This window comes from Pseudomonas chlororaphis subsp. piscium (assembly GCF_003850345.1).
GTDB classification, from domain to species: domain Bacteria; phylum Pseudomonadota; class Gammaproteobacteria; order Pseudomonadales; family Pseudomonadaceae; genus Aquipseudomonas; species Aquipseudomonas piscium.
Genome location: NZ_CP027707.1, coordinates 5,929,505 through 5,983,254, shown reverse-complemented (window position 1 = coordinate 5,983,254; position 53,750 = coordinate 5,929,505). Strand labels below are relative to the sequence as shown.

Here is a 53,750-nt window from a genome sequence, read left to right as displayed (position 1 = left end):
ATCGCGATTACGCCGATCCCGAACGGCTGCTGGTGTTTTCCACTTTCGACAAGTTCATTGGTTCCGAGGCGCCCTTCAGTTATGTGCTGTGTCGGGGCCAGGGTGCTAGGTTGCAGCGGCACTTTCTCGAGCGCGCGTTCCGCCTGTCGCCGATCCGTCAGAAGGCCGTGGCCAAGCTGCTGGGCAGCGGCCGTGTCGATCAGCACCTGACTCAACTGCGCGGCCTGCTGCGCGAACGCATGGGCCAGATGCAGGCGCTGCTGGCCGAACACGCCGCCGAGCAACTGCGGGTAGTTACCCCGGCTGGGGGCGCGACCCTCTGGGCCGAGGCCACGCGCCCGGTGGATATGGCCCAGGTCTATGAGCAACTGCTGGGCCAGGGCATCGTTATCGCCCCGGGGCAGATGTTCAGCCAGCAAGGCCTCTGGCGCCATCACCTGCGCCTGAGCTTCACCCTCGACTGGCGTCAGGACATCGCCGGCGCGGTGCAACGGCTGGCCCGGGTCATCGATCAGACGCCGTAGCAGTGCCGCGCCTCGGGGAAGCGGCCGTCGCGCACCTCGGCGGCGAACTGCTCGCAGGCCTGGCTGATCAGCGCCCCGGCATCGGCGTACTGTTTGACGAAGCGCGGAACCTGGGGCCCGCCCAGGCCCAGCAGGTCTTCGGTCACCAGCACCTGGCCGTCGCAGGCGGGGGAGGCGCCGATGCCGATGGTCGGCATCGCCGAGAAGTCGCTGATACGCCGCGCGAGGTTTTCCGCCACCCCTTCCAGCAACAGGCTGAATGCCCCGGCTTCGAGGTGGGCGCGGGCGTCGGCCTCGATGGCCTGGGCGGTGCCATCGTTCAGGCCCTGGGCCTTGAAGCCGCCCATGACGTTCACGTACTGGGGCATCAGGCCGATATGGGCCATCACCGGAATCCCGCGCTGCACCAGGAACTCCAGGGTCGGCGCCAGGGCCTGCCCGCCTTCGAGCTTGAGCGCGTCACAGCCGGTGCGCGCCAGCACCTCGGCACAGTTGCGGTAGGCCTGTTGCGGCGACTCCTGGTAACTGCCGAACGGCATGTCGGCGATCACGCAGGCCAGCCGGGTGCTGGCGACCACGGCGCGGGTGTGGCCGATGATCTCTTCCAGGCTCATGTCCAGGGTGGAGGTGCGGCCGTAGCCGACCATGGCCGTGGAGTCGCCGATCAGCACGAAATCGACGAAGGGGTCCATCAGCCGCGCCATGTGGCTGGTGTAGGCAGTCAGGGAGACGATCTTCTGCTGGCCTTTCATGGCCACCAGTTGCGGCACGGTCAGGCGTTTGCTGCGGGTATGGATGCTCATGGCGGCTTTCCTGTTGCGGGTGGGAAAGTCGCCGATTATTGGCGTCCGCGGCGCCGATTCAATGCACAGGATCGCGCTAAAAACCGACCCAGAAGGGTGTTGCGGTTGTCCCTCGCGGCGTTTGCGTAGACCATGGGCGCCTTGAATTCTGCCCAACACCGAGTGGCTTTATGTCCTTTTCCCCTGACGCGCGGCCGGCGCCGTTTTCCCGGTCCGACTACAAGACCCTGGGCCTGGCGGCACTGGGCGGCGCCCTGGAAATCTACGATTTCATCATCTTCGTATTTTTCGCCCTGACCCTGAGCCAGCTGTTCTTCCCGCCGGAAATGCCCGAGTGGCTGCGGCTGTTGCAGAGCTTCGGGATCTTCGTCACCGGCTACCTGGCGCGGCCGCTGGGCGGCATTCTCATGGCGCACTTCGCCGACCGCCTGGGGCGCAAGAAGGTGTTCAGCCTGAGCATCCTGATGATGGCCCTGCCGTGCCTGCTGATCGGCATCATGCCGACCTATGCGCAGATCGGTTATTTCGCGCCGCTGTTGCTGCTGGCGCTGCGGGTGCTGCAAGGCGCGGCGGTGGGCGGCGAGGTGCCGAGCGCCTGGGTGTTCGTTGCCGAGCACGCGCCGGCCGGCCATCGCGGTTACGCCCTGGGCTTTCTGCAGGCCGGGCTGACCTTCGGCTACCTGATCGGCGCGCTGACCGCGACCCTGCTGGCGCAGCTCTTCACCCCGGCGGAAATCCTCGATCACGCCTGGCGTTACCCGTTCCTGCTCGGTGGGGTGTTCGGCGTGATCGGCGTCTGGCTGCGCCGCTGGCTCAGCGAAACCCCGGTGTTCATGGCCATGCAGGAGCAACGCGACAGCGCCGTCGAGCTGCCGCTGCGCACCGTGCTGCGCGAGCATCGCCTGGCCCTGTTGCCGGCGGCGATTCTCACCTGCGTGCTGACCTCCGCGGTGGTGGTGTTCGTGGTCATCACCCCGACCATGATGCAGAAAACCTTCGGCATGAGCGCCAGCCACACCTTCGCCCTGAGCAGCCTGGGCATCGTGTTCCTGAATATCGGTTGCGTGCTGGCCGGGCTGATCGTCGACCGCATCGGCGCCTGGCGCACGGTGATGCTCTACAGCCTGCTGCTGCCGCTGGGCATCGGCCTGCTCTACGGCTGCCTGATCGGCGGTGGCGACTGGGTCGGCCTGGCCTACGCCATCGCCGGCCTTGGTTGTGGCGTGGTGGGCGCGGTGCCGTCGGTGATGGTCGGGCTGTTTCCGGCGCGGATCCGCGTGTCCGGCATCTCCTTTACCTACAACATCGCCTACGCGCTGTGGGCGAGCACCACGCCCTTGCTGCTGATCGGCCTGATGCCCTGGAGCCCATGGATCTGCGTGATGTATTGCGCGGTGATGGGCGCGGTCGGGGTCATCAGCGCCGGCTATTTTGGGGCGCGCATGCCGAAGCTGACGGGGAGTGCGGTGCCTGGGGTTTGTGCGGGGTCCTGAGGCTCTTTCGCGAGCAAGCGAGCGCTCCCGCGGGGGAAATTTTTTGCCTCCAGAAACACCTGCAGACGCCGGCGCGCGCGGACTAGAGCCTTCGCCGCCAACCCGGCTTTTTACCGGGTAAATGCCCGTGAAAGTTACGCTTAGCCAAGGCCCATTTACCCGCTAATCTCTCGAAAAAAAGCGCGGTCCACGCGCCAGTTTTCGGGAGCTGCCTTGATCCGGTCCGTCCTTTGTTCCCTGCGTGATTTCTCCACGTTGCCCTCGCTGCTGCAGGCGGCGTGGTTGTCCTTTGCCATCGGCCTGTTCATGGCCCTGCTTCATCTGTGGATCTTCAACTTTGTCGACTATGGGCTGGACGGGGCCAACGTCGAATCCCTCAGCGGCAAGGTGCTGTATGCCGACCGTGGCGGGATGCTGATAGAGGACGCGGACAGTGGCGAATACACCCGGCTCAAGGTGGTTCGTGGCATCACCTATCTGCGCTCCGGCGATGGCCCGCTCCGGGGCCGGACACTGCACTTCACCTACCTGCGCGATGCGGTGCTGAGCTGCACCCTCGATGGCGAGGAGCTGTGCATCGCGCAATGCTCCAACGCCATGGAATGCCTGGACAGCCGCCGCGAGCGTGAGACGCCGCGGGGCATATTGATCGTAGCCTTCGGCACCAGCCTGGTGTGCCTGGGCCTGCATGGGCTGCGCCGGCGCAAGTCCGCGTCGGGTACCGGGATCTTTTGAATTGCCGCCGGGCACCGTTGCCCCTAGGCTGTGGGGCATCCGTTTCAGACCAGGAGCCCTGCATGCAGGTCGTGCCGATACTCGAGACTTGTGCACAGGTGCAGGCGCGTGTGCGCGAGCTGCGCAACCAACCGGACGTGCGCAAGTACATGTACACCTCCCACGAAATTTCCGAGGCCGAACACCGTGCCTGGCTCGCCTCGCTGGTGGGCAACCCGCGCCAGTCGGTGTTCGTGGTGCTGCAAGAGGGAATCGCCTGCGGCGTGGTGTCGCTGAACGCGATCAATGCCCTGCACAAGTGCGCCGACTGGGCCTTCTACCTGGACAGCGGCTTGCAGGGCAAGGGCCTGGGCAGCCAGCTGGAATTCTGGTTGCTCGACCATGCCTTCGGCGCGGCCGGCCTGGAAAAGCTCAACTGCGAGGTGCTGGCGCTGAACCAGGCGGTGATCCGCCTGCACCAGAAGTTCGGTTTCACCCTCGAGGGCGTGCGCCGGCAGAACGTCGAGAAAGACGGCCAGCGCATCGATGTGATGCTGCTCGGCATCACCCGCGAGGAATGGGCTGCCCAGCGCCCGGGCATGCTTGCGGTGATGGCGCGGCTGGGGCGCTGAAAACCGTTACGCATAACGGTCAGATGGCAGCAGTATGACCATTGCGTCATTTTGCCGGGGTGCGCTGCCCAGGCCGGCTATCATCAGCCACGACGATTTTCACAGGCGGGGGCTTTCATGGGCGCAGGGCACAGTCACGGACAGGTTCGGGCCGGACACGAACGCAAGTTATGGATGGCCCTGGGGCTGACCGGCAGTTTCATGATTGCCGAGGTGATCGGTGCCTTTATCACCGGCAGCCTGGCGCTGCTGTCCGATGCCGCCCATATGATGACCGACGCGCTGGCGCTGGCGATCTCCCTGGTGGCGATCCAGGTCGGCAAGCGCGCGGCCGATCGCAAGCGCACCTTCGGTTATGCGCGTTTCGAGATTCTTGCCGCGGCGTTCAACGCCATCCTGTTGTTCGTGGTGGCCTTCTACATCCTGTTCGAGGCTTGGCAGCGCCTGTCCGCGCCAGCGGAAATCCAGTCCACGGGCATGCTGGTGATCGCGGTGCTGGGGCTGATCGTCAACCTGATTTCCATGCGCCTGCTGGCCTCGGCGAGCGCCGAAAGCCTCAACGTCAAGGGCGCCTACCTGGAAGTCTGGAGCGACATGCTCGGCTCCATCGGCGTGATCGTCGCAGCCTTGGTGATCATGTACACCGGCTGGGGCTGGGTCGATTCGCTGGTGGCGGCGGCCATCGGTTTCTGGGTGCTGCCGCGTACCTGGACGCTGCTCAAGGAGAGCATGAACGTGCTGCTGCAAGGCGTGCCGGACGGCATCGATATCGACCAGGTCGAGCAGGGCATCCGCGCCATCGACGGAGTGACCGAGGTCCACGACCTGCACCTGTGGGCCCTGACCAGCGGCAAGAACGTGATGAGCACGCACCTGGTGGCCGACCTGGGACGGCGCAGCGAACAGCAGATCCTCGACGAGGTCACCGAGCTGATGCACGAGCGCTTTGATATCTCCCATGTGACGGTCCAGGTCGAGCAGGCCGGCTTTCACGAACAGGGGCACGAAGAGCACGTGCATTGATTCCCCGGCGCATCGGGCTCCATACCCTGTAGCCGCTGCCGAGCCTGCGAGGCTGCGAACGACCGCGAAGCGGGCGCCGCTCTTGAGCTCGCAGGAGGTCCTACGGACCTATCGCAGCCTTCGGCAGCGGCTACATCGATCGCGTAACTATCGGGTTGCGCCCTTGTAGCCGCTGTCGAGCAGCGCGAGGCTGCGATCGGTCTGGGTGGTATCCCGACGCAGCGGGCGCTATCAATCTCGCTCTTCGAGCACGTAACCGACGCCGCGCAGGGTGTGGATAAGTTTGCTCTCGAACGGGTCGTCGATCTTGGCCCGCAGGCGGCGGATCGAGACTTCCACCACATTGGTGTCGCAATCGAAGTTCATGTCCCACACGAACGAGATGATCTGGGTCCGCGACAGCACCACGCCGCTCTGGCGCATCAGCAGGTGCAGCAGGGCGAACTCCTTGGTGGTCAGGTCGATGCGTTGCTTGCCGCGAAAGGCCCTGTGGCGGCCCTGGTCCAGTTCCAGGTCGGCCACCCGCAGCACGTCGGGTGTCGGTGACTGCTCGCTGCGCCGCAACAGGCTGCGCACCCGCGCCAGCAGCTCGGGGAATTCGAACGGCTTGACCAGGTAATCGTCGGCGCCTAGGTCCAGGCCCTTGATCCGGTCCACCAGGCGCCCCTGGGCGGTGAGCATCATGATCCGCGTATTACTGTTCTGGCGAATGCGCTGCAGCACGCCCCAACCGTCCAGCTCCGGCAGATTGACGTCGAGAATCACCAGGTCGTAGGCGTGCTGGCGGGTCAGGTGCAGGCCGTCGGCGCCGTTGTTGGCGCAATCGACGACGTAGCCGCTTTCGCTCAATCCCTGATGCAAGTAGTCGGCGGTTTTCGGTTCATCCTCGATCACCAGAATGCGCATGCTGAATTAGCCTCGGTGTTTAATGCAGTGGGGAAGTCCAATAACTTCGTTGGAAGTAACGGGCTGGATGATTCAAGTTTCGAGTTTCAAAGTTCTGGATTAGAGGTTCTGGATTTAAAAGTTTCGAAGTGTCGTGCGGGGAGAAGTTGTTTCTCTATATTTCAAGTTGTTGGTTTATTGCACTTGCTCTCGGGTCGATGGCCGGGATGTTAATACAGAAGCCCGTGGCAGAGCGTTTGCTAACGGATTTGTAATCTTTGCGCCACCCTGTCGATAAGTACCGAAGGCTACATTTGGCCGGCACTAAATACTCACCTGTTAGTTGTTTTATGGGTGGAGTGTGGATGCGTCGTGCCGGTTCAACTTCCTCGCGCCGCCCAGCCTCCGCCGTCACTCTGTACCGGTAAGGGGCCAGAAAGCGTTATGCCAACCACCATTAAAAAACTTACCTGGATAGTCGGGGCATTGTCCGGCGTCCTGTTGTTGGCCAGTGCCGCGCTGCAGGAAGCCGCGGCGTCCGAGGGCCGGGTGCTGAGCCTCGACAACGCCCTGGCCGACGCCTTCGCCAACAACCCTGAACTGGCGGCCGCGCGCTGGGAAATCGACATCGCCCAGGGCGGCCGGCAGCAGGCGGGCTTGATCCCCAACCCGGTGTTGTCCTGGGACGCCGAAGACACCCGCCGCAGCTCGCGCACCACCACCGTCAAGCTCAGCCAGACCCTGGAACTGGGCGGCAAGCGCGGGGCGCGCATCGATGTCGCCAGCCGTGCCCAGGATGCCGCGGCGCTGGAGCTGGAGCGCCAGCGCAACCAGCTGCGCGCCGATGTGATCGCGGCTTTCTACGGCGCCTTGCGTGCCCAGGAGCGCAGCGATCTGGCTGGGCGTTCCCTGGCCCTGGCCGAGCGCGGGCTGACGGTGGCCAAGGGGCGGGTGAGTGCCGGCAAGGCCTCGCCCGTGGAAGCCACCCGCGCCCAGGTCCAGCTGTCGGAAGTCCGCCTGGAGTTGAGTCGCGCCGAGATGGATCGGACTAACGCCTATCGGCAACTGGCGACCGTAACCGGCGCTGCCACCACCGACTTCAACGCCGTCGCGGAGCCAGCCAGCGGGCTGCCCTCGCTGCCGCCTTCGGCGCAATTGCTGGCGCGCCTGCAACAGACCACCGAACTGCGCCTGGCCGAAATGCAGGTGGTGCAGCGCGAAGCGTCCCTGGGGCTGGAAAAGGCCCAGCGCATTCCCGATCTCGATATCAGCGTGGGCAGCCAGTACGACGCCAGTGTGCGTGAGCGGGTCAACCTGGTCGGGGTGTCGATGCCGATTCCGCTGTTCAACCGCAACCAGGGCAACGTGCTGTCGGCGGCGCGCCGCGCCGATCAGGCCCGGGATTTGCGCAACGCCGCTGAGCTGCGCCTGCGCAGCGAAACCAAGCTGGCTCTCGATCAGTGGAGCACTGCCAGCAACGAAGTGCAGTCGTTCAACCAGGTGATCCTGCCGGCCGCGCAAAACGCCGTGGACACCGCCACCCGTGGCTTCGAGATGGGCAAGTTCAACTTTATCGAAGTGCTCGACGCCCAACGCACGCTGATCAGCGCCCGCACCCAGTACATCGCCGCCGTGGCCCAGTCCACCGACGCCTGGGTGCGCATCGAGCGCATCTACGGCGACCTCGCCGGCCCCGATCGCACGCTGTGAAAACGCTGTTGTTCGTCCTGTTGTGCCTGGGCGGGCTGCTGCTCGTGGACTGCAGCGTGCCGGTCCGGGCCGAGGAGACCTCGTCCCATTGGTGCCTGCATGAACTGCATCGGGCGCTCGGCGATTTCTTTTTTCCACAGACCTCGTGACGCGTCGCCGTTGCCGGATGACGCGTCGAGTCGAGTCGATTTTTTCAGGAGCATTCATGGACAAGAAACGAAGCACAGCCATGGCACTGGCCGTGGCGGTCGCGCTCGGCGTGGCCGGGTTGATGTGGCAGGACCTGTTCCAGGGGGCGCCGGTGGCCGCGCAGGCGAAACCCGCGACCAAGGCGGACACGCACAAGGACGGCGAGGCACATCAGGAAGGTGAGGAGGGGCCATCGGAAGGTGAGGGACATGCCGAGGAAGAGGGCAAGGTCGAGCTCAGCGCCGAGCAGATCAAGGCCGCCGACATTCAACTGGCCGCGGCCGCACCGCGCAATCTCAGCAGCTTGCTGACGCTGCCGGGGGAGATCCGCTTCGACGAGGACCGCACCTCGCACATAGTGCCGCGTGCGGCCGGGGTGGTGGAGTCGGTGGCGGTCAATCTCGGCCAGACGGTGAAGAAGGGTGAACTGCTGGCGGTGATCGCCAGCCAGCAGATCTCCGACCAGCGCAGCGAGCTGGCCGCCGCCGAGCGCCGGGTCGAGCTGGCGCGCACCACCTTCCAGCGCGAGCGCCAGCTGTGGGTCGACCAGATCTCCGCCGAGCAGGATTACCTGCTGGCGCGCCAGACCCTGCAGGAAGCCGAAATCGCCCTGAACAACGCCCGGCAAAAAATGAATGCCCTGAGCGGCAGCACGGTGCTGGCGGGCGGCAACCGCTATGAGATGCGCGCGCCGTTCGACGGCGTGGTGGTGGAAAAACACCTGAGCGTCGGCGAGGTGGTGGGCGAGACCAGCGCCGCCTTCACCCTGTCCGACCTGTCCCGGGTCTGGGTCACCTTCGGCGTGTTTCCCAAGGACCTGAACAAGGTCCGGGTGGGCAAGCCGGTCCGGGTGCAATCCACCGAGCTGGGCACCCAGGTGCAGGGCACCGTGGCTTATGTCGGCAGCCTGCTGGGCGAGCAGACCCGGACCGCCACGGTGCGGGTCACGGTGCCCAACCCGGACGATGTCTGGCGGCCGGGGCTGTTCGTCTCGGTGCAGGTGGCGACCGATACCTATCAGGCCGGTGTCACCGTGCCGCAAGACGCGATCCAGACCGTGGAGGACAAGCCTGCGGTGTTCGTGCGCGTCGCCGATGGCTTCCAGGCCACGCCCGTGGTGCTGGGCGGCAGCGAAGGCGGCTTCGTCGAGGTCCGCGAAGGCTTGCCGGCCGGTGCCCAGGTGGCGACCTCCGGCAGCTTCATCCTCAAGTCCGAACTGGGCAAAGGCTCGGCCGAGCACGGCCATTGATCCGCCTCATTACCGAGTGTTTCCCTGGAGAGTGACTTCCCATGTTTGAACGCATCATTCAATTCGCCATCGAGCAGCGCATCATCGTGCTGCTGGCGGTGCTGCTGATGGCCGCCGTGGGCATCGGCAGCTACCAGAAACTGCCGATCGACGCGGTGCCGGACATCACCAACGTGCAGGTCCAGGTCAACGCCAGCATGCCCGGCTACTCGCCGCTGGAAACCGAGCAGCGCATCACCTATCCGGTGGAGGTGGCCATGGCCGGCCTGCCGGGCCTGGAGCAGACCCGCTCGACCTCGCGCTCGGGCCTATCCCAGGTGACGGTGATCTTCAAGGAAGGCACCGACCTGTACTTCGCCCGGCAGCTGGTCAACGAGCGCCTGCAAGTGGCCCGCGAACAGCTGCCCGAAGGCGTGGAGGCGAGCATGGGGCCGATCTCCACCGGCCTCGGCGAGATCTTCTTCTGGACGGTGGAAGCCGAGCCGGGCGCGCTCAAGGAAGACGGCACGGCCTACACCCCGACTGACCTGCGGGTGATCCAGGACTGGGTCATCGCCCCGCAGCTGCGCAACGTGCCGGGGGTGGCCGAGATCAACACCATCGGCGGTTTCGCCAAGCTCTATCAGATCGCCCCGGACCCCAGGCGCCTGGCGGCCTACAACCTGACCCTGGGCGACCTGATGACCGCCCTGGACCGCAACAACGCCAACGTCGGCGCCGGCTACATCGAGCGCAACGGCCAGCAGTTGCTGATTCGCGCACCGGGGCAGGTGAAGTCCATCGAGGACATCGCCAACATCGTGATCAATACCGTGGACGGCACGCCGATCCGCGTCAGCAACGTGGCCACCGTGGACATCGGCCGTGAGCTGCGCACCGGCGCGGCCACCGAGAACGGTCGTGAAGTGGTGCTCGGCACGGTGTTCATGCTGGTGGGGGAAAACAGCCGCACGGTGTCCCGGGTGGTGGCGGAAAAACTCGCCGAGATCAATCGCTCGCTGCCCAAGGGTGTGACCGCAGTCACTGTGTACGACCGCACCAACCTGGTGGACAAGGCCGTGGCCACGGTGAAGAAAAACCTCATCGAAGGCGCGCTGCTGGTCATCGCCATTCTGTTCCTGTTCCTGGGCAATATCCGCGCCGCGCTGATCACCGCCATGGTGATCCCGCTGGCCATGCTGTTCACCTTCACCGGCATGTTCACCAACAAGGTCAGCGCCAACCTGATGAGCCTCGGCGCGCTGGACTTCGGGATCATCGTCGACGGCGCGGTGGTGATCGTCGAGAACGCCATCCGCCGCCTGGCCCATGCCCAGCAGCACCACGGGCGCATGCTCACCCGTTCCGAACGCCTGCACGAAGTCTTCGCCGCGGCCAAGGAAGCGCGACGGGCGTTGATCTACGGGCAGCTGATCATCATGGTGGTGTACCTGCCGATCTTTGCCCTGTCCGGGGTGGCCGGGAAGATGTTCCACCCGATGGCCTTCACCGTGGTGATAGCCCTTCTGGGGGCGATGATCCTCTCGGTGACTTTCGTCCCGGCGGCGATCGCGCTGTTCGTCACCGGCAAGGTCAAGGAGGAAGAAAATTTCGTCATGCGTGGTGCCCGCCGTGGCTACGAGCCGGTGCTGCGCTGGGTGATGAGCCATCGTTCCCTGGCCTTTGCCCTGGCCTTCCTCAGTGTGCTGGTTTCGGGCCTGGTGGCCAGCCGCATGGGCAGCGAGTTCATCCCCAGCCTCAGCGAAGGCGACTTCGCCCAACAGGCGATGCGCGTGCCCGACGCCAGCCTCACTCAGTCGGTGGAAATGCAGAAGACCCTGGAGAAAACCCTGCTGGCGCAGATACCGGAAATCGAGCGGGTGTTCGCCCGTACCGGTACCGCCGAGATCGCCTCGGACGTGATGCCGCCGAACATTTCCGATGCCTACCTGATGCTCAAGCCCAAGGAGCAATGGCCGGACCCGGGCAAGTCGCGCGAGGCGATCATTGCCGACATCGAACGGGTCAGCAACAGCCTGCCGGGCAACGTCTACGAGCTGTCGCAACCGATCCAGCTGCGTTTCAACGAACTGATTTCCGGGGTGCGCAGCGATGTCGCGGTGAAGGTCTTCGGCGATGACATGGAGGTGCTGAACAAGACCGCCGAGGCGATCTCGCAGACCTTGCAGAAGATCGACGGCGCCGCCGAAGTGAAGGTGCAGCAGACCACCGGCCTGCCGGTGCTGACGGTGAATGTCGATCGTGACAAGGCGGCCCGTTTCGGCCTCAACGTCGGCGATGTGCAGGACGCCGTGGCGATTGCCGTGGGCGGGCGCAAGGCGGGCATCCTGTACGAGGGCGACCGGCGCTTCGACATGCTGGTGCGCATGTCCGACAGCCTGCGTACCGATATCGACGGGCTGTCGCGCCTGCTGATTCCGGTGGCGGCGGCCGCGGGCAGCGTCAACGGGCAACTGGGTTTCATCGCCCTGTCGGAAGTCGCCAGCGTCGACCTGGTGCTCGGCCCGGCGCAGGTCAGCCGCGAGAACGGCAAGCGCCTGGTGATCGTCAGCGCCAACGTGCGTGGGCGCGACATGGGCTCCTTCGTCGAAGAAGCGACCCGGGCCATCGGCGATCAGGTGAAGATCCCGACCGGCTACTGGATCACCTGGGGTGGCCAGTTCGAACAGTTGCAGGAAGCCTCCAAGCGCCTGGAGATCGTGGTGCCGGTGGCGCTGCTGCTGGTGTTCGGCCTGTTGTTCATGATGTTCAACAACCTCAAGGACGGGCTGCTGGTGTTCACCGGGATTCCCTTCGCCCTGACCGGCGGGATCATGGCCCTATGGCTGCGCGACATCCCGCTGTCGATCTCGGCGGGGGTGGGCTTCATCGCGCTGTCGGGGGTGGCGGTGCTCAACGGCCTGGTGATGATCGCCTTTATCCGCAACCTGCGCGAAGAAGGGCGAATGCTCGCGGCGGCGGTCAACGAAGGCGCGCTGACTCGCCTGCGCCCGGTGCTGATGACCGCCCTGGTGGCGTCCCTGGGGTTCATCCCCATGGCCCTGGCCACCGGCACCGGCGCTGAAGTGCAGCGGCCGCTGGCCACCGTGGTCATCGGCGGCATCATCTCCTCCACCGCCCTGACCCTGCTGGTGCTGCCGGCGCTGTACCACTGGGCGCACCGCAAGGAAGAAGAACAGGAGCTGCAGGACCTGCTGAACGACTGACCCGCGATCGGCCTCACCCAACCCCGCCTGCGTCATACGCAGGCGGGGTTTTGTTTATGTGGGGATTGCCACAGGTCGAATCGGGGAGGGGGTAAATACCGGGCAAAAAAAAGCGCCCCATGCGGGACGCTAAAAATTCATCTCTTTCCAAAGGAGCATTCGAAAAAACGCTTCAGAGATGAATGTGCTCGGGGTGGGCCGGCGTCAGCGGGAAGCTGTGCATGCCTGGGGCCCTGGGGTTCTGTGAGGGGCGGCGTTGGTTGCGCCGTTGTGGTTCTTTTCGCCGCTGTGCTGTTGCTGGCCGAGCCAGAATTGTTCCAGGGCATGCCTGGCGCGTTCGCTGCCGTTATCGCTGGGGAGCGCGCTGGGCTGGCCAGGCGGAGTCAGGTGGGCAGGCTTCAAGACATGATCTCCCGCAGGTGCTGGCCGCTAGCGAAGCGCTGTCGGCTCGGGCATGGGGGCAAGTATATGAAGGCCAACCTGACGAGAAGGTGAGGGCGATATTACAGTTCTGAAAGATGGGCGTCTGTGAAGAAGTTTTAACGTCGGGCGGGGCTCTTCCCCGCCCGGCGCAAAGGCTTAAAGAATGGCCAGCGGGTACTCGACTATCAGGCGAAATTCCTCCAGGTCGGACTCGAAGCTGCTGGAGCGTATGGTCGCCTGGCGGATGCGCAGCGACAGGTCCTTGAGGCTGCCGCCCTGTACCACGTACTTGGCTTCGATATCACGCTCCCAGCGGCGCTGGTCGGTCAGCGGATTGCCGTCCGCACCGCGGCGCATATAGACCGCGTTGGCGTTGCTGTAGTCGGCATCGCTGCCTTTGCCATAGCGGGTCATGAACGACAGGCCGGGGATACCCAGGGGCTGCATGTCGAGGTCGTAGCGGACCATCCACGAGCGTTCCTTCGGCGAGTTGAAGTCGCTGTACTGGATCGAGTTGTCGAGGAAGATCGAGTCCGACTGGCGCAGGTAGTCGAAGTCGTCGTCGCCGTTGTTGCGCTGGTGCGACAGCGACAGGGTGTGGGCGCCATAGGTGGCGCCGACCTTGGCGCTCCAGATGTTGTTGTCGAGCTTGCCGAGCAGCTTCTTGCCCTCGTCCACCGCCTTGTAATAGTTGAACCCGGCGAACAGCGAGAACTGGTCGGAGACCGGCCAGGTGGCGGCGGTGCCGAAGTAGTACTGGTCCCAGGCGTCCTTCAGGCGGCTGCTGTAGAGGCTGACGCTGAGGTGCTTGTTCAGACTGTAATCGCCGCCGAAGTAGGCGACCCAGGGCGAGTCGACCTTGCCAGCATAGAAGGTGGCGAAGCCGTCGCGCAGGCTACTGCTGTCGGGCTGGCTCATGCTGTGCAGGCGTCCGCCCTGGACACTCAGGCCGTCGATGCTGGTGTTTTCGAAGGTGGCCCCACGAAAGCTCTCCGGCAGCAGGCGCGAGTCGCCGTAGTGCACCACCGGAGTTTTCGGGAAGACGTCGCCGACCTTGATCACCGTATCGAGCAGGCGCATTTTCGCCGCGCCGCCGACCTTGCTGTAGTTGTCGGCCGGGTGGTTGTCGTCGTCCACCGGCAGCATGTTGAAGGATCCGCGCCCGCCGCTGCGGCCGGTGCCGGAGTCGAGCTTGAAGCCATACATGGCAAAGGCATCGAGGCCGAAACCGACGGTGCCCTGGGTGAAGCCGGACTCGAACTTGCCGATCAGCCCCTGGGCCCAGGCTTCGGAATAACCGTTGCCGGTGGGGCTGGACTGGCCCTTGCGATCGTCGCGATTGAAGTAGTAGTTGCGGGCCAGCACGTTGAGGCGGCTGCCTTCGATAAAACCTTCGGGCTGGTCGTCTGCCGCGTTCACGGCCAATGGGCCGAGTCCCAGTACCGCGGAAAACACGGACAGGGACCAGCGGGTTTGAGTGCGCATGTTGTTTGCTCCTGGATATGGGCAGCTATCAGCTGTTATGTCGCCTGGGGCGTTCTTGTTAGTTGTACTCGCGAACCGTCTGGTTAACGGCTGGAGTCAACGCCGATAGTTGCAAACAACAGATAACGCGGAGGTGATCCGGTTATTACAATTCTGCAAGGATAGAAGCTGTAAGTTGGTTTTGGTGGTAGATGAAGGTCTTGTTTTATAAGAGGTTTGCTTAATGAAAAGAGATGGCTTTGGGTTTATTGCAAATAAGTAATGTGCGCGTGATCTTCCTGACAGGGGCCACTGGTTATCCTCGTTGCAACTAACCAAAACGAGGAAACAGTCATGAAGTTTTTTAAATTGAGTATCGCCGCGCTGGTAGTTTCCATTTCGTCCCTGGCCATGGCCGAAGGCGGCGGCGACCGCACCTTCGACCGCGCCATGCAGGCGAACGAGCGGGCCATGGCGGCCTACGCGGCGAAGCAGGGCAAGGAGGCGCCGGTGGTGGAAAACTATCGCTACGGCATGCCCCTGGATGTGCAAAAGGTGGTCAGCGTGACGCCGCTGGCCAAGGCCTGCAACCCGGTGCCGTCACGCATGACCTACGAGGATTCGGCCGGCCAGCTCAAGACCCTTGAGTATCAGGTGATGGGCCAGTGCCGCACCAATGGCAGCTAGGGCCTGTACGAAAAGTGGCTGCGCTCGGTCATGCTGCGTTAAAAACAGGCTCGGAATGCTCATGTAGGCCCCTACACTCCGCTTCCTCGCCTGTTTTTGCCTTGCCTGACCTTCGCTCGCCGACTTTTCGTACAGACCCTAATCCTCAACATCCTCATGGGGCGGGGGAAGGGGTTCGAGGGCGACGATCATGTCGATTTCCACCGCGGCATTCTTTGGCAACTGATAGACCCCAAGGGAGGTGCGGGTGTGCACCCCGGCCTCGGCAAAGATCGAATAGAGCACTTCGGAGGCCGCGTCGGCGACTTCACTCTGCTGGGTGAAGTCAGCGGCGCTTTGCACATAGACGTTGAGCCGCAGGACTTTTTTCACCCGCTGCAGATCGCCCAGCAACTGAGCGAGGATCGCCAGGGCACGCATTGTACAAATACGCGCGGCATATCGGCCGTCCTCCAGCGACACATCGCCACCGACCCGGCCGACCACCTTTACGCTGTTGTCGATGCGCGGGATCTGCCCGCTGACGTACACCTCGTCGCCGTTCTGCACCGCGGGCACGTAGTTGCCACCGATGCGCATTTCACCGTCGAAAGCGTGTCCCAGACGGGCCGCCACCTGGTCGAACAGGGCCTTGCGTGAAGCCTCCATAGATTGCACTCCGTCGATTGCCGTTGATTTTCCAGAGCAGGACTATAGCCCCTCTTCCGGGCTCCTGAGCATGGGCTGTAGCCCCGCAGGGCCGGGGCCTGAGCCGTTTCAAAGTTTTTTAGTCGGATATGTCTTACGGGCTCTTCAGAAAAATACTCTAGCGCCGATGGCTAGAGACAATGCTGCCCACTATTACTGCCCATCGGTGCATCCCATGTTCAACAAAAGCCTGAAGCAAGAGCTGTTGGCTCTACGCGAAGAACTCTCGAGCCTGCAGCAAGTGAAGGACAGCCTCGACAGCGAAATGCTGGTGCTGATTCTCGGTCCCGATGGACGCATTCTGTCGGCCAACGACAACTTCAACCAGGAAATGCTCTACAGAGGCAGCGAATTGGTCGGTCGTCACATCGAGGACATCGTGCCGGCTCACGTCAAGACCGATGAGTTCCACCACCGTTTCAAGGCGACGCTGACCCGTGGCGAGCACTTTGCCGGCGCGGTACGCCTGCTGCGCGGCAATGGCCAGGAAGCCTGGCTGCGCTCGATCTCCCAGCCGGTCCGTGATTCCCAGGGGCGGATCAAGCAGTTCTCGATCTACTCCAGCGACCTGACCCGCACCATCGAAGCCTCTCGCGAGCACGAGAACCTGATCGGCGCGCTGGTCCGCTCCACGGCGGTGATCGAGTTCGACCTCAACGGCAACGTGCTGACGGCCAACGAGCGTTTCCTCCACGGCATGGGCTACAGCCTGGCGCAAATCCAGGGCAAGCATCACCGCACCTTCTGCGAACCCGAGGAGTACAACAGCGCGGAGTACCAGGCGTTCTGGAGGCGCCTGAACGCCGGCGAGTTTGTCGCCGGGCGGTTCAAGCGCATCGACAGCTACGGCCGCGTGGTCTGGCTCGAGGCTTCCTACAACCCGGTGGTCGATGCCAACAACCGGCTGTACAAGGTGGTGAAGTTCGCCACCGTGATCACCGACCAGGTGAACCAGGAGCAGGCAGTCGCCGAGGCGGCGAACATCGCCTACAGCACCTCGTTGCAAACCGACAACAGCGCCCAGCGCGGCACCACCGTGGTGACCGAGGCGGTGAACGTGATGCGCGACCTGGCCAAGCACATGCAGCAGGCCGGTGAAGGCATCGAGGCGCTGAACGAGCAGTCGCTGGTGATCGGCACCATCGTCAAGACCATCAGCGGCATCGCCGAGCAGACCAACCTGCTGGCGCTCAACGCGGCCATCGAAGCGGCGCGGGCCGGTGAACAGGGGCGCGGCTTTGCCGTGGTGGCCGACGAAGTCCGGCAACTGGCCTCGCGTACCAGCAAGGCTACCGACGAAATCGTCGGCGTGGTGCGGCAGAACCAGGACATGGCGCGCGAGGCCGTGGCGCTGATGACCGATGGCAAGGCGCAGGCCGAGCAGGGCCTGGCCCTGGCCGCCGAAGCCGGCACGGTAATCGTCGAGATCCAGGACGGCGCGCAGAAGGTGGTGAGCGCTGTCGGCCAGTTCGCCAACCAATTGTCCAGCTGATGTTCCGGTTGCCTCGGCCGGTGTGAGCGTCATGACCGCGCGGGGCGGCTGTCAGCCCTGCCGATCGCTTTCGAGATGGGGCGCGACCAGGGTTTCGAACCATTCGATAAAGGCGTTCAGCCGACGCGAGCGATGGTTGCGATTGGGGTAGAGCGCGGAGATCGCCATGGACGCGGGGCGAAACTCGGGCAGGACTTCCACCAGTTCACCGCTGTCGAGCAGGTACTGCACATCGAAGCGCGGAATCTGGATCAGGCCCAGCCCGGCCCGGCAGCAGGCGATGTAGTTTTCGGCGTTGTTGACGATCACCCGGCTGGGCAGGTTCAGTTCCAGCTCGTGACCTTCGGCCAGGTATTCCCAGGGTTGTTCGCGGCCCGTGCTGGGGGAGCCGTAGCCGACCATCCAGTGACCGTCGACCAGGTCGCCCGGTGTCTGTGGCTGGCCGTGCCGGGCCAGGTATTCGGGGCTGGCGCAATTGATCAGGGCCAGGTTGCCCAGGCGCCTGACGATCAGGCTGCTGTCGCGCAGGGTGCCGACGCGGATCGCGCAATCCACGCCTTCCTGCACTAGATCGATGGAGCGGTCGGTGGAGCCCAGGGCCAGTTTCAGGCTGGGGTAGCTGGCGAAAAGTTCGGGCAGGGCGGGGGCGATCAGGCGCCGGGCGATCCGGCTGGGTACGTCGACATTGAGCCGGCCGCAAACGTCCAGCAGACGGGTGTGAAACAACTGCTCGAGTTCCACCGCATCGCTCAGCAACAGGCGCGCGCGCTCCAGCAGGACCGCGCCGTCGGCGGTCAGTTGTACCTGGCGCGTGGTGCGGTGCAACAGGCGCGTGGCAAGGGCGGTTTCCAGTTGCTGCACCGCTGCCGACACGGTGGCCCGGGGCAGTTCAAGGGCATGCGCGGCCTTGATGAAACTGCCCATGTCGGCCACCTGGATGAACACACGGTATTGCTCGAGCTTATCCATGGATGGGGCGGGGTCCGAAGCTTGCGGTGCGTGTTTTCCGTAGGAGCGAGGCTTGCCCGCGATAGCGTTGTATCAGACAGACCTTGATCGCGGGCAAGCCTCGCTCCTACAGAATCGTGTCGCACTTGATGGCGATTTCTTCCAAACGCCAATCTACCTCGCCCTCTGGCGGATTACCCGTGGTGATGACAACCGTCGATCAGAAGGGCGGGCCTCACTTGGTGGTGTAGCCGCCGTTGATCAACAGGGTCTGGCCGGTGATCCACCAGCCGTCGGTGACCAGATGACGGATGAAGGGCACCACGTCCTCGATGTCGGTCAGGCCGGTCTTGCTGAAGCCGGACAGCGCCGCGGCGGTCTTGTGGTAAGCCACGGCGTCCGCGCCTTCGGCCGGGTAGAAGAAAGGCGTGTCCATCGGCCCCGGACCCACGGCAGTCACCGAGATACCGCGGGCGCCGAACTCCTTGGAGGCGGCGCGAGTGAAGTGTTCCACCGGTGCCTTGGCCCCGCCGTAGGCGGCATAGAAGGGTGTATAGGCGCCGAGCAGCGAGGTCACCAGCGTCACCAGCTTGCCGTGGTCTTCCAGCTGTTTGCCGGCTTCCTTGATAAAGAAGAACGCGCTCTTGGAGTTGACCGCGAACATGTCGTCGTACTCGGCTTCGCTGATCTCGACTATGGGTTTTTTCAGGACCTTGCCCACGGTGTTGATGGCGATGTCGATCTTGCCGAAACGGGCCTTGGCGTCGCTGAAGAGTTTCTCCACGGCCGCGGCGGTGGTCAGGTCGGCCTGCCACGCCTGGGCATCGACGCCCAGGTTCTTGATCGCCGCCACGGTCTGCTCGGCGTCGGCCTTGCTGGCGGCGCTGTTGTAATGCACGGCGATGGCCTGCACGCCATGGGCGGCCAGGTCCCGGGCGATCAGGCCGCCCAGGTTCTTCGCGCCACCGGCGATCAACGCGACCTTGTTTTTCAGAGAATGGTCTGCCATGGAAAAGCTCCTTCAGCCTGTGAGGTGAAGGCCTAGTCTAAGCAGCCGCGAGTCAGGGATAAGCCCGGTCAATCTGGATGGATTATCCAGGGAAAATGCCCAATCCCGGATGCTGCCCAGAACCGGGATGTCGCTACAATCGACTCTTTTTTCCCGGAGCCTTACCCATGAGCGCATCCCACCGTCGTCCGGTGCCCCTGGCCAAGGCCTATCGTCTGCTCAACCACGGGCCGACCGTGCTGGTCAGCGCCGCCCATGGCAGCCAGCGCAACATCATGGCCGCAGCCTGGGCCATGCCCCTGGATTTCGAGCCGCCGAAAGTCGCCGTGGTGCTCGACAAAGCCACCTGGACCCGCCAACTGCTGGAAGCCTCCGGCACCTTCGTGCTCAACGTGCCGTGCGCCGCCCAGGTCGATATCGTGCAGACCCTGGGTTCCACCTCGGGCCTGGAGCTGACCCGCGACCAGGGCCGCGACAAGTTCGAGCTGTATGGCCTGCCGACCTTCGCCGGCGAGCTGATCGACGCACCGTTGCTCGATGGCTGCGTGGCCTGGCTCGAATGCCGCCTGCTGCCGGAGCCGCACAACCATGAACGCTACGACCTGTTCCTCGGCGAAGTCATCGCCGCCCAGGCCGATGAGCGAGTGTTCAGCGACGGCCGTTGGCATTTCACCGGGCACGATGCCTTGCGCACCTTGCACCATGTGGCGGGCGGGCATTTCCTGAGGATTGGCGACCCGCTGGACGGCAAGCCCCTGCCGTTGTGATCCGCCTCAGGGAATCAGTCGCCGTTCGCGCAGGTTCTGCAGTTGCTCGCGGATGCTCTGGTGAGTATCGATGCAGCCGTGGAAACCGGCCTGGCGGATCTTGATGGTGCTCTGCACCATGTCGTAGCCGGTGTTCAGCCAGCCGTCGACGAATGGCCAGGCGGCGATCTGTTCCCAGGGCGTCGGTTGCAGGCCGTGCCTGGCCACGATGCGCTGCCACAGCGGCGCCTTGTCGGCCATCTGCACTCCCAGGTTCATCGGCTGCGGCGCGGCGACCGGCAGGTCGAAGAACCCGGCGATCTCCGGCCACACATGTTGCCAGCGGAAGTGGTCGCCATTGGTGATGTTGAAGACTTCATTGCGCGCGCCGCTGGCGTTCAGCGCCCAGAGCACCGCCTGTGCCAGCAGCCGGGCATCGGTGCTTTGATGCAAGGCGTTCCAGGCCGCCAGGCTGCCGGGGAAACGCAGGGGCACGCCCAGCTCCTGGCTGATCGCGGCAAAGGCCGCCACCCCGGTGAGGATATTCATCGGTGAGCCCAGGCTGGTGCCCATCACCCCGTCCGGGCGCAGCACGGTCCAGCCGAAGCCGTCCTGCTCGGCGCGCTGCCACAGCAGGTCCTCCTGATCGTTATAGAAGATCGGTCCCACCATCCGGCTATCGCTCTCCTTGGCCGGGGTCTTGTAGTGGCCCAGGTGCTCGCCGTAAGACTTGCCGCCACCAATCAACACCACATGCCGCAGCTTCGCCCCGGCCTGTTTCAGGGCCAGCAGGCTGTGTTCGAGCATGGCCACGTTGGGCGCCACGGTGGCGGCCATGGTTTCCCGTTCGCTGTAGGCGCAGAACACCAGGTCGGTGACCTCGCGCAGGTCGCCGAAGGCATGATTCACCGCATCAGCGTCCAGCAAGTCGACGCTGACATGGGCCGGCGCCGGGCTGCCGTCGGCCAGTTGCGCGGGGGCGCTACGGCGGGCGGCGGTGGTCAGTCGCCAGTCGGGTTGGCGAACCATGTGTTCGACGATGGCGCTGCCGGTGACGCCGTAGCCGCCGACCACTAGCAAGTGGCGCGCGGGGGAGGTTGGAGTGTTCATGCCAGAGGTCCTTGAGTGGGTGTGCGGACCATCATAGAGTTGGCTTTTGCCGTGAAATAGACGGCTGTCTGGCACATCATCTGTGAGTTGAATTCATATGGCTGGCAGCGACATCAACCGCTTCGCCGAGATGGAAACCTTCGTCAGGGTCGTGGAATCCGGCGGCATGTCCGCCGCCGCGCGGCTCAAGCGCACCACGCCGTCCTCGGTGAGCAAGCTGCTGGGCCGCCTGGAGTCACGCCTCGGCGTGCGCCTGCTCAACCGTTCGACCCGCCAGTTGCAACTGACCCCGGAAGGCCGGGCGTTCTACGACAACTGCGTGCGGGTCCTGGCCGATGTGCGCGAGGTGGAGCGCGAGGCCACCAACGGTCGCGAGCCGGTGGGGCGGATTCGGGTCAACACCAGCGCGTCGTTCGGCCTGCATGTGCTGGCGCCGCTGATGGCGGAGTTTCTCGGGCGTTATCCGGCGGTGTCCCTGGATATCGTGCACACCGATTCCCTGGTCGACCTGCTGGGCGAGCAGACTGATGTCGCGGTGCGCGCCGGGCCGCTGGAGAACTCGCGGCTGGTAGCGCGCAAACTTGGCGAGAGCCGTTCGATCATAGTCGCGGCGCCTGCTTATCTGGCACGCCACGGGACTCCCCAGGCACCTTCGCAACTGGAGCGGCACAACCTGATCGGCTTCGACTATGCGCGGGCAGTGGAAGGCTGGCGCCTGATGGAAAACGGCACGCCCATGCTGATCCAACCCAACGGCCGAGCGCAGGCCAGCGACGGCGAAGCGCTGCGGCATCTGGCCCTGAACGGGGTCGGCATCGCCCAGCTGGCGACTTTCACCATTGCCGACGACCTGGCCCAGGGGCGACTGATACCGCTGCTGGAGAGGTTCGACGACAGCCGCCCGGAAAGTTTCCACGCGGTGTACCTGGGGCAGGGTGGGCACCTGCCATCCCGGGTCAGGGCCTTTATCGATTTCCTCGCCGAGCGGGTACACCTGTAGCCGCGGCTTACCAGCTGACGGTGTTCAGGGCGTCGGCGAAGACCTTGAGTTTGGGCGAGTACTGGCGCGACGGCGGATAGACCAGCGACAGCGCCCGGCTGCGCCCGGAAAAGGCCTGCAGGATCGGCACCAGGCGGCCGTCGGCGAGGGCGTCCTCGACGGCGAAGTTCATCAGTTGGGCGATGCCGAAACCACCCAGCACTCCGTCCACCAGCGCGTCGCCGATATCGAAGATCAGCCGGCTGGGCACGCTGACATCGCGCACCTTGCCGTCGAGCATGAACTGCCAGTCCACCAGGCGCCCGCTGCGCAGGTTGCGCACGGTCAGGCAGTTGTGCCGTTGCAGTTCTTCCACGGTTTGCGGCGTGCCATGGCGGGCCAGGTAGGCCGGGGACGCTACGGTGACCCAGCGCAGCGGCGCCAGGAGCCGGGCGATCAGGCGCTGGTCCTGGATCTCGCCGGTGCGCAGGATGGCGTCGAAGCCTTCGTCGACGATGTCCACCAGGCGATCGGTCATCACCGCTTCGATGCTCAGGTCCGGGTATTGCTCGGTCAGGCGGCCGATCAGCGGCATCACCACCTTGCGCCCGAACAGCGACGGCGTGCTGATCTTCAGCAGGCCGGTAGGCGAGTCGCGGCGGTCCAGCAGCAGGCTTTCGGTTTGCGCCAGTTCGGCCAGCAGCGGTGCGGCGCGCTCCACCAGCAGCTTGCCGTCCGGGGTCAGGCTGACGCTGCGGGTGTTGCGTTGCAGCAGGCGCACGCCCAGTTGCTGCTCCAGGCGCGAAATGGCCCGCGACAGGCCGGACTGGGTCAGCCGCAGATCGCCGGCGGCACGGGTGAAGCTGCGGGTCTCGGCGACCCGGACCAGCAAACGAACGGCGTTCAGATCCATGATTAAAGTCATCACTGAAAGAGCAATGACGGTATTTATCATCTAATCCGCATCAAAGAAACTGAGAGTCCTTGATTCACCCCCCTTACTTTTCACACAAGGACTCGACGTGATGCCCGCCACCTCTTCAGCCAGGCCGTCCGGTTGGATGCTGCTACTGCTGGCCAGCGCGCAGCTGATCATCGCCCTGGACGCGACCATCGTCTTCGTCGCCTTGCCGGAAATCGGCAGCCACCTGGGGTTTTCCGCGCAACAACTGCAATGGGTGGTCAGTGCCTACAGCGTGGCCTTCGGCGGCTTTCTGCTGCTGGGCGGCCGGGCGGCCGACCTGTTGGGCAAGCGCCGTTTCTACATCGTCGGGCAAAGCCTGTACGCCCTGGCCTCTCTGGCCGGCGGCCTGGGTGGTAGCGCCTTGCTGCTGGTGCTGGCGCGGGCGGTGCAGGGTGTCGGCGGGGCGATGCTGTTCCCGGCGACGCTGGCGCTGATCAACAGCCATTACGCCGAAGGACCGGCGCGCAACCGGGCGTTCGCGGTGTGGAGCGCGGCCTCGGCGGCGGGCCTGGCCCTGGGCGCGCTGCTGGGGGGCGTGCTGACCCAATGGTGGGGCTGGGAAGCGGTGTTTCTGGTCAACGTACCCCTGGCTGGCGCCTGTGCCCTGTTGGCCCGGCGCTGGATTCCGGCCGATGGCGAGCGCGAACGTGGCCGGCGCTTCGACCTTGGCGGCGCCTTGACCGTGACAGTGGGTGGCACGCTGCTGGTGTTCGCCATTGTCCAGGGCCCGGAATGGGGCTGGAGCGCACCGGCGACCCTGGGCTGTGGCGCGCTGGCGTTGCTCCTGCTCGGCGTGTTCGCCTGGATCGAACAGCGTGGCCACGACCCGCTGATGCCGCTGCGCCTGTTGGCCCATCGCGAGCTGCGCCTGGCGATGTTTCTCACGGCCCTGTTCATGAGCAGCTTCGGCGTGCAGTACTACTTCCTTGCGTTGTACTTCCAGCAGGTCTACGGCTACAGCGTGCTGCAAAGCGGTGTGGCGTTTCTGCCGGCAACCCTGTTATGCACCCTGGGCATCTGGCTGGCCGAACGTTCGTTGCTGCGCTTCGGGCTGCGGGCGACCCTGGTCAGCGGTCTGCTCCTGGGGGCGCTGGGTATCGGCGGGGTGTATGTGGCGCTGCCCGACGGGGCGGGGTTCTGGAGCCTGATGCCGGGCATTGTGGTGCTGAGCATTGGCCAGGGCATGACCTGGACCGCCATGTGGGTTTCGGCCGGGCAGGGCATCGCGCCGGGCGAGCAGGGCGTGGCGGCGGGCATTGCCTCCACCAGCCAGCAGATCGGCGGGGCGCTGGGGCTGGCGCTGCTGGTGTCCCTGGCCAACGCCGGGCTGGGCGGCTCGCAGGCGGCCGGCATCGAGCAAGCGGTGGGCGCCAGCGCCTTGCTCGCCCTGCTGGGGGCGCTGCTGGCCCTACGCTTGCGGGTGCCGACGGCCCAAGGCCTGGCGGCAGCCGCCGAACGCGGTTGAGTGGCAGCCGATGACGGCGTGCCTGTAGCCGCTGCCGAGCGAAGCGAGGCTGCGAACGAGGACGCAGTCCTCGCCAAACCTGCGCATGGGGTTTGCCTTGAAGAATGCATTGCCCGTCTTTGCGGCCGCTACGCTGCCGATCGCAGCCTCGCGTTGCTCGGCAGCGGCTACAGGGTGAGTCAGCGTGAGAGCTCAGATCCACACATCATTGGCCGCGGTGCGTTCGCCGCCTTCTTCGCCGGTGTTGCGCACGCCCTTGGGTTCGATCAGCAGCAGCTTGACCTCCTGCTCGGCGTACGGCTTGTGTTTCACGCCCTTGGGCACGACAAACATCTCGCCCTGGTTGATCGTCACCTGGCCGTCGGCAAAGTCGATGCGCAGTTGGCCTTCCAGGACGATAAAGGTCTCGTCGGTGTCCGGGTGGTCGTGCCAGATGAAGTCCCCTTGCAGCTTCACCAGTTTGAACTGGTAGTCGTTCATCTCGGCGATGACACGGGCCTGCCAGTGGTCGTCGAACAGGCCGAGTTTGTAGGCGAAGTTCAGGCTCTGGTAGGTGCTGGGCGCGGTGCTGGCTGGATTCATGGTGCGGCTCCGTAAAGAGGTGATCGGGCCTCTACGGTAATCAGCGCGGCGCTGCGGTTCTTGTACGATTGTGCGTGCCGGGCGGCGCTCAGCAGCCGTGCATTTTCAGCCAGCGGGCCGGCGGCAGGCCGTAGGTCTTGCTGAACTGGCGGGTCATGTGGCTCTGGTCGGTGAAGCCGGCCAGCAGCGCCGCGCTGACCAGCGACTGGCCTTGCAGCAGCAGGGCCCTGACCAGGTCCAGGCGGCGCATGGTCAGGTAGCGATAGGGGCTGGTGCCGAACAGCAGGCGAAAGTCCCGCGACAGGCTCCAGCGGTCGCGACCACTGTGGGTGGCCAGTTCGTCGAGGGTGATGCTCTGGTCCAGGGCGCTGTGCATGTATTCCCGCGCGCGCTCCGCGGCCTGATAGTCAAAGCGCTGCGCCGGCCGGGAAACGCCGGAAACGGCATTCAGCGCATGGGCCAGGTCGAACAGCGCGTCTTCCTGTTCCAGCGGATCCAGCGGGCTTTCCATGCTGCGCAGCAAGGTGTCGGTAGCGGCGAACAGTCGTGGGTCGGTGGACAGGCCATTCTTGATGAAGGGCAGCGGCTGGCCGCCGAGGATCTGCTGGATCAGCGCCGGCTCGATATAAAGCATGCGGTAATGGAAGCCGTCCTGGGTGCCGGCCTCGCCGTCGTGGACTTCATCCGGGTGCAGCACCATGGTCCCGCCCGGCAGGTTGTGGCGCCAGCCGCCGCGGTACTGGAAGCTCTGCACCCCAGACAACGTGCGGCCGATGGCGTAGGTGTCGTGACGGTGCAGGTCGTAGCCATGACCGGCGAAAAACGCCTCGATACGCTCCAGCCCCCGGGCGGGAGGCGCGCGGTGGACCCAGTCTTTACGGGGGGCAGGCTTGCCCATGGAACTGTCCTCGACAACAACGTCAGGCCAATACGGTAACCCAGGAGGGCGCACCTGTCTTCAGCGCGTCATCCGCCCGCGCCGGCTTTCTCGGCCTGTTTGCCAAGGGTGCCGAATTCGATCGGCGTCTTGATGTAGAACAGGGCGATGTCTTCGGTCTCCAGGCGTTCGAACAGCCGAGTGCATTCCTCCGCGGTGAGCGCCAGGCGGACCTCGATGGGTTGGTCGGCGAGTTCGAAAAAGTGCACGGAGTGCAACCGGCCGGTGTGGCCGAAGCCTTCGATGGCGGTGCCCATGGTGGCGCCGCGCAGGCCCAGTTCATTGGCCAGGTCGACGAGCCAGTCACCGACCATCTTGCCGTGGTAGCGGCGATTTTGCTGGGTGAAGAAAATCACCAGGAAACCGTTCATGAGCGTTCTCCAATGGCCTCCATTACTTTCAGCATAGCCCCGGGGCTATCGTGCGGGATATGAATTAAATGATCGAATAGCAGAAAATAATTATTGTTTTGCGATAATTAATTCTTTATGGTTTCTGTCACATTCCTTCCTCTGGAGCCTCCCATGACGTCCCAAGGTCTTGCCCGGTTCAGCCAGCGCATGTCGGCTGTCACCCTGTTACTGATCATTGCCATGTTGCTGCTCAACGCGGCGCTGTGGCTGTTTCCGCCATTGAGCGCGGAGAATGGCTATGGGTTCGGGTTTGGCCTGAGCAATAGCCTGTCGAGCCATCTGGCCGCTGGTGCCACCTTTCCCTGGTGGCAAACCCTGGGCGGCATTCTGCTGTCGAGCATCCCCCTGCTAGCGTTGGCCTTTGGCTTGAACCATCTGCGTCGGCTGTTCCAGAGCTATGCCCGTGGCGAGTACTTTTCCAGCGCGGCGGCCGTGCATTTGGGCAAGGTTGGCCGAGGTGTGGCGTTGTGGGTGTTGCTGGACTTTCTCTGCGAGCCGCTGCTCAGCGTCTGGATCACCCTGAACGCGCCGGTGGGCGAGCGCCTGATCAGTCTCAGCATCACCGCCCCGACCTTTGTCGCGCTGTTTTTGGCCGCGTGTATTTCCATCATCGCGCGCATCCTCTGGCAGGCCAGTGAAGTGGATTCGGAAAACCGCGCCTTCGTGTGAGATCAGTATGTCAATTGTCATTCAACTGGACGTGATGCTGGCCCGGCGCAAGGTCAAATCCAAAGACCTCGCGGCAGCGATCGGCATCACCGAGGCCAACCTGTCCCTGCTCAAGCAGGGCAAGGTCAAGGGCCTGCGGCTCGCGACCCTGGACGCGATCTGCCAATACCTGGAGTGTCAGCCGGGCGACCTGTTGATCCATGAGCCCGAGGTGGAGTAGCGTCAGCCTCCCTTCACGCGATAAAGGCGGCCTGTGTCATGGCGCTTGAACATTTGCTGTATGCCGGCCCGCTGCTGTCGCTGGCGTTGCTCTGGACCGTGGCCGTGGTCACGCCGGGGCCGAATTTCTTTACCACGGCGCAATTGGCCGCCAGTTGCTCGCGTCGCCATGGCATGACCGCCGCGCTGGGCGTCGCCACCGGCACGGTGCTCTGGGGGCTGGCCGGCGGCCTGGGGATCAAGTCGCTGTTCAGCGCGGCCCCGGCCTTGTACCTGGCCTTCAAGATCGCCGGCGGCTGCTACCTGATCTACCTCGGCCTGAAGCAGTTCAAGCGCAAGCCAGCCCTGACCGGTGCTGGCCATGGCTTGCCTGGCGAGTCGGGCCGCAGCCTGTTCTCGGCCTATCGCCTGGGTTTTCTCGGCAACATGACCAACCCCAAGTCGGCGCTGTTCGTCGCCACCATCTTCGCCACTTCGATGCCGGCATCGCCGCCGCCGTTGCTGCTGGCCCTGGCCGTGCTGACCATGGCCTCGCTGTCGTTCACCTGGTACTGCTGCGTCGCGCTGTTCTTCGCCAGCAACCGCATGGCGGCCGTCTATAGTCGTTCACGCAAATGGCTGGACCGCTTGGCCGGCAGCTGCTACCTGCTGTTCGGCGCCCATCTGGTGGCCAATCGCTGAAACCGGCACCGGGTGCATTACATGGATTTTCAGGGTCAGGAGACAGGACATGAGCTTCGCTTTTCGCCCCGTGCAGGAGCGGGATATTCCACGGATCTGCGGTTTTGCCAGTAATCCCGGCGAGTTGTTTTTCTTTTTCCCGGCGGCCACCTGGCCGCTGACCCATGAGCAACTGCGCGACTCCATTGCCCAACGCTCTGATTCGACAGTGATCGAGCGGGACGGCCAGGTGCTGGGGTTCGCCAACTTCTACCAGTGGGAAACCCAGGGCACCTGCACCATCGGCAACGTCATCGTCGATCCCGAGGCCCGCGGCGCGGGCGTCGCCGGGCAGCTGATCGGCGAGATGCTGCGCATCGCCCGGGACAAGCACCAGGCCGCGCAGGTGACCTTGTCCTGTTTCAATGACAACGTGGCGGGTCTGCTGCTGTATCCGAAGCTGGGGTTCGTGCCGTTCGCCATCGAAGAACGCCGGAACAAACAGAATCAGCGAGTGGCGCTGATCCACTTGCGACATCAGCCGGCTTGAGTGGTCCGACTCACCGGTGAACCACTTTTTTAACGGGAACAAACCATGAGCAAGCTGCGGGTCGGGATTATTTTTGGTGGCCGTTCGGCCGAACACGAAGTGTCGCTGCAATCGGCGCGCAACATCGTCGATGCGCTGGATCGCGAGCGCTTCGAGCCGGTGCTGATCGGCATCGACAAGAACGGCCACTGGCACCTCAACGACACCTCGAACTTCCTGATCAACCAGGAAAACCCGGCGCTGATCGCCCTCAACCAGTCCAATCGCGAACTGGCGGTGGTGCCGGGCAAGACCAGCCAGCAACTGGTGGAAACCTCCAGCCAGGAACTGCTGGGCCACGTCGATGTGATTTTCCCCATCGTCCACGGCACCCTCGGCGAAGACGGCTGCCTGCAAGGCCTGCTGCGCATGGCCGACCTGCCGTTCGTGGGCTCCGATGTGCTGGGTTCGGCGGTGTGCATGGACAAGGACATCAGCAAGCGCCTGCTGCGCGATACCGGCCTGGCAGTGACGCCCTTTATCACCCTGAGCCGTGCCACCGCGGCGCGTACCGACTTTGCCCTGGCGCAAAGCAAGCTGGGCCTGCCGATGTTCGTCAAGCCGGCGAACCAGGGCTCGTCCGTGGGCGTGAGCAAGGTCACCAGTGAAGCGCAATACCACGCCGCCATCGAGTTGGCGCTGGGCTTCGATGAAAAGGTCTTGGTGGAGTCGGCGGTCAGTGGTCGCGAGATCGAATGCGCGGTGCTGGGCAACGATCAGCCGATCGCCAGCGGTTGTGGGGAAATCGTGGTCGGCAGCGGTTTTTATTCCTACGACAGCAAATACATCGACGACCAGGCGGCCCAGGTGGTGGTGCCGGCTGACCTCAGCGAAGAGGTCAGCGAGCGTATTCGCGCCCTGGCCGTCGAGGCGTTCCAGGTGCTGGGTTGTTCGGGGCTGGCGCGGGTTGATGTGTTCCTGACCCAGGGCGGCGAAGTGCTGATCAACGAGATCAATTCGCTGCCCGGTTTCACCCGCATCAGCATGTATCCGAAGCTGTGGCAGGCCGCGGGCATGACCTACAGCGAACTGGTCAGCCGCTTGATCGAGCTGGCGCTGGAGCGCCATGCGGCGCGCCAGGCACTGAAAATCAGCCGCTGAATTCTGGAGTGAGAAATGAGCGTTACCACTGAAGCGTTGCAGTACCTGTTTTCCTACGGCACCTTGCAGGACAAGGCCGTGCAACTGGCCAATTTCGGTCGCGAACTGGAGGGGAGCGCGGACGCGCTGCCGGGGTATGAACAGGCCTGGGTGGAGATCACCGACCCCGAGGTGCTGGCCACCAGCGGCAAGACCCATCACCCGATCCTCCGCCCGGGCAACGCGGCCAGTGCGCCTATCCCGGGCACGGTGTTTCGCATCACCGCCCAGGAGCTGGCCGCGGCGGACAGCTACGAGGTGGCGGACTACAAGCGCGTAAGCGTGGTGCTGCAGTCCGGGATCGAGGCGTGGGTGTATGTGAGCGCTTGAGGCGCCGGGCTCAGTTCACGGTCGTGGCCATGTAGTACAGCATCGTGCTCCACAGCGTTGCCCCGATGGCCATGAACACATAGTTGATCGGGGTGAACCGGGCGTTGCTTTCGCCCAGCGGGTCACCGGCGGCTGCGTTGAGGCCGCGCTGACCCTTGAAGGTCACCAGCGCCTGGATCGGTAACAGCACCAGGCTGGCGATATCCAGCGACAAACTGTCGGGATTCCTTCTGGACATGCCATCGAGGCCGTGGCTGATCAGCAGTATCACCACGAACTGCGAAGCCAGGTCCCACGGCAGCCAGTCAAAGCGGCGGCCGCTTTTCTTGATCAGGGTATTGGCTTCGCGGTACAGCGCGTGGGTGTAGAACAGCATGAGTACTGCCCGGGCGATGGGCCACATGGGCTGCCCGCTGGCCTGCTTGAACTGCTGCCAGTTCTTGTAGGCCCAGTAGGGCAGGTAGAGGCCGAAGGTCAGCATGAACAGGGTCATGAACTTGGTCTTGGACACTACGTAGAAAGGGCGCTGCACTTCGTTGGCAGTGGCCAGCTCGGCTTGAGGCGGGGCATAGCGCTGGTCAGACACGATCATTCCTTTGTTGGGTCTGTGGGGCGCGCAAGGTTAACCCGGTGCGGCGCCCAAGACCTATCGTGATAAATCTGAAAATGCGCTTTCAGGCACGCCCTATCCACGAGTACTGAAAGGACTTTTCTTCGCCCCGGTGGCCGCGGCGGCGATAGCTGGCCAGGGTCGGGCTGGAACAGTAGGTGCAGTGCTCGCAGTGTTCGATCTGTTCATCGCTGATGCCCGCCACGCGCAACAGGTGCAGCGCATAGCCGCTCAGGTCGAACCAGAGCGAGTCCGGCCGGGTCGGTGGTGGCGGGGCAATCTCCGGGGGCAGCCGCGGTGCGGGGCGTTCCTGGCTCCAGGGTGCCTGCTCCTGCGACCACAGGTGGCCTTGGGTGGCCGACAGGGTGTCGATGAACTCCGGACTGACTTCGTAGCAGCAAGGCTTGATCGACGGGCCGAACGCCACGCGCAACTGATGGGCGGCGATGCCCTTGGCGGCGAAGCGTTGCAGCACATTGTCGATGATGCCGCCGTGCAGGCCTTTCCAGCCGGCATGGACCGCGGCGACCCACGAGGCGTCTTCACTGCTGATCAGCAGCGGCAGGCAGTCGGCTGTAATCACCGCTATAGGCCGGCCGGTGCGGGTGAACACCGCGTCGCCGCGGATGATGCCGCTCGGCAGCGTGGTGCTGGCCTCGACCACCTCGCCGGTGTGGGCCTGGGAGCAGAAGAACAGATTGGCAGGCAGTGGTGCCCCGATCCGAGAAAACTCGTGACGGATGCCTGGTATCTGCTTCAACACTGGCGCCTGGAAACTCATCGGACCTTCGCTCTGTTGCTGTGGATGAGCTACAGAGCATAGCGGGATCATGAGTCCTTTTGCTGACAGAGACCTGTCATCTGGTCGGTTGCTCGTCCGATCGAGGCATCAGTTTTTCAGAGGAATATAGAGTTCGACCACGCTGTCCGGGTGCATCGGCCCGAAAAAACGCTCCCCGGTGTACTCGAATTCCACCCCTTCATCGGCCCGCATCCCGGCGGCCGGCAGCCATTCGCTGTAGGCAGCGCGGAAGGTTTCCGGCAGGGTATGCACCGTGCCCCGATGCTCGATCCGGGCGTACTGGCGGGCGGGGATTTCCAGTTCCACCATGCCTTCCACCAAGGGCGCCTCGGCGCTGACCGGTAGCCCGGCGACATAACGCCACTGGCCGTCGCTCAAAGGCTGGCAAATACCGTAAGTGCCGACAGGTTCGGCCAGGCGCTGGATCTCCTGCTCGCGCGGTTCGAAGCGCTGCCACAGCTCGGCAATCGAGCCCTTGTCATCCTGCTGCCAGGCCATGCCGATGATGCGCTGCGCCGCCAGCGTCACCCGCACCGGTGTCTGCGGTGCCGGCAGGCTGCGTTCGGGCTGCGCCAGATAACGCTGCAACTGGCCGAGCACGTTCTGGCTGCGGGCGATCTGCGTTTCCAGTTCACCGGCATGGGCCTGCAACGCCTGGCGCAAACTCAACACGCTGTGCAACGCGCCGCTGTCCGCCAGCCCGCGAATCTCCTCCAGCCCCATGCCCAACTGCCGCAACCAGACAATGCGCCCCAATGTGCCGATCTGCTCCGGCTTGTAATAGCGATAACCGTTGTCTTGCCCGGTCAGCGCCGGGGCAAACAGACCGATGCTGTCGTAGTGGCGCAAGGTCTTGGTGGTGAGGTCATGGCAACGGGCCATTTGACCGATGGTGAGCATGCAAACGTCCTTTTTTGTGGTGAGGGTCGAGCGGCACTTTAGGGGTTTACCTAGGGGCAAGCTCAAGGTTGTTCCACGGTATTTTTTCAAGTATCCGAGAATCTTTCAGAGAAGTCTGGAGGGTAAATAGGCGCGGGATGACAGCCAGATTAGATTGGTAAATCTATAAGGCAGAGCTGCTGAGAAGAAGGCTCGGCGCCAAGTAAGGAGCGGTAATGTTTTTTTTCAGGAAGCTGAACCGGACCCGGATCTGGCAGTTTTGGGGCGGGCTCGATGGGCTCTATTTGTTGTGGTACGTCTCGAGTAGCGCCTGGCTGGGCAAGGTTCCGTTCTGGGATGACCTGACCGCGGCGACTGAAGTGCTCAAGGAGCATGGAACCGCTGCTTTGGTTATGGTGATGATCAATTGGGGTTTGCAGCTATCGATAGTCGTCAGCGCTTTCCTGTTTCTGTTTCAGCGTAAAGAAGCCAAGTGGCTGGGGCTTGCGCAGATCCCTTTGCGCTTGGTGTTTGTCGTGCCGTCTTTTTCAGTGCTTCTGATCGGCGCGTATTTTTTTCCGGGCTACAACCCGCTGATGATGCTGGGGGTGATAGTGCTTTCTGAAATCATCAAAGGCTGGAGTTTATGCGCGATCAGGAATGGCCCCCGCTAAGGGCGAGGGTGCAAGGCCTGAATCAAGAACCGCTCAGACCGACTTCACCGGCTTGATCAGGCTCTCGGCGGGGATGCCGAACAGTTGGTGCAGCTTCCAGATCATTGGCAGGGTCAGGGCGCGTTTGCCGTTGAGCACTTCGTAGACCCGGTTGGTTCGGCCGATGGCCGGGACCAGGTCGGCGGCTGACAGGCCCGATTGCTCCATACGGAACTTGATGGCATCGATCGGGTTGGGCAGGTCGACCGGGAACTGTTTGGCTTCGTAGGCTTCGATCAGGGTGATCATCACGTCGAAGTAATCGCCTTCTGCGGTGCCGGGTTCTGGCTCGTTATCGAACAGCACTGACACCTGCTTGAGTGCCGCGCGGTAGTCCTGGTCGGTGTGAATGGGGCGAATCTGCATGCTCGTTACTCCATTTCAACGCTGTCGGCGTCGATGGCATCGTACTGCTGGTGAGTGCCAACGAACTTGATGTAGAGGGCGCCAAAGCGATAAGCCACGGCCACTACCAAGCGGTAGTCATTGCCTTTGATGTTGAACACCACGCGACGGCTCTTAAGAATGCTCGCGCTGCAAAACTGGTCCTTGATTTGCGCCGGGGTGGACCAGCTGGCATTGCGCGCTTCATCGATCCAGGCCAGAAGCGGTTGTTCGACATCCGGGTGCTTTTCCCAGAACGTCTTCAAATGACTGACGGCGATAATCCTCATGGCTCGAAATCCTAGTCCCGTCATGGGACTTAAGCAATGGGATGAGAGAGGAAGGCGATGGACGGATAGTCATCGAGGCTACCCGTCCCAGAGGTGTTGCTCAGTGTCGATCAGCGCCTGCTGTCATCGCGGTGTGCACATCATCCATCACCGCTTTACCCATCTCACCCAGGTAATGTGCCGCCCAAGCATAGCGGTCCGCCTGCGGTTCCATGGCCGCGTCCAGGGTCAACTGTTTTGCCAGATGTAGCAGCAACGAAGCGTGTTCCAGGGCATCAGCCAGGGGCACGTCGGCGTTGACCCGCAGCAATGGGCGTTTGCCTTCGCCACAATTGGCAAAGGTTATTTCGCCGAGGGTGTGCAGGGAGGAAGGGGACGGATTGAGGGTGTGTTTCATGGTGAACCTCCTTGATTCGAAGAGTCATCACCGCCTGCCGCCAAACAGATCAGGGTGACGGGTTACGCAGGATTGGCGGACCGGGAATCAAGGCAACCGGCGAACCCGAAGGTTCTCCCACGCAACCCGTCATAACGCAGGTATGCGGGCGCAAAAAAAAGCGCCTGCAAAGGTTGGGGGGCGCTTTTGCGCCTCGATTCTATCAGGCCGCCAAGCCTGTTCGCTGGTTTGCAGCGATGGTCGAACCATAGGTTGGAAGAGATGGAGTCGCAACGCTGTTACTGCGACATTCTGTGACTATGGGATGAGCGCACTTCTTGAAGCCATAACGGAGTATGTAGCCGCTGCCGAAGGCTGCGATAAGTCCGAAGGGACTTTGACGCCAGTAGGATCGCTGCGCCCGTTCCGGTCGATCGCAGCCTTCGGCAGCGGCTACAGGGGGCTGTGTTCAGTCGCCGTTTCCCAGTGCCTTCGCCATTTCAGCGGTAGCCGCCCAACCCAATCCCGCATACACCGGCTTGCCCACCTCGGTGGCATGCAACACGGCGAAGCTCAGCCCGCGCTGGATGAATTCGGCTTCCGCCAGCTTCATCAGGGCCGAGGCCAGCCCCCGGCGCCGGTAGGCGGGTTCGACGTAGACGTTGAGCACATAACCGCGCTGGTCCTGGGTGGGATGGGACGGGTGGGGCGGCCAGTCGATGCTCATCAAGCCAATGGCCGCCACCGGTTGCTGGCCGTCCAGTAGGGCAAAGCCGTAGTAGCGACCATCGGGTAAACGCTCGCGCAACCAGGGGCGGAAGTGCTCGGTCATCACTTGCAGGGCCGCGGGTTCACCTCCGGCTTCGAGGAACATCGCCTCGCGATGCCGGCAGACCAGTTCGAGGTCGTCGGCCACAAGTCGGCGCACGGCCAAGCCTGAAAAATCGATACCGCCGAGAATCTCGTTCATCCCATGCACCTCGGCAAAAAAGCTGATGCTAGGAGGGATCAAAAGATCACGTCAGACACAGAGCCCAGTAAAAAACGGCATACAGCATTGGCCACCCATGCTGGCGCTTCTATGGCGTGAGTAATAAAAAGGGCCTGCCTCACGGCAAGCCCTTCTGGTTTTCCTGCGTTGGCCTCAATCCCCCAACGCAGCCCCTTCGCGGCGTGGATCGGCGCCACCGGCCCACGAGGTTTTACCCTGGGCATCACGTACCCGGATGATCGCCTGGGTGCCGCTGGTCATGTCGATATCGGTCACCTCATGCCCCTTGGCTTTCAGTGCTGCTTTCAACCCAGGGGTGAACTGGCCTTGTTCCAGTTCGGTCGGGCCGTTGCGGCTGCCGAAGTTGGGCAGGCTGATGGCAGCTTGCGGGTCGAGGTTCCAGTCGAGCATGCCGATCACCGACTTGGCCACGTACTCGATAATCTGCGAGCCACCCGGCGAGCCGACGGTGGCCAGCAGTTCACCGCTGTTGCGGTCGAAGACCAGGGTCGGCGCCATGGACGAGCGTGGGCGCTTGCCCGGCTGGACGCGGTTGGCCACCGGCTGGCCGTTCTCTTCGGGGATGAAGGAGAAGTCGGTCATCTGGTTGTTGAGCATGAAGCCCTGGACCATCAGGTGCGAGCCGAAGGCCGCCTCCACGGTGGTGGTCATGGACACCGCGCCGCCCTGGTCATCCACGGCCACCACTTGCGAGGTGGAGATGCGCATCGGCGAACGGTCCGGGGCGTAGGCCACCTGGATGCCCTGGGGCTTGCCGGGTTCGGCCTTGGTCATGCTGCGTTCGCCGATCAAGGCGGCGCGTTGGGCCAGGTAGCGTGGGGCGACCAGGCCGGCGATCGGCACTGGGGCGAAGTCCGAATCCGCCACGTACAAAGCACGGTCGGCGTAGGCCAGGCGTTCGGCCTCGGCGATCAGGTGCACGGCTTCAGGCGCCGGTTCCAGGCCGGCCGGTAGATTGGTCTTGACCGGTTTCAAGGGTGGCAGCGCATAACGCGGATCGCGGGCCTCCAGCGCCTGCAGGGTGCCGAGGATCTGCGCCAGGGCGATCCCGCCCGAGGAGGGTGGCGGCATGCCGCAGACCTGCCAGCGCTTGTAGTCGGTGCACAGCGGTTCGCGCTCCTTGGCGCGATAGCCTTGCAGGTCGTTGAGTGACAGGCTGCCGGGGTTGGCATGGCCCTGCACCTTGGCGACGATTTCCCGGGCGACCGGGCCTTGGTACAAGGCGTTCGGACCCTCTTTGGCGATGCGTTCGAGCACCGCGGCCAACTGCGGGTTTTTCAGCCGGGTGCCGACGGCTTTCGGCGTGCCATCGGCATTCAGGAAGTAGGCCGCCATGTCCGGCGATTTCGCCAGGTACGGATCGGCGACGATCATGCTGTGCAGGCGTGGGGAGATCGGGAAGCCCTGGGCCGCCAGGCGGATCGCCGGCTCGAACAGTTGCGCCCACGGCAGGCGGCCGTGTTTTTTATGGGCCAGTTCCAGGGCCCGCAGCACCCCTGGCGTACCTACCGAGCGTCCGCCGATCTGCGCCTGGGGGAACGGCATGGGTTTGCCGTCCGCCTGCAGGAACAACTTCTCGGTGGCCCCGGCCGGCGCGGTTTCGCGACCGTCATAAGTGCGCACGGCTTTGCCGTCCCAGAGCACGATCAAGGCCCCGCCGCCGATGCCCGACGACTGTGGCTCCACCAGGGTCAGCACGGCTTGCATGGCAATCGCCGCATCGATGGCCGAACCACCCTTGCGCAACATCTCGCGCCCGGCTTCGGCCGCCAACGGGTTGGCCGCGGCCGCCATATGCTGGTTGGCATGCTGCACCTGCAGGTCGGTGCGATAACCCGAAGCGATTTCCGGGGCGGGGGGCAGGGCGGTGTGGGAAGGGGCGGAGGCGTTGCAGGCGGCGAGGCTGAGGGCGACGGCTATCAGCGAGAAACTGGTAAGCCGGCGGTGACGCGGATTGAGGGTCGAGAACACGCGTTGAACTCCGTTCACTGGGTAAATGATGTGTCGTCCGTGGGGAGGAATGTACAGCAGTGAGCGGGCCCATGCTGACCCTTTCGTGGATCGCTACGGGACCGATATGGCGGGCGCTTCCGGGCAAGACCCGAGGCAAGACGCCGGCCTGGAGGCGGCTGGTGGTGCCGTTGGGATTTCTGGGGGGCGGGGCTTGGGTTGATTCATCCCAGTGCATCGAGACAGGGACGGATGGCAAGCCAACCGGCGACAGGCTGACCGCTACAACTGAACGAGCCTGCCAAGGTGGCAGGGCTCGAACAAAAGGGGCTCCGACAAACCTGGTTCGATTCAGCCGAACCCAGAAAGGGGCGGCTGAATGATCTTGAACAGTAGAAACCTGAAAAGCGGCAGGTGATCCAACGCGTGGCGAATCCAGCTGGAAACACCCTGCCGGCCGTGGAAGCCACAGGCATGCCAGGTACCTGGCCGGGCCTGCCGTGGCTCCCTCAGGCTCATATCAGAGCGAGATCTTGTGCAAGCGTAGCCAGGCATCCAGCGCCAGCGCTGTTTCCAGGTTGTGCCGGCTCATCTGCGTATTGAAGTAGCCCTCGGGCTGGCGCAGTTCTTCGGCCATATAGGCGTGGGATACGATACCGAACACCGGGTTCCCCGTGTCCTGCAGAAGCTGCCGGGCACTCTGGCGAAGGAAGCGTTCGTAGCCCAGGTCGGCCGAGGTCGGATAGGGACTCTTCCTGCGTTTGAGCACCGCCTCCGGTACCAAGTCGGCACAGGCCTGCTTGAGCAGCCACTTCTCCTCGCCATCCTTGCTCTTGATCGACCAAGGCACGTTATAGACGTACTCGACCAGTTCGTGATCGGTGAACGGCACACGTACCTCGAGGCTGTTGCACATGCTCAGGCGGTCCTTGCGGTCCAGCAGCATCACCATCCAGCGTTTCAGGTGCATGTGGCAAAGCTCGCGCATCCGACGCTCGTGCGGGCTGTCTTGTGCCAGGTGTTCGACCTGGCGCAGGGCGTCGTCGTAGCTCGCCTGTTGGTACTTGGCGAGATCGCATTGGCGGTTGAAGTCGGCATTGATGAAACCGGCCGGCAACTTCACCCGCGACGACCATGGAAAGGACGCGGAGGCTATGGCCTGAGGATCACGGAACCAGCCATAGCCACCGAAGACCTCATCGGCACCTTCTCCCGAGATGGCCACCGTGGAGTGCTTGCGAATCTCCCTGAACAACAGGTTCAACGAGGTATCCATGTCGCCAAAGGTGAACGGCAGGTCCTTGGCGCGGAACACCTCCTCGCGCGCCAGGTCGGAGACCAGTTCCTCGTTGTCGATGAGGACGGTCTGGTGCCGGCTACCGATGAACTCCGCGGCCAACAGAGCAAAGGGCTGGTCCTGGTCGGGACGCAGGTCGTCGCTCTTGAACTGCGCGGACTGGCCAGTGAAGTCCACCGAAAAGGAATTGATATTCCCGCCGGTCTTCGCCTTCACGATACGTTGCGCGAGAGCCGTGAGGGTGGTGGAGTCGAGCCCGCCGGACAGCAGCGAGCACACGGGAACGTCGGCATACAACTGCGAGCCCAGCGCATGGGTGACCAACTCGCGGGTCTGTTGCACTGTCGTTTGCAGGTCGTGCTGGTGCTCCTGGCGGCGTACCTTCCAGTAGCACTGGATTTTCATCTGCCCATTGGGGCGCCAGGACAGGAAGTGGCCGGGAAGCAGCTCCATCAGGTTCCTGAAAGGCGTCTGGGCGGTTCCCTTCGACAGCGTGAGCACGTCGACCAACCCCGTCACCTCCAGCCCCGTGGTGAATTCCGGGTGGGCCAGGATGGCCTTGATCTCCGAGCCGAAGAGCAGCCCTTCACGATGCCGGGCATAGAACAGCGGCTTGATCCCAAGGCGATCGCGTACCAGGAGCAGGTGGCCGTCGCGTCCGTCGAACAGGGCGAAGGCGAACATGCCTGTCAGGTGATCACAGCAACGCTCGCCCCATTCCAGGTAGGCATGCAGCACGACCTCGGTATCGCTGCGAGTCTGAAATACATGCCCCGCCTGCCGTAGCTGGTCGCGCAATGCGTCGTGGTTGTAGACCTCTCCCGTGTAGACCAGCGAGACTTCCTGGCCGTCTGGAAAGCGATAGACCATCGGCTGGGTACCGCCGCTCAGGTCGATGACCGCCAGCCGCCGATGCCCCAGAAGGGCGTGTCGATGTTTCCATATGCCTTCGGCATCAGGCCCGCGAAGTGCGAGGGTATTGGTCATCGCGCGAATCGCGGGGTCTTCCCCTTCGAGCCTGCGCGTATAGTCTACCCATCCTGTGAGACCGCACATTTAGTAACTCCTGTAATTAATCATTGAGCCGCGCCAGGTTTGTCTTTGGTGAGTCATGCCACCTTGGCTGACTCGTCAGCGCGGCAGATCTCGTGCAAAAACCTGCGTTATTCAGGGTTGCAGACGCCGCACCTTCCAGCCCGTATCGCTGCGGTCATAGCGCAAGCGTTCATGCAGGCGCTCCTGGCCGTTACCCCAGAATTCCAACGATTCAAGCCGCAGCTCAAACACGCAATAACCCTCGGGACGCGGCAGCGGACCTTGAACCTCGGCCAGTTCCCTGGCGGCGTTGCGCATGGCCTGAACATCCTTGAGCTCTTCACTCTGGCGAGACACCGATGACATCGGATGCGTGGCATAAGGGCGTTTCAACCAGGCCTCATCAGCCTTGGTATCCGGCAAGCGCACGGCCTGACCGTTGAGGATGATTTGCTGACTGGTTTCGCGCCAATACAGCACACCCGAGGCCCAGGGGTTTTGCAGCAGTTCGCGGCCTTTCTGGCTTCCGGCATGGGTGGCAAACACCACGCCACGCTCGCTGATCTCACTGATCACCACGATGCGCGTCGAAGGCCGGCCCTGGCTGTCAGCCGTCGCCAGCGCCAGCGCGCGGGGTTCGCGGATGCCCACGCGGCGTGCGCGTTCGAGCCAGTTGTGCAGCACGCTCATGGGATCGGCAGGCAGCGTCTGGTACTCGGGGAACGGCGCATCCAGTGTGCCGGTCAGGGATTCCGACATGCCTTTACCCAATAGCGGTTTGCCTTGTATTGAACTGTTCATAGAACGATGGTCCCCCGTCCGAAGGTGACGCCATTGCCTGATACTTCGACCCGCGTCAGTTGATCGGCGCGGCCCTCGGCCCTGGCGAACATCAGTGAAGGGCGGCCGATTTCCACGCCCTGAAGAATCTCGATCTGCTGGCCGAATTCGATCTGGCCATGACGCGCCAGATGAATCGCCAAGGGCCCGGCAGCGGAGCCCGTGGCCGCATCCTCGACCACCCCATAGGCCGGTGAGAACATCCGGCTGCGCCAACGCCGTCCCGCGCCGGCAAAACAGTTGATGGCCATGTCGTGGAAGTTGGACAGGGCACGGTGGTCGGGGTGCAGGGCCGACAACGCGGCGATGCTCGGCAGGCCGACAAACACATGACGTGGGCCGTTGTGATAGATCTCGATGGGAAAGGTCGAGTCGCTGATGCCCAGGGCCTTGAGCAATTCGACGTCGCGCCCCAGGGCCGTCCAGGTCGGTATCGGCTGGTCCATGCTGGCGGCGACGACGCTGCCGTTCTGGCGCTCCAGCTCAAAGGCGATGGTGCCCATCTGGGTTTCCAGGAACAGCCGGTGATTGTCGGTGTGCGCACCCAGGGCAATGGCCGTGCCCAGCAACGGGTGCCCGGCGAAGGGCAGTTCGTTGACCGGGGTGAAGATCCGGATCAGCGCATCACCACAGTTACGTGGCTTGAGCACGAAGGTGGTTTCCGACAGGTTCATCTCTCGGGCGATGCGTTGCATTTGCGTGGCCGACAAGTCATCGGCGTCAAAGAACACCGCGACCGGATTGCCTTCCAGCGGGGCGCTGGCAAAGGCGTCGATGATGACGTAGTTGTGCATGGTTATCTCCCGGCGGCCGAAGCGGTGCTCTCGACAGGTGTATGGATGAGGGCGTGCCGCAGCAGGTCGGCGATGATGCGCGGACCTTCCTGGGTCAGTAGCGACTCGGCATGGAACTGCATGGAGGCAAACGACGGCCCACGCAGGGCATGCACCTCGCCGGTCTCGTTGTCGCGGCTGATTTCGACGGTGCCGATGCCGTCGATGTCCAGGCGGTCACTCGCGCTCTGGGCGGCGAAGGTGTTGTAGAAACCCACCCGCTCGGCGTTGCCGAACAGGTCGATCTGTTTTTGCACGCCCTGGTTGGGAATGGCTTTGCGCTGCAATTCCAGACCCAGGCACAAGCTCAGTACTTGATGGCTCAGGCACACCGCAAGGAACGGCCGCTGCTGGCTGAGCAAGGAACGGATGGCCACATGCAGATGGTTGATTTTCGGCAGTTGGACTTCGCTCGGGTTGCCGGGGCCGGGGCCCATGATGACCAGGTCGTAGCCGTCAAAGCTGTATTCATCGCTGAAGCTGCACACCGTCACCACCAGGCCCAGGGCCCGCAGTTGCTTGGCGATCATCGAGGTGAAGGTGTCTTCGGCGTCGACGATCAGCACCTGGCGCCCACTGAAGTCGTCCTGGGTCTGCTGCCGCTGCTGGCTGTCCATCAACCAGAAGTCCGAGACGTAGGCATTGCGGCTGGCCAATGCGGCGCGCACTTGCAGGTGGTTGCCGAAGCGCGAGGGCGTCTGGTTTTTCAGTGCGCTGATCAGGCCAGTGGCCTTGGCCCGGCTTTCAGCAGCCTCGGTCATGGGGTCGGAATGGCGCACGATGGTCGAGCCCACGCTGATCCGTACCTGGCCGCTGTTATCGATGTCGGCGGTGCGAATCAGGATCGCCGAGTCCAGCGAACGCCCGCCCTTGCCATCGCTGCCGATCAGCGCGGCCATGCCGCTGTAGTACGCGCGGCCTTGTGGCTCATAGCGCTGGATGACCCGGCAGGCGCTTTCCAGCGGGCTGCCGGTGACGGTAGGAGCAAACAGGGTTTCGCGCAGGATTTCCCGTACATCGCGACGGGTCTTGCCTTCGATGAAGTACTCGGTGTGGGCCAGGTGCGCCATTTCCTTGAGGTAAGGGCCGAGGACGTGGCCGCCGTCGTCACAAATGCGCGCCATCATTTTCAGCTCTTCATCCACCACCATGTAGAGCTCGTCGGCCTCCTTGCGATCCGCCAAAAAGTCCATGACTTCGGTCAGGTTCGGGCCGGCGGGCGGATAGCGGTAAGTGCCGCTGATGGGGTTCATCACCGCGAGCCCATCCTTGACGCTGATGTGGCGCTCGGGGGACGCACCGACGAAGGTACGGCTGCCGGTGTGGATGATGAACGTCCAGTAGGCGCCTTTCTCCCGCTCTAGCAGATGGCGAAAGAACGATAGCGCGCTGGCCGGGCCGTACTCGCTGATCTCGGCCAGGAAGGTGCGCTTGATGACGAAGTTGGCGCCTTCCCCGGAGCCGATTTCGTTGGCGATCACCTGGCTGACGATCTCGGCGTAGCTCGCGTCGCTGAGGTCGAAGCGTTCGCTGTTCAACTCGATCGGCACGTTGGGCAGCAATCCCAGCAAGCGTTCGATGCTGATGGATTGCTGCTCGGTGATGTTCATCGCCAGCAGCGGCGACTGATCGTCCACTGCCTCGAAACCGCGTTCGGCAATCTGGCGGTAGGGGATCAGCGCCAGTACATCTTGGCGAGGCGCGCCGATCGAGGTGGCAGGCAAGTCGATATCGGCCAGGACCTGGGGTTCCGACATTTCGCCGATCAATACATCCAGCAGGCCGGGCCCGCTGGATTCCGGGCGGTACAACAGGGCAAACGGCTCGGGAACCGGTTGCAGGATGCGTTCCATGAGACGGGCTGCGGCTTGGTTCATAGCACCACCTCGTCGGTGGTGATGACCATGGCGCAACGGCTGGCGGCGTATTCGATGGCCATCCAGTGGTGCTCCTTGCTGAAGTCGGCGATAGCGTCGGCAACGAGGAAGGGCTGGATATCGTTGGAGTAGGCATCCACGGTGGAAATCAGTACCCCGACATGGGCGTACACCCCGCACAGGATCAACTGATCGCGGTCGTTGGCGCGCATGCGTTCCAGCAGGTCGGAGTTGAAGAACGCGCTGTAGCGCCACTTGGTCAGCAGCCAGTCACTGGGCTTGGGCGTCAGGGCGTCGACCACCTCGCGGTCGGTGGCGCTGGCCTTCATGCCTGGGCCCCAGAAGTCCTTGAGCAGCCCGCGTTGCTCCTCGCTCATGCTGCCAGGCTGGGCGGTGTAGGCCACCGGAACGCCGTTGTCGGCAGCCCACTGGCGAATGCGCGCGGCATTGCTCACCACTTGTTCACGCAGGGCGTCAGGCAAGGGCCGCAGGAAGTAGCGCTGCATGTCATGCACCAGCAGCACGGCACGCTCGGGGTCGATGCTCCATTGCGCGAGGTTGACGGGCAGGTCGCGGGAAGTAGGCAAGGTGTAAGGGACTATCGATGGAATGCCGGTCATGGCGACAAACTCCAGTCAAAAGGAGGCAAGGGGTGAGGAGGGCTGGTTTTTCCAGGCCATCACCGCAGTAATGGCCTGCCAGGGGTTCAGCCGCGGGTCGCACAGGCTTTTGTAGCGGCTGGCGACCTGATTCAGGCCGGCGGCATCGGAAGCGCACTCGCTGACGTCGTCAGGGGTGGTTTCCAGGTGCAGGCCGGCGGCCACGCCACCGGCTGAGGTCACGGCATGCCTGAAGGCGGTGATTTCCTCGGTGATGGCCTGCACCATGCGGGTCTTGTTGCCGCAGGGCGCAACGATGGTGTTGCCGTGCATCGGGTCGCTCAGCCAGATGATCTTGTGGCCGGCCTGGCGCACCGCCTCAACCAGCGGAGGCAGGCGATCGGCGACCTTGTGGGCGCCCATGCGGGCAATCAGGGTCAGCCGGCCGGGTTCGCGCTTGGAGTCCAGGCGTTCACACAGGCTCAGCAACTGGTCCCGGGTGATGTCCGGGCCGACCTTGCACGCCACCGGATTGAGTACTTCGCTGAGCAGCGCCACGTGAGCGCCCGTTAACTGACGGGTACGCTCGCCGATCCACGGCCAGTGGGTGGAACCGAGAAATACCCGGCCCTGTTCGTCCTGGCGCAGTTGTGGCAGTTCGTAGTCGAGTACCAGCATTTCGTGGCTGGTCCAGGCCGGTGAACCTATGAGTTGCTCCTGGCCTGCCGACGCTTTCCAGCCCAGGTGCTGCATGATGTCCCGCGCGGCGCTATAGCCTCGAACCAGGCGTTGCGCATCGTGCTGGCGATGGCCGCAGACGGCCTCGCGGCCGTTGACCATGTCGCCGCGATACACCGGTAATTCAACATCGCCAATGCGTTCGTTGTTGTTGGAACGGGGCTTGGCAAACTGCCCGGCAATCCGTCCCACCCGTACCACCGGTTGCTGGGTCACGAGTCGGAACGCACCGGCCAGGATGTCCAGCACCGCTGCTTTGCGGGCCACATGGTCGGGAGTGCTCTCATCCATGTCCTCGGCGCAGTCACCGGACTGGATGATCATCGCTTCGCCGGCCGCTACACGAGCCAAGGTGGCGCGCAGCACCAGGATGTCCTCTACCCGAATCAATGAGGCGCTGTCCCTGAGGTAGGCCTGCGCGTCATGCAATTGTGAGGGCTCGCTCCATTGAGGCTGCTGGAACGCTTCACAACTTAATACCCGTTTCAGTAAGTCTTCCATGATGCGATCACTCTCACGAGAGAATTAAGTTGGGATGCCTTCGCGTTTGATTTGCGGTACTGGAATACCCAGGGCGCGCAGTTGTTGAAAGACGTTCATAAACTCGCGATTGCGTTTTACTTTGCCGTCTTCCAGCTCGAAGGAGTGCAGGAAATGGTTCTCGTAATAGCCTTCCGGATAGCCAGGAAAGAGAATCTTGCCGTGGCCATCACACTCGACCCAGAAATGGTTAGGATCATCGGTTTCAAATACTTTGACGTTGTACCACTCCCAGTCCGGGAAGCACTTGAGTGACCAAACAGCATGTTCGGCCAACTTGGCTTTGCCACTGATTACAATCGGCGCGCCGGTGTCGGTGGTCCATAAGCCGCCTGTACCATCTTCGGTAAATAGTTCATGACGGCGCAGGCGGTCCTGGCCTTTGGTACGCATATATTGCTCGACCGTGGCGCGGTTCTTGCGGCGAAGTTCAGTGGTGTCGCTAGCGGTTAGTTGTTGCGCTGCGCTATTAGGCATGCTCAATCTCCAATGAATAAGGGGGCTTATGAGGCGGGGATACCTTCACGCTTGATTTTTGGAACAGGGATGCCCAAGGCGCGAAGTTGTTGGAAGGGGTTCATGAATTCACGGTTCTGCGTGATCTTGCCGTCGTCCAGTTCGAAAGAATGGATGTAATGATTTTCGCAATAACCTTCGGGGTAACCGGGAACCAGAGTCTTGCCGCGACCGTCGCTTTCCACCCAGAAGTGGTTGGGATTGTCTGTTTCAAACACCCGGACGTTGTGCCATTGCCAGTCTGGAAAGCATTTCTCCAGCCATACGCCGAGGGCGGCCAGCTTCGAGTGGCCTTTGAACACAAGGGGCTCACCGGTTTCGGTGTTCCAGGAACCGCCACTGCCATCCTGAGTGAACAATTCATGACGACGCAGGCGATCTTTGCCGTTAGTGCGCATGTACTGTTCGACGGTGGCCCGATTTTTTTGGCGAAGTTCAAGATGATCATTAAAGCTGCTAGGGGAAAGCGAAGCAGGCATGGCAGCATCCTCCTTAGTTGGGCTGGTATTTTTTAAAAGTAAATGTTTAGTTAATTTGGCGCGGGTAGGTGTTTACAGTTTTTAACTAGTGTTCCTTTGTGGCGGTGCCGAACGGGTGTTGTTTATACACCTGCATTTCTTGGGGCTGGAACTACCAGATCTTGTAGTGATTAGGGCGTGAACGGGCTGGCTGCAGTCACACCGGGTGAACTGTTGCATTATTGTGAAGAAGCAGGTTCATTCGTCGGCTGGGAGGCACTAATGGCTTACTAACATCGTCAGGATGCAATGTCCTATGGCTAGTTAGTTGGGTCAGATGCAGGAAATCTAGTGCTAGTACGAAGCGGTCTATGACTCTGTGGTTTTGCTTGTTGACAGGGGTTCAGGTTGGTCTAGTCTAACGGCCTGTTTTCAACTTTAGTGGTGCTCAAAATGGAGTTAGGGCAGCAGTTGGGATGGGATTCGTACTTTTATAATATCTTTGCGCGAACCATGGACATGCAGGAATTTACGGCTGTCACATTGAGGGTCTTGCGCGAACTACGGTTTGATTTCTTTGCCTACGGCATGTGCAGCGTGACCCCGTTCATGCGGCCCAGGACTTGTATGTACGGCAATTATCCCGAGGACTGGGTGCAGCGATATCAGACGGCTAACTACGCGGTGATCGACCCCACGGTGAAGCACAGCAAAGTCTCGTCGACCCCCATTTTGTGGAGCAATGAGTTGTTCCGGGGTTGCCCGGACCTGTGGTCTGAAGCCAACGACTCAAACTTATGCCACGGCCTGGCACAACCCTCGTTCAACGCCCAGGGGAGAGTCGGGATGTTAAGCCTGGCACGCAAGGACAACCCCATCAGTCTTCAGGAGTTTGAAGCCTTGAAGCTGATGACCAAGGCGTTTGCGGCAGCGATCCACGAGAAAATTTCCGAGCTGGAGAGCGACGTGTGTGTCTTCAATACGGATGTGGAGTTCAGCGGGAGGGAATGTGATGTGCTGCGCTGGACGGCCGACGGCAAGACCTCGGAGGAAATCGGCGTGATCATGGGGGTGTGCACCGATACCGTGAATTACCATCACCGCAACATCCAACGCAAAATCGGCGCCAGTAACCGCGTGCAGGCAGTGTCTTACGCAGTTGCGATGGGCTATATCTGAGGGGCATTTACTATCTCCGAGTCGACCAGAAGGACGACTCGGCCTGTATCAAGCTATCTCTTTCAATAATGTGTCGGACATGAAGGCTGACGGTGCGGCTGCGCCGCGGTGGTGCTCACGGTGAGCCGAGAGTTTGATGGCGAGGATTTTCTCATTCTGGTGCACCGTGACCGGGCCCAGTCGTTCGTAGTGGACACCGTTGATTTTGTAATAGCGCTCCATGGTGCTGTTGACGATCCCGACGATGGCATCTGCACCCGCCAGGCTGGCCGTCTTCAGGCTTCTCCAGAACAACGGCATCGCCAATTGCGGTTCGCGGGTGGTGAAGCGGGTCATTTCCCAGATGGCTGGATGCTTGGGCGGCGCCCCGGCGCAGGTATGGCTGAACACCCCTTCAAGCAGGTTAGGGAGTGTGGTGGGAATCAGGCGGGCACAGCCAACGATGGCGCAGTCTTCATTGAACGCCAGGAGGTAGCGGGCGTGCTCGGTGTCGTATTGATCCCATTCACAACCTGGCTGGCTCGGATGGGCTGGCAGCCGCCATCCGAGTTTCTCGACGAATTGTTCGTGCCGAAAACGGCCGAGCATGAGTTTCAACTCGTCGCTCATTCCGTTCAGTGTGTGCTCTTCCATGTGCATTACTGGGGTTTCCTTAGGGAGGGAGTGCAGTTTTATAGAGCACTTGCACAGGCTTGGCACCTGCAAGATCTGGTAGGGGCATCGGTGGAATCGAGGTGAAGCCATTCGTTGGGGACTTTGTCGAAGCGAGCGGCGGCGACAGCCGTCGGCATTGAAGGCGACAGTTTGGCCCAGGCAGTCGTAGAGAATGGCGGGTGCGCTCATGGGGCAGGGCGGCGGCGTTTTATCGCGGATTGCTTTCTTTGGGCTTGTATCCCCTCGGATCAATGATTTGGCGAGGATAGGGAGATACAGGGAGGGAAGGTGGAGAGATAGCCAGAAACAACAAAGCCCGCACAAGGCGGGCTTTGTTGAGGTACTTGGTGGCTACACAGGGACTTGAACCCCGGACCCCAGCATTATGAATGCTATGCTCTAACCAACTGAGCTATGTAGCCAAGTGGCGCGCATTATTCGCGTAGAACGATGAGGCGTCAAGCGCTTTTTATAAAAAAATTATCTACGCTATCAACCGTTTATCAAAATCCCTCCTGTAGCCGCCAGCACATCCTGCGATTGGGTCGTGACCCTGATCCGTGTTTTAGCTGATACAGCGTATTGGCCGGTTTGCATCGGCTGCGCCGCCGAGCGCAGGCGGCAGGGTTTTGTTGTGCTGCGCATCAAGCGAAATATTCAAGTCGTTAGCAAGCTAAGGGGATAGCCGCGGCGCACCGAAAAATGGCACATTGGCCAACCCTGCAACTGCGCATCCATCTGCTGTACGGAAACTCCCATGGCTCTCAGCAACCTTCAGTCCGCCTCTGTGGCGACTCCCGCGGCCTCTCAAAGCAGCCCCCTGGTGCTGCGCATCATTGGCGCGGTGGCGCTGGCGCATTTGATCAACGACCTGATCCAGGCGGTGCTGCCGGCGATCTACCCGATGCTCAAGGCCAGCTACGGCCTGACCTTCACCCAGGTCGGCCTGATTACCCTGACTTTCCAGCTCACGGCCTCGCTGCTGCAGCCCTGGGTCGGTTATTACACTGACCGCCATCCCAAGCCATACCTGTTACCGGTGGGCATGATCTGCACCCTGATCGGCATTCTGATGATGTCCCAGGTCGGCAGCTTTGCCTTGATCCTACTGGCGGCGGGGCTGATCGGCGTCGGTTCCTCGACTTTCCACCCGGAAGCCTCGCGGGTGGCGCGGCTGGCCTCCGGCGGACGTTTCGGCCTGGCGCAATCGACCTTCCAGGTCGGCGGCAACGCCGGCACGGCCTTCGGCCCGCTGTTGGCGGCGGCGATCATCATTCCTTTCGGCCAGGGCAATGTGGCCTGGATGGGCTTGTTCGCGGTGTTCGCCCTAGGGTTGCTCTACGCCATCAGCCGCTGGTACGCCAGCCACCTCAAGCTGTTCAAGCTCAAGCAGGGCCAGGCGGCGACCCACGGCCTGTCCAAGGGGCGGGTGCTCAGCGCCCTGGTGGTGCTGGGGCTGCTGGTGTTCTCCAAGTATTTCTACATGGCCAGCCTTACCAGCTACTTCACCTTCTACCTGATCGAGAAGTTCGACCTGTCGGTGACCAGTTCGCAGCTGCACCTGTTCCTCTTCCTTGGCGCGGTGGCGGCCGGGACCTTCTTCGGCGGGCCGATCGGCGACAAGATCGGGCGCAAGGCGGTGATCTGGTTCTCGATTCTCGGCGCGGCGCCGTTCACCTTGTTGCTACCCCATGTCGACCTGTTCTGGACCAGCGTGCTCAGCGTGGTGATCGGCTTCATCCTGGCGTCGGCGTTCTCGGCCATCGTGGTCTACGCTCAGGAGCTGGTGCCGGGCAATGTCGGCATGATCGCCGGGGTGTTCTTCGGCCTGATGTTCGGTTTCGGCGGGATCGGCGCGGCGCTGCTGGGCCACCTGGCGGACATCCACGGCATCGAGTACGTGTACTTCCTGTGCTCGTTCCTGCCGCTGTTCGGCCTGCTGGCGATCTTCCTGCCACGGACCAAAAAAGCCTGAGCGCATGCCGTGAGAGAAAGGGCGCCGACAATGATGTCGGCGCTTTTTTTTGCCCTTGGCAAAGGTGCTCGCCGAGTCAGATCGAGCCCTGTTGCCTGGCCAGCTGGATACGCCCGAAGCTGCGGTTGGCGTCCAGCGGGGTAATCGCCAGCAACTGGTCGAGGCGTATTTCGAGCGGACCTTCGGCGCCCTCCAGGCAGAAGAATTCTTCGCCGCTGGTGTTGGTGCGGGTGGTCTTGCCGAGCGCCTCGAACTGGCTGCCATCGATCTGTTCCACCAGCAGCCGGTAGCCATGCAGGCAGGCGATTTCCAGGTAGTCGTGCAGGTCGCAGTCCAGTGGTTTATAGGCATTCATCCGCTCACCTCCAGGCCTGTCGCCTCGAAGCCCGCTGTCGCGAAACCTTGCAGCGGGATAATGAAATAGCCTTGGCGAGCGATGCCTTGCATCACCCGTGGATCGCCGATCTGGCTGTGACAGAAGCGACATTCGTTCTGCGAGATATCGCTTTCCCGCACGCCCAGGCTGTCCAGCCAGGCAAAGGCGTATTGCCGGGCGAGGGCGGCGTCGTGGGTTTCGGTCAGCACGTCGAAGTGCAGGTAGTGACCTGCGCGGGTGCGCACATGGGTGTCGAAGACTTTCACGTTCATGGCGGTTTCATCCGTCGAGAAAAGAGGGCGCCAGCGCCTCGTCAGGAGTGCGCTGGCGAGCGGATCTACTTGAGGTCGGCCAGGGCCGCACCGAAGTTCAGGTGCAGGACCTTGTCCGCGACCACCAGGGCCGGCACCGATTTGACGCCGGCGGCTTCGGCCTCGGCGATTCGCGCGGGCGCCTGGCCGAGGTGGACGATTTCCACTTGGATTTGCGGGTCCAGCAGTTCCAGCAGGGTCTGTTCCGTCTCGACGCAAACCGGGCAACCAGCGTGGTAGTAACGAGCGCGTGTCATGGGTGAGTCTCCAATAAAAGTATCGGATCGATACTGCATTTAGATTTTCATTGCCTTTGCCCTTTGTCAATATAGTTTTTATTCGATACTATTTATCGCAAGTATTGATCCGGAAAATGCCCCTGTGCTGTTCGATTTGCTTGAAAGGCTTACCAGCCTGACCCGCGTCTGGTTTCGCGAGCACCCGCTGCTGGCGGATATCCAGCCGATCCAGTTGAGCGCGCTGCTGTATCTGGCGCGCTGCAACGGCTACTCCAATACACCGCTGGCGGTGGCTGATTACCTGGGCCTGACCAAGGGCACGGTGTCGCAGTCGCTCAAGGCGCTGGAAGCCAAGGGCCTGATCAGCAAAAGCCAGGACGCCCGGGACAAGCGCAGCGTGCACCTGCTGCTGACCGAGCAGGCCAAGACCCTGCTGGCGGCGGTGATGCCGCCGGCGTTCCTCGATACCGCCGCGCAACGCATGGGTGGGCAAGCCAAGGAGCTGGAGCACTTGCTCGGCGAACTGCTGCGCAACGTGCAGCGCACCCAGGACGTGCCGAGCTTCGGCCTGTGCAAGACCTGCCGCTTTCACCAGCAAGTCGCGGGCGGGCCTTTCTGCGGCCTGACCGAAGAGCCGCTGGCGCCTGCCGACATTGAGTTGATCTGCCGGGAACATCAGTTCGCCGATGAAACCATGGAGTAAGGTAATGACCCCTGAGCGTATAACCCTCGATGCCCTGTTGACCGGCCGCGCCGTGGCCTATAGCCGCCCGGAGTCGATGAGCGCGATCGCCAAGACCCCGCGCACCGGCAGCCTGCAGATCGGTCCGCTGGGCCTGCTGGAAGACGAGCAGGGCGACCTGCGGGTGCATGGCGGCACGGAAAAAGCCATTCATCACTACCCCCGCGAGCATTACGCCGCCTGGGCCGCCGAGTTGGGGCCGCACGCGTTGCTGGAGCAACCGGGTGCCTTTGGCGAGAATTTCAGCAGCCACGGCTGGACCGAGCAGAACGTCTGCCTGGGCGATCGTGTCCGGGTCGGCAGCGTGTTGCTGGAGGTGTCCCAGGGACGCATGCCGTGCTGGAAACTCAATGACCGCTTTGCCGTGAAAGACATGTCGCTACGGGTCCAGCAGAGCGGACGCACCGGTTGGTACTACCGGGTGTTGGAGGCGGGCAGTCTGAGCGCCGGGGATGTGTTGCAGCAGGTCGAGCGCCCTTTCGAGCAGTGGCCGCTGTCGCGCTTGAGCGCGGTGCTGTTTTCCCGTGAGGTGGCGCTGGAGGAGATTCGTCTGTGCCTGGAGCTGCCGTTGGTGCCGTCGTGGCGCCGGACCCTGGAGCGGCGGGTCGAGCAGGCGGCGGTCGAGGATTGGGGCCCGCGCCTGCAGGGCACTGTGCGGGTCGATGAGGAGCCCGCTCGCTGAGCGGCGGGCGCGATCAGTTCGACTCCAGGGTCAGGCGCGCCTGGACCAGGGCCTGAGGGTCGACTTCCAACTGCAGCGACACCAGGTTGACGCCCTGGTTTTCCACTTCGTCCAGCCAGGTCAGCAGGTCTTGCAGCGAGCCGCCCAGGTTGAGATTGAGGCGTCCGGCCTGTTCGCTGTCCATGCGTTCGATGCTCAGGTTGGCCGCGGCCGTGCTGGCGGTGATCAGGCCGGCCAGGGTGCGGCTGTTGGCCTGCGGACCGCGAGCGTTGCTGGACGAAGGGAGCTTGAGCAGATCGGTTTGCAACTGCAGGGCCTCCTGGAACTGCTGTTCAGCCTGCTGCAAAGCTTGGCGCTGAGGGCTCCAGAGCAGGGTCCAGAACAGCGTCACTGTCAGAAACAGGCTGAGCAACTTCAGGGCCAGGCGATCGCGGGCCGGTAGCTGCTGCCAGCGGTTCGAGTAAGGATTGAAAAGGGTGGTCATGGCTTAGTCCGTGATTTTCAGGCGGGCGCTGACCCCGTCGGGGGCGAGCACGGCCGAGTCGGCCTGGACGTTCACGCCCTGCTGCGCGAGGGCTTCGCGCAGGCGTTCGAGGGTGAAGAAATCCGGCGCGTTGACTTGCAGGGTCCAGCCTTGCGCCTGTTGGTAGTCCAGCCGGCGGATCCGCGTATCGCCGCCGTCGCTGTTGGTCCATTGGCTGGCCAGGCTGTCGAGCCGGCGCGCCAGGCTTTGCTGGGGCTGGCCGGCTTGCTGGGCACGGGCCTGGACCTGGCGGGCGAGGTCGATCACCCGCGGCTCGTCGGGAAAACGCTGGCGCCAGAGTTCCAGGCTGGCCTCGGTCACCTGGGCGGTCTTGTGTTGCAGCAGCCAGCGATGGCCCAGGTCCTGTGCCACTTGAGCGCCGCAGGCGATGAACAGGATCGCCAGCAGCGCCCGCCATGGCGTACGCGTCGGGCTGCGCAGGGCGAAGGCGCCCTGGCGCAGGTCGATGGCCTGCCCGCTGCCCCGGGCCAATAGCGGCCAAGGTGTTTCCTCACTGCGTTGCAGGTTGTCGGGTAGCAGCGGGGCCAGCTCTTCGAGGGCCTGGTCGTCGAGCGCCAGGCGTTGCTGGCAGGCCCCGCCGATCAGCCAGCGCTCGTGGCAACGCAGGGCCAGCGCCTGGTTGTCCGGCAGGCAGTCGGCATCGACATGAATGCGCTCGGCCGTCAGGCCATGGCGGGCCAGCCGTTCCAATAGTTGTTCCAGCCACTGGCGTTGCAGGACGAACAGGCGGCAGTGCCGACGCGCTTGCAATGGCCCGCGGGCCAGGTGCAACTGCTCGGGGTCGTCCAGCAGCCGTTCTTCCAGCACCGAATGGATGGCTTGCTGCAGCCAGCGGCCACTGCGCGGCGGTACGTCGAAGCGGTGATGGCTGGCGATTTCGGCCGGCAGCAGCAGGGTCAGGCGCAGGCCGGCCAGCACCGCCGCCTGCTGCAGCGTACCGTGCAGCGGCTCGCCGTCGGTTTGCCACCAGGTGACGGGCGCGTCGTCGTCCGCATTCACTGTGGTGAGGTAAAGCCAGGCTTGCATGGGATTACTCCGGAAAACGGGAAGGGGCGGCGAGGGTGCGCTGCAGTACGCTGACCTGGCCGTCCGGCTCGATGCGCAGGCGGCTGATCAGGCGCAATTGGCGGTCGCCCAGTTCGACATCCAGCACCGCCTGGAAATACCGGCTGCTGACATCGAGCCCCTGGCTGTTGATCTCGTGCTGTTTCAGCGCGGGGGCGTCGAGAAACTCCTGCACCGTCTTGTAGCCTTCGGCGGGGCGTGCCTGCACCAGGGCGACGGCCTGGGCCAGGTCGAGCTTGCCCAGGCTGGCCAGTTGTTCGGCCGGGGCGGTGTTGAGGTTCAGGGCCCCAGGC

Annotated in this window: 59 protein-coding genes, 1 tRNA gene and 1 pseudogene (2 of these 61 running past the window's edge); 26 read left to right on the top strand and 35 right to left on the bottom strand. The window is 63.1% G+C overall.

Annotation, left to right across the window (positions count from 1 at the left end):
- Positions 1–524, top strand: partial view of an aminotransferase-like domain-containing protein gene (locus C4K38_RS27105; protein ID WP_053280914.1) — the 3' portion only. The gene continues 859 nt to the left of window position 1, outside the view; the window shows 524 of its 1,383 coding nt (coding positions 860–1,383); its start codon lies off the left edge, out of view; its stop codon occupies positions 522–524.
- On the opposite strand, the gene panB is transcribed toward C4K38_RS27105, so the two are convergent.
- Positions 512–1,327: a 3-methyl-2-oxobutanoate hydroxymethyltransferase gene (gene panB, locus C4K38_RS27100; RefSeq protein ID WP_053280913.1), complete on the bottom strand. Its 816-nt coding sequence runs from the start codon at positions 1,325–1,327 to the stop codon at positions 512–514. The two genes, C4K38_RS27105 and panB, sit on opposite strands and share 13 nt — an antisense overlap.
- A gap of 170 nt (positions 1,328–1,497) precedes the next feature.
- Here panB and C4K38_RS27095 point away from each other — a divergent pair, with 170 nt between their 5' ends.
- From C4K38_RS27095 to C4K38_RS27080, 4 genes are all read left to right on the top strand, one after another.
- Positions 1,498–2,820 carry an MFS transporter gene (locus tag C4K38_RS27095; RefSeq protein ID WP_053280912.1) on the top strand — a complete coding sequence of 441 codons (1,323 nt, stop codon included), beginning with the start codon at positions 1,498–1,500 and terminating at the stop codon, positions 2,818–2,820.
- 213 nt (positions 2,821–3,033) lie between these two features.
- The gene (locus C4K38_RS27090) at positions 3,034–3,555 is read left to right on the top strand and encodes a hypothetical protein (protein ID WP_231998590.1); all 522 of its coding nucleotides are present in this window, start codon (positions 3,034–3,036) and stop codon (positions 3,553–3,555) included.
- 62 nt (positions 3,556–3,617) lie between these two features.
- Positions 3,618–4,166, top strand: coding sequence for a UDP-4-amino-4,6-dideoxy-N-acetyl-beta-L-altrosamine N-acetyltransferase (gene pseH, locus C4K38_RS27085; protein WP_053280911.1), 549 nt, complete (start codon positions 3,618–3,620; stop codon positions 4,164–4,166).
- Positions 4,167–4,283: 117 nt separating this feature from the next.
- Positions 4,284–5,189, top strand: coding sequence for a cation diffusion facilitator family transporter (locus tag C4K38_RS27080; protein WP_053280910.1), 906 nt, complete (start codon positions 4,284–4,286; stop codon positions 5,187–5,189).
- A 231-nt stretch (positions 5,190–5,420) separates the two neighbouring features.
- On the opposite strand, the gene C4K38_RS27075 is transcribed toward C4K38_RS27080, so the two are convergent.
- Positions 5,421–6,095 carry a heavy metal response regulator transcription factor gene (locus tag C4K38_RS27075; RefSeq protein WP_007930804.1) on the bottom strand — a complete coding sequence of 225 codons (675 nt, stop codon included), beginning with the start codon at positions 6,093–6,095 and terminating at the stop codon, positions 5,421–5,423.
- A 423-nt stretch (positions 6,096–6,518) separates the two neighbouring features.
- Between C4K38_RS27075 and C4K38_RS27070 the strand changes: the two genes are divergently transcribed.
- The 4 genes from C4K38_RS27070 to C4K38_RS27060 are packed head-to-tail and all read left to right on the top strand — an operon-like array spanning position 6,519 to position 12,428.
- Positions 6,519–7,784 (top strand): TolC family protein, encoded by a 1,266-nt coding sequence (locus C4K38_RS27070; protein WP_053280909.1) that lies wholly within the window; start codon positions 6,519–6,521, stop codon positions 7,782–7,784.
- Positions 7,781–7,933: a hypothetical protein gene (locus C4K38_RS32425; RefSeq protein WP_155772906.1), complete on the top strand. Its 153-nt coding sequence runs from the start codon at positions 7,781–7,783 to the stop codon at positions 7,931–7,933. Before C4K38_RS27070 ends, C4K38_RS32425 begins: the two co-directional genes overlap by 4 nt.
- A 56-nt stretch (positions 7,934–7,989) precedes the next feature.
- Positions 7,990–9,222, top strand: coding sequence for an efflux RND transporter periplasmic adaptor subunit (locus C4K38_RS27065; protein ID WP_053280908.1), 1,233 nt, complete (start codon positions 7,990–7,992; stop codon positions 9,220–9,222).
- A gap of 41 nt (positions 9,223–9,263) precedes the next feature.
- Positions 9,264–12,428, top strand: a complete 3,165-nt coding sequence (locus C4K38_RS27060; protein ID WP_053280907.1) for an efflux RND transporter permease subunit — start codon at positions 9,264–9,266, stop codon at positions 12,426–12,428.
- Positions 12,429–13,007: 579 nt separating this feature from the next.
- On the opposite strand, the gene C4K38_RS27055 is transcribed toward C4K38_RS27060, so the two are convergent.
- Positions 13,008–14,336 carry an OprD family porin gene (locus C4K38_RS27055; protein WP_053280905.1) on the bottom strand — a complete coding sequence of 443 codons (1,329 nt, stop codon included), beginning with the start codon at positions 14,334–14,336 and terminating at the stop codon, positions 13,008–13,010.
- Positions 14,337–14,669: 333 nt separating this feature from the next.
- Between C4K38_RS27055 and C4K38_RS27050 the strand changes: the two genes are divergently transcribed.
- Positions 14,670–15,002 (top strand): DUF2790 domain-containing protein, encoded by a 333-nt coding sequence (locus C4K38_RS27050; RefSeq protein ID WP_053280904.1) that lies wholly within the window; start codon positions 14,670–14,672, stop codon positions 15,000–15,002.
- A 138-nt stretch (positions 15,003–15,140) separates the two neighbouring features.
- Here C4K38_RS27050 and C4K38_RS27045 read toward each other — a convergent pair whose 3' ends face one another.
- Positions 15,141–15,650, bottom strand: coding sequence for a RidA family protein (locus C4K38_RS27045; protein WP_053280903.1), 510 nt, complete (start codon positions 15,648–15,650; stop codon positions 15,141–15,143).
- On the opposite strand from C4K38_RS27045, the pseudogene C4K38_RS33045 reads away from it, so the two are divergent.
- Both C4K38_RS33045 and C4K38_RS33040 read left to right on the top strand, forming a co-directional pair.
- Positions 15,574–16,593: pseudogene (locus C4K38_RS33045) on the top strand (PAS domain-containing protein); the annotation flags it as partial. The gene C4K38_RS27045 and the pseudogene C4K38_RS33045 sit on opposite strands and share 77 nt — an antisense overlap.
- Before the next feature lie 156 nt (positions 16,594–16,749).
- Positions 16,750–17,181 carry a methyl-accepting chemotaxis protein gene (locus C4K38_RS33040; protein WP_230589656.1) on the top strand — a complete coding sequence of 144 codons (432 nt, stop codon included), beginning with the start codon at positions 16,750–16,752 and terminating at the stop codon, positions 17,179–17,181.
- A gap of 51 nt (positions 17,182–17,232) precedes the next feature.
- Here the strand turns inward: C4K38_RS33040 and C4K38_RS27035 are convergent, their stop codons facing one another.
- The gene (locus C4K38_RS27035) at positions 17,233–18,150 is read right to left on the bottom strand and encodes a LysR family transcriptional regulator (protein ID WP_053280902.1); all 918 of its coding nucleotides are present in this window, start codon (positions 18,148–18,150) and stop codon (positions 17,233–17,235) included.
- A 214-nt stretch (positions 18,151–18,364) separates the two neighbouring features.
- Entirely contained in the window at positions 18,365–19,138 is a 774-nt protein-coding gene (locus C4K38_RS27030; protein WP_053280901.1) for an SDR family oxidoreductase, read from the bottom strand.
- A gap of 167 nt (positions 19,139–19,305) precedes the next feature.
- Here C4K38_RS27030 and C4K38_RS27025 point away from each other — a divergent pair, with 167 nt between their 5' ends.
- On the top strand, positions 19,306–19,905 hold the full coding sequence (locus tag C4K38_RS27025; RefSeq protein WP_053280900.1) for a flavin reductase family protein: 600 nt from the start codon (positions 19,306–19,308) through the stop codon (positions 19,903–19,905).
- Positions 19,906–19,911: 6 nt separating this feature from the next.
- On the opposite strand, the gene C4K38_RS27020 is transcribed toward C4K38_RS27025, so the two are convergent.
- Complete coding sequence (locus C4K38_RS27020) at positions 19,912–20,994, bottom strand: SDR family oxidoreductase (protein ID WP_053280899.1); 1,083 nt, start codon at positions 20,992–20,994, stop codon at positions 19,912–19,914.
- 97 nt (positions 20,995–21,091) lie between these two features.
- Between C4K38_RS27020 and C4K38_RS27015 the strand changes: the two genes are divergently transcribed.
- Positions 21,092–21,994, top strand: a complete 903-nt coding sequence (locus C4K38_RS27015) for a LysR family transcriptional regulator (protein ID WP_053280898.1) — start codon at positions 21,092–21,094, stop codon at positions 21,992–21,994.
- 7 nt (positions 21,995–22,001) lie between these two features.
- Here the strand turns inward: C4K38_RS27015 and C4K38_RS27010 are convergent, their stop codons facing one another.
- On the bottom strand, positions 22,002–22,886 hold the full coding sequence (locus tag C4K38_RS27010) for a LysR family transcriptional regulator (RefSeq protein ID WP_053280897.1): 885 nt from the start codon (positions 22,884–22,886) through the stop codon (positions 22,002–22,004).
- A gap of 112 nt (positions 22,887–22,998) precedes the next feature.
- Between C4K38_RS27010 and C4K38_RS27005 the strand changes: the two genes are divergently transcribed.
- Entirely contained in the window at positions 22,999–24,402 is a 1,404-nt protein-coding gene (locus tag C4K38_RS27005) for an MFS transporter (RefSeq protein WP_053280896.1), read from the top strand.
- A gap of 192 nt (positions 24,403–24,594) precedes the next feature.
- On the opposite strand, the gene C4K38_RS27000 is transcribed toward C4K38_RS27005, so the two are convergent.
- The 3 genes from C4K38_RS27000 to C4K38_RS26990 form a co-directional block, all read right to left on the bottom strand.
- Complete coding sequence (locus tag C4K38_RS27000; RefSeq protein ID WP_053280895.1) at positions 24,595–24,984, bottom strand: cupin domain-containing protein; 390 nt, start codon at positions 24,982–24,984, stop codon at positions 24,595–24,597.
- Between the two features lie 88 nt (positions 24,985–25,072).
- Positions 25,073–25,882, bottom strand: a complete 810-nt coding sequence (locus C4K38_RS26995; protein ID WP_053280894.1) for an AraC family transcriptional regulator — start codon at positions 25,880–25,882, stop codon at positions 25,073–25,075.
- A gap of 68 nt (positions 25,883–25,950) precedes the next feature.
- On the bottom strand, positions 25,951–26,292 hold the full coding sequence (locus C4K38_RS26990; RefSeq protein WP_053280893.1) for a DUF190 domain-containing protein: 342 nt from the start codon (positions 26,290–26,292) through the stop codon (positions 25,951–25,953).
- 153 nt (positions 26,293–26,445) lie between these two features.
- Between C4K38_RS26990 and C4K38_RS26985 the strand changes: the two genes are divergently transcribed.
- The 6 genes from C4K38_RS26985 to C4K38_RS26960 are packed head-to-tail and all read left to right on the top strand — an operon-like array spanning position 26,446 to position 29,941.
- Positions 26,446–27,003 carry a DUF2975 domain-containing protein gene (locus C4K38_RS26985; RefSeq protein ID WP_053280892.1) on the top strand — a complete coding sequence of 186 codons (558 nt, stop codon included), beginning with the start codon at positions 26,446–26,448 and terminating at the stop codon, positions 27,001–27,003.
- Positions 27,004–27,010: 7 nt separating this feature from the next.
- Positions 27,011–27,223, top strand: coding sequence for a helix-turn-helix domain-containing protein (locus C4K38_RS26980; RefSeq protein ID WP_009050838.1), 213 nt, complete (start codon positions 27,011–27,013; stop codon positions 27,221–27,223).
- Between the two features lie 38 nt (positions 27,224–27,261).
- Positions 27,262–27,903, top strand: a complete 642-nt coding sequence (locus C4K38_RS26975) for a LysE family transporter (RefSeq protein ID WP_053280891.1) — start codon at positions 27,262–27,264, stop codon at positions 27,901–27,903.
- A gap of 49 nt (positions 27,904–27,952) precedes the next feature.
- Positions 27,953–28,432, top strand: coding sequence for a GNAT family N-acetyltransferase (locus tag C4K38_RS26970; protein ID WP_053280890.1), 480 nt, complete (start codon positions 27,953–27,955; stop codon positions 28,430–28,432).
- A gap of 45 nt (positions 28,433–28,477) precedes the next feature.
- Entirely contained in the window at positions 28,478–29,572 is a 1,095-nt protein-coding gene (gene ddlA / locus C4K38_RS26965) for a D-alanine--D-alanine ligase (protein WP_053280889.1), read from the top strand.
- A gap of 15 nt (positions 29,573–29,587) precedes the next feature.
- On the top strand, positions 29,588–29,941 hold the full coding sequence (locus C4K38_RS26960; protein ID WP_053280888.1) for a gamma-glutamylcyclotransferase family protein: 354 nt from the start codon (positions 29,588–29,590) through the stop codon (positions 29,939–29,941).
- 10 nt (positions 29,942–29,951) lie between these two features.
- Here the strand turns inward: C4K38_RS26960 and C4K38_RS26955 are convergent, their stop codons facing one another.
- From C4K38_RS26955 to C4K38_RS26945, 3 genes are all read right to left on the bottom strand, one after another.
- Positions 29,952–30,533, bottom strand: a complete 582-nt coding sequence (locus C4K38_RS26955) for a hypothetical protein (RefSeq protein ID WP_232007622.1) — start codon at positions 30,531–30,533, stop codon at positions 29,952–29,954.
- 82 nt (positions 30,534–30,615) lie between these two features.
- On the bottom strand, positions 30,616–31,332 hold the full coding sequence (locus C4K38_RS26950) for a purine nucleoside phosphorylase YfiH/LACC1 family protein (protein WP_053280886.1): 717 nt from the start codon (positions 31,330–31,332) through the stop codon (positions 30,616–30,618).
- Positions 31,333–31,440: 108 nt separating this feature from the next.
- Positions 31,441–32,253 carry a MerR family transcriptional regulator gene (locus C4K38_RS26945; protein WP_053280885.1) on the bottom strand — a complete coding sequence of 271 codons (813 nt, stop codon included), beginning with the start codon at positions 32,251–32,253 and terminating at the stop codon, positions 31,441–31,443.
- 215 nt (positions 32,254–32,468) lie between these two features.
- Between C4K38_RS26945 and C4K38_RS26940 the strand changes: the two genes are divergently transcribed.
- On the top strand, positions 32,469–32,906 hold the full coding sequence (locus C4K38_RS26940; protein ID WP_053280884.1) for a hypothetical protein: 438 nt from the start codon (positions 32,469–32,471) through the stop codon (positions 32,904–32,906).
- Positions 32,907–32,939: 33 nt separating this feature from the next.
- Here the strand turns inward: C4K38_RS26940 and C4K38_RS26935 are convergent, their stop codons facing one another.
- From C4K38_RS26935 to C4K38_RS26875, 13 genes are all read right to left on the bottom strand, one after another.
- Positions 32,940–33,311 carry a helix-turn-helix domain-containing protein gene (locus C4K38_RS26935; protein ID WP_053280883.1) on the bottom strand — a complete coding sequence of 124 codons (372 nt, stop codon included), beginning with the start codon at positions 33,309–33,311 and terminating at the stop codon, positions 32,940–32,942.
- Between the two features lie 5 nt (positions 33,312–33,316).
- Positions 33,317–33,619 (bottom strand): type II toxin-antitoxin system HigB family toxin, encoded by a 303-nt coding sequence (locus C4K38_RS26930; protein WP_025806290.1) that lies wholly within the window; start codon positions 33,617–33,619, stop codon positions 33,317–33,319.
- Positions 33,620–33,719: 100 nt separating this feature from the next.
- Positions 33,720–34,016, bottom strand: coding sequence for a DUF3077 domain-containing protein (locus C4K38_RS26925; RefSeq protein ID WP_016703612.1), 297 nt, complete (start codon positions 34,014–34,016; stop codon positions 33,720–33,722).
- Positions 34,017–34,464: 448 nt separating this feature from the next.
- Positions 34,465–34,965 (bottom strand): GNAT family N-acetyltransferase, encoded by a 501-nt coding sequence (locus C4K38_RS26920; RefSeq protein WP_053280882.1) that lies wholly within the window; start codon positions 34,963–34,965, stop codon positions 34,465–34,467.
- Between the two features lie 174 nt (positions 34,966–35,139).
- Complete coding sequence (gene ggt / locus C4K38_RS26915) at positions 35,140–36,978, bottom strand: gamma-glutamyltransferase (RefSeq protein WP_053280881.1); 1,839 nt, start codon at positions 36,976–36,978, stop codon at positions 35,140–35,142.
- 499 nt (positions 36,979–37,477) lie between these two features.
- Entirely contained in the window at positions 37,478–39,310 is a 1,833-nt protein-coding gene (gene asnB, locus C4K38_RS26910) for an asparagine synthase (glutamine-hydrolyzing) (RefSeq protein ID WP_053280880.1), read from the bottom strand.
- 111 nt (positions 39,311–39,421) lie between these two features.
- Complete coding sequence (phzG, locus tag C4K38_RS26905; protein ID WP_053280879.1) at positions 39,422–40,090, bottom strand: phenazine biosynthesis FMN-dependent oxidase PhzG; 669 nt, start codon at positions 40,088–40,090, stop codon at positions 39,422–39,424.
- The gene (locus tag C4K38_RS26900) at positions 40,087–40,923 is read right to left on the bottom strand and encodes a PhzF family phenazine biosynthesis protein (RefSeq protein WP_053280878.1); all 837 of its coding nucleotides are present in this window, start codon (positions 40,921–40,923) and stop codon (positions 40,087–40,089) included. The genes phzG and C4K38_RS26900 overlap by 4 nt, the downstream gene beginning before the upstream one ends.
- 2 nt (positions 40,924–40,925) lie before the next feature.
- The gene (locus C4K38_RS26895) at positions 40,926–42,815 is read right to left on the bottom strand and encodes an anthranilate synthase family protein (protein ID WP_414860365.1); all 1,890 of its coding nucleotides are present in this window, start codon (positions 42,813–42,815) and stop codon (positions 40,926–40,928) included.
- Between the two features lie 20 nt (positions 42,816–42,835).
- On the bottom strand, positions 42,836–43,459 hold the full coding sequence (locus C4K38_RS26890) for an isochorismatase family protein (protein WP_053280876.1): 624 nt from the start codon (positions 43,457–43,459) through the stop codon (positions 42,836–42,838).
- A 15-nt stretch (positions 43,460–43,474) separates the two neighbouring features.
- Positions 43,475–44,677: a 3-deoxy-7-phosphoheptulonate synthase gene (locus tag C4K38_RS26885; protein ID WP_053280875.1), complete on the bottom strand. Its 1,203-nt coding sequence runs from the start codon at positions 44,675–44,677 to the stop codon at positions 43,475–43,477.
- 24 nt (positions 44,678–44,701) lie between these two features.
- A complete protein-coding gene (locus tag C4K38_RS26880) occupies positions 44,702–45,193 on the bottom strand; it encodes a phenazine biosynthesis protein (RefSeq protein WP_025806279.1) in 492 nt (163 codons plus the stop codon).
- Between the two features lie 26 nt (positions 45,194–45,219).
- The gene (locus C4K38_RS26875) at positions 45,220–45,711 is read right to left on the bottom strand and encodes a PhzA/PhzB family protein (protein WP_053280874.1); all 492 of its coding nucleotides are present in this window, start codon (positions 45,709–45,711) and stop codon (positions 45,220–45,222) included.
- 432 nt (positions 45,712–46,143) lie between these two features.
- On the opposite strand from C4K38_RS26875, the gene C4K38_RS26870 reads away from it, so the two are divergent.
- A complete protein-coding gene (locus C4K38_RS26870) occupies positions 46,144–46,869 on the top strand; it encodes an autoinducer binding domain-containing protein (protein WP_053280873.1) in 726 nt (241 codons plus the stop codon).
- Positions 46,870–46,917: 48 nt separating this feature from the next.
- Here the strand turns inward: C4K38_RS26870 and C4K38_RS26865 are convergent, their stop codons facing one another.
- Both C4K38_RS26865 and C4K38_RS26860 read right to left on the bottom strand, forming a co-directional pair.
- Positions 46,918–47,508, bottom strand: a complete 591-nt coding sequence (locus tag C4K38_RS26865; RefSeq protein WP_053280872.1) for an acyl-homoserine-lactone synthase — start codon at positions 47,506–47,508, stop codon at positions 46,918–46,920.
- A 360-nt stretch (positions 47,509–47,868) separates the two neighbouring features.
- A tRNA-Met gene (locus tag C4K38_RS26860) sits at positions 47,869–47,945 on the bottom strand.
- A 335-nt stretch (positions 47,946–48,280) separates the two neighbouring features.
- Here C4K38_RS26860 and C4K38_RS26855 point away from each other — a divergent pair.
- Positions 48,281–49,498: an MFS transporter gene (locus C4K38_RS26855; RefSeq protein ID WP_053280871.1), complete on the top strand. Its 1,218-nt coding sequence runs from the start codon at positions 48,281–48,283 to the stop codon at positions 49,496–49,498.
- A 76-nt stretch (positions 49,499–49,574) separates the two neighbouring features.
- On the opposite strand, the gene C4K38_RS26850 is transcribed toward C4K38_RS26855, so the two are convergent.
- The 3 genes from C4K38_RS26850 to C4K38_RS26840 form a co-directional block, all read right to left on the bottom strand.
- Positions 49,575–49,853 (bottom strand): Rho-binding antiterminator, encoded by a 279-nt coding sequence (locus C4K38_RS26850; protein ID WP_053280870.1) that lies wholly within the window; start codon positions 49,851–49,853, stop codon positions 49,575–49,577.
- Complete coding sequence (locus tag C4K38_RS26845; RefSeq protein ID WP_053280869.1) at positions 49,850–50,146, bottom strand: DUF2024 family protein; 297 nt, start codon at positions 50,144–50,146, stop codon at positions 49,850–49,852. Before C4K38_RS26845 ends, C4K38_RS26850 begins: the two co-directional genes overlap by 4 nt.
- Positions 50,147–50,211: 65 nt before the next feature.
- Positions 50,212–50,442: a thioredoxin domain-containing protein gene (locus tag C4K38_RS26840; protein WP_053280868.1), complete on the bottom strand. Its 231-nt coding sequence runs from the start codon at positions 50,440–50,442 to the stop codon at positions 50,212–50,214.
- A 124-nt stretch (positions 50,443–50,566) separates the two neighbouring features.
- On the opposite strand from C4K38_RS26840, the gene C4K38_RS26835 reads away from it, so the two are divergent.
- Both C4K38_RS26835 and C4K38_RS26830 read left to right on the top strand, forming a co-directional pair.
- Positions 50,567–51,127: a MarR family winged helix-turn-helix transcriptional regulator gene (locus tag C4K38_RS26835; protein ID WP_053280867.1), complete on the top strand. Its 561-nt coding sequence runs from the start codon at positions 50,567–50,569 to the stop codon at positions 51,125–51,127.
- Positions 51,128–51,131: 4 nt separating this feature from the next.
- Complete coding sequence (locus tag C4K38_RS26830) at positions 51,132–51,848, top strand: MOSC domain-containing protein (protein ID WP_053280866.1); 717 nt, start codon at positions 51,132–51,134, stop codon at positions 51,846–51,848.
- 13 nt (positions 51,849–51,861) lie between these two features.
- Here the strand turns inward: C4K38_RS26830 and gspM are convergent, their stop codons facing one another.
- The 3 genes in view from gspM to gspK are tightly spaced (at most 4 nt apart) and all read right to left on the bottom strand, a layout consistent with a single transcriptional unit that may run on beyond the window.
- Positions 51,862–52,332: a type II secretion system protein GspM gene (gene gspM, locus C4K38_RS26825; RefSeq protein WP_053280865.1), complete on the bottom strand. Its 471-nt coding sequence runs from the start codon at positions 52,330–52,332 to the stop codon at positions 51,862–51,864.
- A 3-nt stretch (positions 52,333–52,335) separates the two neighbouring features.
- Complete coding sequence (gene gspL, locus C4K38_RS26820) at positions 52,336–53,418, bottom strand: type II secretion system protein GspL (protein ID WP_053280864.1); 1,083 nt, start codon at positions 53,416–53,418, stop codon at positions 52,336–52,338.
- Between the two features lie 4 nt (positions 53,419–53,422).
- A protein-coding gene (gene gspK / locus C4K38_RS26815; protein WP_053280863.1) for a type II secretion system minor pseudopilin GspK crosses the window boundary here: on the bottom strand, positions 53,423–53,750 show its final stretch. 545 nt of this gene lie beyond the right edge of the window; the window shows 328 of its 873 coding nt (coding positions 546–873); its start codon lies beyond the right edge, outside the window; its stop codon occupies positions 53,423–53,425.

Coding starts and splice junctions, on each gene's coding strand:
- panB (WP_053280913.1), bottom strand. CDS start 1,327: ATGAGCATCCATACCCGCAGCAAACGCCTGACCGTGCCGCAACTGGTG.
- C4K38_RS27095 (WP_053280912.1), top strand. CDS start 1,498: ATGTCCTTTTCCCCTGACGCGCGGCCGGCGCCGTTTTCCCGGTCCGAC.
- pseH (WP_053280911.1), top strand. CDS start 3,618: ATGCAGGTCGTGCCGATACTCGAGACTTGTGCACAGGTGCAGGCGCGT.
- C4K38_RS27080 (WP_053280910.1), top strand. CDS start 4,284: ATGGGCGCAGGGCACAGTCACGGACAGGTTCGGGCCGGACACGAACGC.
- C4K38_RS27075 (WP_007930804.1), bottom strand. CDS start 6,095: ATGCGCATTCTGGTGATCGAGGATGAACCGAAAACCGCCGACTACTTG.
- C4K38_RS27070 (WP_053280909.1), top strand. CDS start 6,519: ATGCCAACCACCATTAAAAAACTTACCTGGATAGTCGGGGCATTGTCC.
- C4K38_RS27065 (WP_053280908.1), top strand. CDS start 7,990: ATGGACAAGAAACGAAGCACAGCCATGGCACTGGCCGTGGCGGTCGCG.
- C4K38_RS27060 (WP_053280907.1), top strand. CDS start 9,264: ATGTTTGAACGCATCATTCAATTCGCCATCGAGCAGCGCATCATCGTG.
- C4K38_RS27055 (WP_053280905.1), bottom strand. CDS start 14,336: ATGCGCACTCAAACCCGCTGGTCCCTGTCCGTGTTTTCCGCGGTACTG.
- C4K38_RS27050 (WP_053280904.1), top strand. CDS start 14,670: ATGAAGTTTTTTAAATTGAGTATCGCCGCGCTGGTAGTTTCCATTTCG.
- C4K38_RS27045 (WP_053280903.1), bottom strand. CDS start 15,650: ATGGAGGCTTCACGCAAGGCCCTGTTCGACCAGGTGGCGGCCCGTCTG.
- C4K38_RS33040 (WP_230589656.1), top strand. CDS start 16,750: ATGCGCGACCTGGCCAAGCACATGCAGCAGGCCGGTGAAGGCATCGAG.
- C4K38_RS27035 (WP_053280902.1), bottom strand. CDS start 18,150: ATGGATAAGCTCGAGCAATACCGTGTGTTCATCCAGGTGGCCGACATG.
- C4K38_RS27030 (WP_053280901.1), bottom strand. CDS start 19,138: ATGGCAGACCATTCTCTGAAAAACAAGGTCGCGTTGATCGCCGGTGGC.
- C4K38_RS27025 (WP_053280900.1), top strand. CDS start 19,306: ATGAGCGCATCCCACCGTCGTCCGGTGCCCCTGGCCAAGGCCTATCGT.
- C4K38_RS27020 (WP_053280899.1), bottom strand. CDS start 20,994: ATGAACACTCCAACCTCCCCCGCGCGCCACTTGCTAGTGGTCGGCGGC.
- C4K38_RS27015 (WP_053280898.1), top strand. CDS start 21,092: ATGGCTGGCAGCGACATCAACCGCTTCGCCGAGATGGAAACCTTCGTC.
- C4K38_RS27010 (WP_053280897.1), bottom strand. CDS start 22,886: ATGGATCTGAACGCCGTTCGTTTGCTGGTCCGGGTCGCCGAGACCCGC.
- C4K38_RS27005 (WP_053280896.1), top strand. CDS start 22,999: ATGCCCGCCACCTCTTCAGCCAGGCCGTCCGGTTGGATGCTGCTACTG.
- C4K38_RS27000 (WP_053280895.1), bottom strand. CDS start 24,984: ATGAATCCAGCCAGCACCGCGCCCAGCACCTACCAGAGCCTGAACTTC.
- C4K38_RS26995 (WP_053280894.1), bottom strand. CDS start 25,882: ATGGGCAAGCCTGCCCCCCGTAAAGACTGGGTCCACCGCGCGCCTCCC.
- C4K38_RS26990 (WP_053280893.1), bottom strand. CDS start 26,292: ATGAACGGTTTCCTGGTGATTTTCTTCACCCAGCAAAATCGCCGCTAC.
- C4K38_RS26985 (WP_053280892.1), top strand. CDS start 26,446: ATGACGTCCCAAGGTCTTGCCCGGTTCAGCCAGCGCATGTCGGCTGTC.
- C4K38_RS26980 (WP_009050838.1), top strand. CDS start 27,011: ATGTCAATTGTCATTCAACTGGACGTGATGCTGGCCCGGCGCAAGGTC.
- C4K38_RS26975 (WP_053280891.1), top strand. CDS start 27,262: ATGGCGCTTGAACATTTGCTGTATGCCGGCCCGCTGCTGTCGCTGGCG.
- C4K38_RS26970 (WP_053280890.1), top strand. CDS start 27,953: ATGAGCTTCGCTTTTCGCCCCGTGCAGGAGCGGGATATTCCACGGATC.
- ddlA (WP_053280889.1), top strand. CDS start 28,478: ATGAGCAAGCTGCGGGTCGGGATTATTTTTGGTGGCCGTTCGGCCGAA.
- C4K38_RS26960 (WP_053280888.1), top strand. CDS start 29,588: ATGAGCGTTACCACTGAAGCGTTGCAGTACCTGTTTTCCTACGGCACC.
- C4K38_RS26955 (WP_232007622.1), bottom strand. CDS start 30,533: ATGATCGTGTCTGACCAGCGCTATGCCCCGCCTCAAGCCGAGCTGGCC.
- C4K38_RS26950 (WP_053280886.1), bottom strand. CDS start 31,332: ATGAGTTTCCAGGCGCCAGTGTTGAAGCAGATACCAGGCATCCGTCAC.
- C4K38_RS26945 (WP_053280885.1), bottom strand. CDS start 32,253: ATGCTCACCATCGGTCAAATGGCCCGTTGCCATGACCTCACCACCAAG.
- C4K38_RS26940 (WP_053280884.1), top strand. CDS start 32,469: ATGTTTTTTTTCAGGAAGCTGAACCGGACCCGGATCTGGCAGTTTTGG.
- C4K38_RS26935 (WP_053280883.1), bottom strand. CDS start 33,311: ATGCAGATTCGCCCCATTCACACCGACCAGGACTACCGCGCGGCACTC.
- C4K38_RS26930 (WP_025806290.1), bottom strand. CDS start 33,619: ATGAGGATTATCGCCGTCAGTCATTTGAAGACGTTCTGGGAAAAGCAC.
- C4K38_RS26925 (WP_016703612.1), bottom strand. CDS start 34,016: ATGAAACACACCCTCAATCCGTCCCCTTCCTCCCTGCACACCCTCGGC.
- C4K38_RS26920 (WP_053280882.1), bottom strand. CDS start 34,965: ATGAACGAGATTCTCGGCGGTATCGATTTTTCAGGCTTGGCCGTGCGC.
- asnB (WP_053280880.1), bottom strand. CDS start 39,310: ATGTGCGGTCTCACAGGATGGGTAGACTATACGCGCAGGCTCGAAGGG.
- phzG (WP_053280879.1), bottom strand. CDS start 40,090: ATGAACAGTTCAATACAAGGCAAACCGCTATTGGGTAAAGGCATGTCG.
- C4K38_RS26900 (WP_053280878.1), bottom strand. CDS start 40,923: ATGCACAACTACGTCATCATCGACGCCTTTGCCAGCGCCCCGCTGGAA.
- C4K38_RS26895 (WP_414860365.1), bottom strand. CDS start 42,815: ATGGAACGCATCCTGCAACCGGTTCCCGAGCCGTTTGCCCTGTTGTAC.
- C4K38_RS26890 (WP_053280876.1), bottom strand. CDS start 43,459: ATGACCGGCATTCCATCGATAGTCCCTTACACCTTGCCTACTTCCCGC.
- C4K38_RS26885 (WP_053280875.1), bottom strand. CDS start 44,677: ATGGAAGACTTACTGAAACGGGTATTAAGTTGTGAAGCGTTCCAGCAG.
- C4K38_RS26880 (WP_025806279.1), bottom strand. CDS start 45,193: ATGCCTAATAGCGCAGCGCAACAACTAACCGCTAGCGACACCACTGAA.
- C4K38_RS26875 (WP_053280874.1), bottom strand. CDS start 45,711: ATGCCTGCTTCGCTTTCCCCTAGCAGCTTTAATGATCATCTTGAACTT.
- C4K38_RS26870 (WP_053280873.1), top strand. CDS start 46,144: ATGGAGTTAGGGCAGCAGTTGGGATGGGATTCGTACTTTTATAATATC.
- C4K38_RS26865 (WP_053280872.1), bottom strand. CDS start 47,508: ATGCACATGGAAGAGCACACACTGAACGGAATGAGCGACGAGTTGAAA.
- C4K38_RS26855 (WP_053280871.1), top strand. CDS start 48,281: ATGGCTCTCAGCAACCTTCAGTCCGCCTCTGTGGCGACTCCCGCGGCC.
- C4K38_RS26850 (WP_053280870.1), bottom strand. CDS start 49,853: ATGAATGCCTATAAACCACTGGACTGCGACCTGCACGACTACCTGGAA.
- C4K38_RS26845 (WP_053280869.1), bottom strand. CDS start 50,146: ATGAACGTGAAAGTCTTCGACACCCATGTGCGCACCCGCGCAGGTCAC.
- C4K38_RS26840 (WP_053280868.1), bottom strand. CDS start 50,442: ATGACACGCGCTCGTTACTACCACGCTGGTTGCCCGGTTTGCGTCGAG.
- C4K38_RS26830 (WP_053280866.1), top strand. CDS start 51,132: ATGACCCCTGAGCGTATAACCCTCGATGCCCTGTTGACCGGCCGCGCC.
- gspM (WP_053280865.1), bottom strand. CDS start 52,332: ATGACCACCCTTTTCAATCCTTACTCGAACCGCTGGCAGCAGCTACCG.
- gspL (WP_053280864.1), bottom strand. CDS start 53,418: ATGCAAGCCTGGCTTTACCTCACCACAGTGAATGCGGACGACGACGCG.